At 70.5% G+C, this 54892-nt stretch carries 56 protein-coding genes and 1 tRNA gene (1 of these 57 cut by a window edge); 25 read left to right on the top strand and 32 right to left on the bottom strand.

Annotated elements, in window-relative coordinates; translation table 11 throughout:
- The 4 genes from AB0C27_RS48650 to AB0C27_RS48635 form a co-directional block, all read right to left on the bottom strand.
- Nucleotides 1-5, bottom strand: the 5' end (the start) of a protein-coding gene (locus AB0C27_RS48650) for an MlaD family protein (RefSeq protein ID WP_357860513.1). The gene continues 1015 nt to the left of window position 1, outside the view; 5 of the gene's 1020 nt are visible here — the first part of the coding sequence; it begins with the start codon at nucleotides 3-5; its stop codon lies beyond the left edge, outside the window.
- Between the two features lie 5 nt (nucleotides 6-10).
- On the bottom strand, nucleotides 11-865 hold the full coding sequence (locus AB0C27_RS48645) for an ABC transporter permease (RefSeq protein WP_357860511.1): 855 nt from the start codon (nucleotides 863-865) through the stop codon (nucleotides 11-13).
- Nucleotides 866-878: 13 nt separating this feature from the next.
- A complete protein-coding gene (locus AB0C27_RS48640; RefSeq protein WP_357860508.1) occupies nucleotides 879-1670 on the bottom strand; it encodes an ABC transporter permease in 792 nt (263 codons plus the stop codon).
- 152 nt (nucleotides 1671-1822) lie between these two features.
- Complete coding sequence (locus AB0C27_RS48635; protein WP_357860505.1) at nucleotides 1823-3214, bottom strand: aminopeptidase P family protein; 1392 nt, start codon at nucleotides 3212-3214, stop codon at nucleotides 1823-1825.
- 141 nt (nucleotides 3215-3355) lie between these two features.
- On the opposite strand from AB0C27_RS48635, the gene AB0C27_RS48630 reads away from it, so the two are divergent.
- From AB0C27_RS48630 to AB0C27_RS48610, 5 genes are all read left to right on the top strand, one after another.
- Nucleotides 3356-3784 (top strand): CBS domain-containing protein, encoded by a 429-nt coding sequence (locus AB0C27_RS48630; protein WP_357860502.1) that lies wholly within the window; start codon nucleotides 3356-3358, stop codon nucleotides 3782-3784.
- A 33-nt stretch (nucleotides 3785-3817) separates the two neighbouring features.
- A complete protein-coding gene (locus AB0C27_RS48625; RefSeq protein ID WP_357860499.1) occupies nucleotides 3818-4462 on the top strand; it encodes a hypothetical protein in 645 nt (214 codons plus the stop codon).
- Nucleotides 4463-4669: 207 nt separating this feature from the next.
- Nucleotides 4670-5569 (top strand): endo alpha-1,4 polygalactosaminidase, encoded by a 900-nt coding sequence (locus AB0C27_RS48620; protein WP_357860496.1) that lies wholly within the window; start codon nucleotides 4670-4672, stop codon nucleotides 5567-5569.
- Between the two features lie 64 nt (nucleotides 5570-5633).
- Entirely contained in the window at nucleotides 5634-6407 is a 774-nt protein-coding gene (locus tag AB0C27_RS48615; protein ID WP_357860493.1) for a cyclase family protein, read from the top strand.
- A complete protein-coding gene (locus tag AB0C27_RS48610) occupies nucleotides 6404-8173 on the top strand; it encodes a thiamine pyrophosphate-binding protein (RefSeq protein WP_357860490.1) in 1770 nt (589 codons plus the stop codon). Before AB0C27_RS48615 ends, AB0C27_RS48610 begins: the two co-directional genes overlap by 4 nt.
- Nucleotides 8174-8261: 88 nt before the next feature.
- Here AB0C27_RS48610 and AB0C27_RS48605 read toward each other — a convergent pair whose 3' ends face one another.
- From AB0C27_RS48605 to dhaK, 3 genes are all read right to left on the bottom strand, one after another.
- A complete protein-coding gene (locus AB0C27_RS48605; RefSeq protein ID WP_357860487.1) occupies nucleotides 8262-8624 on the bottom strand; it encodes a phosphoenolpyruvate--protein phosphotransferase in 363 nt (120 codons plus the stop codon).
- Nucleotides 8625-8789: 165 nt separating this feature from the next.
- Nucleotides 8790-9407: a dihydroxyacetone kinase subunit DhaL gene (gene dhaL / locus AB0C27_RS48600; protein WP_357860484.1), complete on the bottom strand. Its 618-nt coding sequence runs from the start codon at nucleotides 9405-9407 to the stop codon at nucleotides 8790-8792.
- Nucleotides 9407-10387 (bottom strand): dihydroxyacetone kinase subunit DhaK, encoded by a 981-nt coding sequence (gene dhaK, locus AB0C27_RS48595; RefSeq protein ID WP_357860482.1) that lies wholly within the window; start codon nucleotides 10385-10387, stop codon nucleotides 9407-9409. Before dhaK ends, dhaL begins: the two co-directional genes overlap by 1 nt.
- A 45-nt stretch (nucleotides 10388-10432) precedes the next feature.
- Here dhaK and AB0C27_RS48590 point away from each other — a divergent pair, with 45 nt between their 5' ends.
- The gene (locus tag AB0C27_RS48590) at nucleotides 10433-11608 is read left to right on the top strand and encodes a cytochrome P450 (protein WP_357860479.1); all 1176 of its coding nucleotides are present in this window, start codon (nucleotides 10433-10435) and stop codon (nucleotides 11606-11608) included.
- Between the two features lie 18 nt (nucleotides 11609-11626).
- On the top strand, nucleotides 11627-12373 hold the full coding sequence (locus tag AB0C27_RS48585; protein WP_357860476.1) for a lysophospholipid acyltransferase family protein: 747 nt from the start codon (nucleotides 11627-11629) through the stop codon (nucleotides 12371-12373).
- A 137-nt stretch (nucleotides 12374-12510) separates the two neighbouring features.
- On the opposite strand, the gene AB0C27_RS48580 is transcribed toward AB0C27_RS48585, so the two are convergent.
- Complete coding sequence (locus tag AB0C27_RS48580; RefSeq protein WP_106244829.1) at nucleotides 12511-13317, bottom strand: serine/threonine-protein kinase; 807 nt, start codon at nucleotides 13315-13317, stop codon at nucleotides 12511-12513.
- A 56-nt stretch (nucleotides 13318-13373) separates the two neighbouring features.
- Entirely contained in the window at nucleotides 13374-14708 is a 1335-nt protein-coding gene (locus AB0C27_RS48575; protein WP_357860473.1) for an MFS transporter, read from the bottom strand.
- Nucleotides 14709-14775: 67 nt separating this feature from the next.
- On the opposite strand from AB0C27_RS48575, the gene AB0C27_RS48570 reads away from it, so the two are divergent.
- On the top strand, nucleotides 14776-15384 hold the full coding sequence (locus tag AB0C27_RS48570) for a winged helix-turn-helix domain-containing protein (RefSeq protein WP_357860470.1): 609 nt from the start codon (nucleotides 14776-14778) through the stop codon (nucleotides 15382-15384).
- A 108-nt stretch (nucleotides 15385-15492) separates the two neighbouring features.
- Here the strand turns inward: AB0C27_RS48570 and AB0C27_RS48565 are convergent, their stop codons facing one another.
- From AB0C27_RS48565 to AB0C27_RS48555, 3 genes are all read right to left on the bottom strand, one after another.
- Nucleotides 15493-16116, bottom strand: coding sequence for a DJ-1/PfpI family protein (locus tag AB0C27_RS48565; protein WP_357860467.1), 624 nt, complete (start codon nucleotides 16114-16116; stop codon nucleotides 15493-15495).
- Between the two features lie 110 nt (nucleotides 16117-16226).
- Nucleotides 16227-17852 carry an L-glutamate gamma-semialdehyde dehydrogenase gene (gene pruA, locus AB0C27_RS48560; RefSeq protein ID WP_357860464.1) on the bottom strand — a complete coding sequence of 542 codons (1626 nt, stop codon included), beginning with the start codon at nucleotides 17850-17852 and terminating at the stop codon, nucleotides 16227-16229.
- On the bottom strand, nucleotides 17853-18770 hold the full coding sequence (locus AB0C27_RS48555) for a proline dehydrogenase family protein (RefSeq protein WP_357860461.1): 918 nt from the start codon (nucleotides 18768-18770) through the stop codon (nucleotides 17853-17855).
- 77 nt (nucleotides 18771-18847) lie between these two features.
- Between AB0C27_RS48555 and AB0C27_RS48550 the strand changes: the two genes are divergently transcribed.
- Entirely contained in the window at nucleotides 18848-19957 is a 1110-nt protein-coding gene (locus AB0C27_RS48550; protein ID WP_357860458.1) for a helix-turn-helix domain-containing protein, read from the top strand.
- A gap of 54 nt (nucleotides 19958-20011) precedes the next feature.
- Here AB0C27_RS48550 and AB0C27_RS48545 read toward each other — a convergent pair whose 3' ends face one another.
- From AB0C27_RS48545 to AB0C27_RS48520, 6 genes are all read right to left on the bottom strand, one after another.
- A complete protein-coding gene (locus AB0C27_RS48545) occupies nucleotides 20012-20887 on the bottom strand; it encodes an alpha/beta hydrolase (RefSeq protein WP_357860455.1) in 876 nt (291 codons plus the stop codon).
- 88 nt (nucleotides 20888-20975) lie between these two features.
- On the bottom strand, nucleotides 20976-21392 hold the full coding sequence (locus tag AB0C27_RS48540; protein ID WP_357860452.1) for a hypothetical protein: 417 nt from the start codon (nucleotides 21390-21392) through the stop codon (nucleotides 20976-20978).
- A gap of 346 nt (nucleotides 21393-21738) precedes the next feature.
- Nucleotides 21739-22593: a prolipoprotein diacylglyceryl transferase gene (gene lgt / locus AB0C27_RS48535; protein ID WP_357860449.1), complete on the bottom strand. Its 855-nt coding sequence runs from the start codon at nucleotides 22591-22593 to the stop codon at nucleotides 21739-21741.
- Between the two features lie 148 nt (nucleotides 22594-22741).
- Nucleotides 22742-23467 carry a glycoside hydrolase family 16 protein gene (locus AB0C27_RS48530; protein WP_357860446.1) on the bottom strand — a complete coding sequence of 242 codons (726 nt, stop codon included), beginning with the start codon at nucleotides 23465-23467 and terminating at the stop codon, nucleotides 22742-22744.
- Between the two features lie 137 nt (nucleotides 23468-23604).
- Nucleotides 23605-24708 (bottom strand): glycosyltransferase, encoded by a 1104-nt coding sequence (locus tag AB0C27_RS48525; protein ID WP_357860443.1) that lies wholly within the window; start codon nucleotides 24706-24708, stop codon nucleotides 23605-23607.
- A 107-nt stretch (nucleotides 24709-24815) separates the two neighbouring features.
- Nucleotides 24816-26648: a SpoIIE family protein phosphatase gene (locus tag AB0C27_RS48520; protein WP_357860440.1), complete on the bottom strand. Its 1833-nt coding sequence runs from the start codon at nucleotides 26646-26648 to the stop codon at nucleotides 24816-24818.
- Nucleotides 26649-26706: 58 nt separating this feature from the next.
- Between AB0C27_RS48520 and AB0C27_RS48515 the strand changes: the two genes are divergently transcribed.
- Nucleotides 26707-27426, top strand: a complete 720-nt coding sequence (locus AB0C27_RS48515; RefSeq protein ID WP_357860437.1) for a GAF and ANTAR domain-containing protein — start codon at nucleotides 26707-26709, stop codon at nucleotides 27424-27426.
- 7 nt (nucleotides 27427-27433) lie between these two features.
- Here the strand turns inward: AB0C27_RS48515 and AB0C27_RS48510 are convergent, their stop codons facing one another.
- Nucleotides 27434-27790 carry an STAS domain-containing protein gene (locus tag AB0C27_RS48510; RefSeq protein WP_357860699.1) on the bottom strand — a complete coding sequence of 119 codons (357 nt, stop codon included), beginning with the start codon at nucleotides 27788-27790 and terminating at the stop codon, nucleotides 27434-27436.
- 174 nt (nucleotides 27791-27964) lie between these two features.
- Between AB0C27_RS48510 and AB0C27_RS48505 the strand changes: the two genes are divergently transcribed.
- Nucleotides 27965-28735, top strand: coding sequence for a SigB/SigF/SigG family RNA polymerase sigma factor (locus tag AB0C27_RS48505; protein WP_357860434.1), 771 nt, complete (start codon nucleotides 27965-27967; stop codon nucleotides 28733-28735).
- Between the two features lie 16 nt (nucleotides 28736-28751).
- Nucleotides 28752-29165, top strand: coding sequence for an ATP-binding protein (locus AB0C27_RS48500; RefSeq protein ID WP_357860431.1), 414 nt, complete (start codon nucleotides 28752-28754; stop codon nucleotides 29163-29165).
- An 86-nt stretch (nucleotides 29166-29251) separates the two neighbouring features.
- Here AB0C27_RS48500 and AB0C27_RS48495 read toward each other — a convergent pair whose 3' ends face one another.
- The 4 genes from AB0C27_RS48495 to AB0C27_RS48480 form a co-directional block, all read right to left on the bottom strand.
- Nucleotides 29252-29449, bottom strand: coding sequence for a hypothetical protein (locus AB0C27_RS48495; RefSeq protein ID WP_357860429.1), 198 nt, complete (start codon nucleotides 29447-29449; stop codon nucleotides 29252-29254).
- A gap of 6 nt (nucleotides 29450-29455) precedes the next feature.
- Nucleotides 29456-30184, bottom strand: coding sequence for a hypothetical protein (locus AB0C27_RS48490; protein ID WP_357860426.1), 729 nt, complete (start codon nucleotides 30182-30184; stop codon nucleotides 29456-29458).
- 5 nt (nucleotides 30185-30189) lie between these two features.
- Nucleotides 30190-30738, bottom strand: a complete 549-nt coding sequence (locus AB0C27_RS48485) for a hypothetical protein (protein ID WP_357860423.1) — start codon at nucleotides 30736-30738, stop codon at nucleotides 30190-30192.
- A 68-nt stretch (nucleotides 30739-30806) separates the two neighbouring features.
- Entirely contained in the window at nucleotides 30807-31232 is a 426-nt protein-coding gene (locus AB0C27_RS48480; protein WP_357860420.1) for a hypothetical protein, read from the bottom strand.
- A gap of 94 nt (nucleotides 31233-31326) precedes the next feature.
- On the opposite strand from AB0C27_RS48480, the gene AB0C27_RS48475 reads away from it, so the two are divergent.
- Nucleotides 31327-31400, top strand: a tRNA-Pro gene (locus AB0C27_RS48475).
- A gap of 82 nt (nucleotides 31401-31482) precedes the next feature.
- Here AB0C27_RS48475 and AB0C27_RS48470 read toward each other — a convergent pair.
- Complete coding sequence (locus tag AB0C27_RS48470; protein ID WP_357860417.1) at nucleotides 31483-32031, bottom strand: site-specific integrase; 549 nt, start codon at nucleotides 32029-32031, stop codon at nucleotides 31483-31485.
- 162 nt (nucleotides 32032-32193) lie between these two features.
- Here AB0C27_RS48470 and AB0C27_RS48465 point away from each other — a divergent pair, with 162 nt between their 5' ends.
- On the top strand, nucleotides 32194-33717 hold the full coding sequence (locus tag AB0C27_RS48465; protein ID WP_357860414.1) for an IS1182 family transposase: 1524 nt from the start codon (nucleotides 32194-32196) through the stop codon (nucleotides 33715-33717).
- 146 nt (nucleotides 33718-33863) lie between these two features.
- Here AB0C27_RS48465 and AB0C27_RS48460 read toward each other — a convergent pair whose 3' ends face one another.
- A complete protein-coding gene (locus tag AB0C27_RS48460) occupies nucleotides 33864-35018 on the bottom strand; it encodes an FAD/NAD(P)-binding oxidoreductase (RefSeq protein WP_357860696.1) in 1155 nt (384 codons plus the stop codon).
- Nucleotides 35019-35191: 173 nt separating this feature from the next.
- On the opposite strand from AB0C27_RS48460, the gene AB0C27_RS48455 reads away from it, so the two are divergent.
- The 3 genes from AB0C27_RS48455 (at nucleotide 35192) to AB0C27_RS48445 (ending at nucleotide 36664) form a co-directional block, all read left to right on the top strand.
- Complete coding sequence (locus AB0C27_RS48455) at nucleotides 35192-35401, top strand: copper ion binding protein (protein ID WP_357860411.1); 210 nt, start codon at nucleotides 35192-35194, stop codon at nucleotides 35399-35401.
- A 173-nt stretch (nucleotides 35402-35574) separates the two neighbouring features.
- Nucleotides 35575-35973, top strand: a complete 399-nt coding sequence (locus tag AB0C27_RS48450) for a DUF6153 family protein (protein ID WP_357860408.1) — start codon at nucleotides 35575-35577, stop codon at nucleotides 35971-35973.
- A gap of 82 nt (nucleotides 35974-36055) precedes the next feature.
- On the top strand, nucleotides 36056-36664 hold the full coding sequence (locus tag AB0C27_RS48445) for a DUF305 domain-containing protein (protein ID WP_357860405.1): 609 nt from the start codon (nucleotides 36056-36058) through the stop codon (nucleotides 36662-36664).
- 163 nt (nucleotides 36665-36827) lie between these two features.
- On the opposite strand, the gene AB0C27_RS48440 is transcribed toward AB0C27_RS48445, so the two are convergent.
- Nucleotides 36828-37391 (bottom strand): CGNR zinc finger domain-containing protein, encoded by a 564-nt coding sequence (locus tag AB0C27_RS48440; protein WP_357860402.1) that lies wholly within the window; start codon nucleotides 37389-37391, stop codon nucleotides 36828-36830.
- Nucleotides 37392-37455: 64 nt separating this feature from the next.
- Between AB0C27_RS48440 and AB0C27_RS48435 the strand changes: the two genes are divergently transcribed.
- Nucleotides 37456-38688, top strand: a complete 1233-nt coding sequence (locus tag AB0C27_RS48435; RefSeq protein ID WP_357860399.1) for an MFS transporter — start codon at nucleotides 37456-37458, stop codon at nucleotides 38686-38688.
- Nucleotides 38689-38760: 72 nt separating this feature from the next.
- Here AB0C27_RS48435 and AB0C27_RS48430 read toward each other — a convergent pair whose 3' ends face one another.
- From AB0C27_RS48430 to AB0C27_RS48420, 3 genes are read right to left on the bottom strand one after another with little or no spacing between them, the layout of a single operon-like run.
- On the bottom strand, nucleotides 38761-41055 hold the full coding sequence (locus AB0C27_RS48430; RefSeq protein WP_357860396.1) for a xanthine dehydrogenase family protein molybdopterin-binding subunit: 2295 nt from the start codon (nucleotides 41053-41055) through the stop codon (nucleotides 38761-38763).
- Nucleotides 41052-42017 (bottom strand): xanthine dehydrogenase family protein subunit M, encoded by a 966-nt coding sequence (locus AB0C27_RS48425; protein ID WP_357860393.1) that lies wholly within the window; start codon nucleotides 42015-42017, stop codon nucleotides 41052-41054. Before AB0C27_RS48425 ends, AB0C27_RS48430 begins: the two co-directional genes overlap by 4 nt.
- Nucleotides 42014-42526, bottom strand: a complete 513-nt coding sequence (locus tag AB0C27_RS48420) for a 2Fe-2S iron-sulfur cluster-binding protein (protein WP_357860390.1) — start codon at nucleotides 42524-42526, stop codon at nucleotides 42014-42016. Before AB0C27_RS48420 ends, AB0C27_RS48425 begins: the two co-directional genes overlap by 4 nt.
- A 336-nt stretch (nucleotides 42527-42862) precedes the next feature.
- Here AB0C27_RS48420 and AB0C27_RS48415 point away from each other — a divergent pair, with 336 nt between their 5' ends.
- The 6 genes from AB0C27_RS48415 (at nucleotide 42863) to AB0C27_RS48390 (ending at nucleotide 51437) form a co-directional block, all read left to right on the top strand.
- Nucleotides 42863-43423 (top strand): DUF4396 domain-containing protein, encoded by a 561-nt coding sequence (locus AB0C27_RS48415; RefSeq protein ID WP_357860387.1) that lies wholly within the window; start codon nucleotides 42863-42865, stop codon nucleotides 43421-43423.
- A gap of 96 nt (nucleotides 43424-43519) precedes the next feature.
- On the top strand, nucleotides 43520-44128 hold the full coding sequence (locus AB0C27_RS48410; RefSeq protein WP_357860384.1) for a TetR/AcrR family transcriptional regulator: 609 nt from the start codon (nucleotides 43520-43522) through the stop codon (nucleotides 44126-44128).
- A 75-nt stretch (nucleotides 44129-44203) separates the two neighbouring features.
- Nucleotides 44204-45634 (top strand): MFS transporter, encoded by a 1431-nt coding sequence (locus AB0C27_RS48405; protein WP_357860381.1) that lies wholly within the window; start codon nucleotides 44204-44206, stop codon nucleotides 45632-45634.
- A gap of 150 nt (nucleotides 45635-45784) precedes the next feature.
- Entirely contained in the window at nucleotides 45785-48505 is a 2721-nt protein-coding gene (locus AB0C27_RS48400; protein WP_357860378.1) for an AAA family ATPase, read from the top strand.
- A gap of 165 nt (nucleotides 48506-48670) precedes the next feature.
- Nucleotides 48671-50224 carry an MFS transporter gene (locus tag AB0C27_RS48395; protein ID WP_357860375.1) on the top strand — a complete coding sequence of 518 codons (1554 nt, stop codon included), beginning with the start codon at nucleotides 48671-48673 and terminating at the stop codon, nucleotides 50222-50224.
- Nucleotides 50225-50252: 28 nt separating this feature from the next.
- The gene (locus AB0C27_RS48390; protein WP_357860372.1) at nucleotides 50253-51437 is read left to right on the top strand and encodes an aminotransferase class I/II-fold pyridoxal phosphate-dependent enzyme; all 1185 of its coding nucleotides are present in this window, start codon (nucleotides 50253-50255) and stop codon (nucleotides 51435-51437) included.
- A 16-nt stretch (nucleotides 51438-51453) separates the two neighbouring features.
- On the opposite strand, the gene AB0C27_RS48385 is transcribed toward AB0C27_RS48390, so the two are convergent.
- The 3 genes from AB0C27_RS48385 to AB0C27_RS48375 are packed head-to-tail and all read right to left on the bottom strand — an operon-like array spanning nucleotide 51454 to nucleotide 53979.
- Complete coding sequence (locus AB0C27_RS48385; protein WP_357860369.1) at nucleotides 51454-52875, bottom strand: hypothetical protein; 1422 nt, start codon at nucleotides 52873-52875, stop codon at nucleotides 51454-51456.
- The gene (locus tag AB0C27_RS48380; protein WP_357860367.1) at nucleotides 52872-53537 is read right to left on the bottom strand and encodes a hypothetical protein; all 666 of its coding nucleotides are present in this window, start codon (nucleotides 53535-53537) and stop codon (nucleotides 52872-52874) included. The genes AB0C27_RS48385 and AB0C27_RS48380 overlap by 4 nt, the downstream gene beginning before the upstream one ends.
- 28 nt (nucleotides 53538-53565) lie before the next feature.
- Complete coding sequence (locus tag AB0C27_RS48375) at nucleotides 53566-53979, bottom strand: zinc-ribbon domain-containing protein (protein WP_357860364.1); 414 nt, start codon at nucleotides 53977-53979, stop codon at nucleotides 53566-53568.
- A 145-nt stretch (nucleotides 53980-54124) separates the two neighbouring features.
- On the opposite strand from AB0C27_RS48375, the gene AB0C27_RS48370 reads away from it, so the two are divergent.
- Nucleotides 54125-54892, top strand: a 768-nt coding sequence (locus AB0C27_RS48370; RefSeq protein ID WP_357860693.1) for an ISL3 family transposase, incomplete at its 3' end; no start/stop codon positions are given.

Raw genomic sequence — 54892 nt, 5'->3', positions numbered from 1 at the left:
GTCACCGGCCTCACCCCGTCAGCGGTATGTTGCCGCCGGCGCCCCAGAACAGGTACGACAGCAGCAGGTTGAGCAGCACGATCGTGACGATCGACTGGCGGATGGCCCTTCCCGCCGCCACCCCCACGCCCACGGGCCCGCCGGTGGCGTTGAAGCCGTGGAAGCAGTGGATGACGATGACGGCGAAGGCGAACACGGCGACCTTGGCGACGCTGAACAGGATGTCGCTGACCGGCAGGTACAGGTAGAAGTAGTAGTCGTAGACGCCGGGCGCCAGCCCGAACAGCACCGTGCACATGAGCCGGGTGGCGAAGAAGCTGGCGAACAGCGCGATCAGGTAGATCGGCACCAGCGCCAGCAGCGCCGCCACGACCCGGGTACAGATCAGGTAGGTGAAGGCGTTGATGCCCATCACCTCCAGCGCGTCGATCTCCTCCGAGATCCGCATCGCGCCGAGCTCCGCCGTGAACGACGAGCCGACCTGCGCCGCCAGCGCCGTGGCCGCGATGATCGGGGTGATCTCGCGAACGTTGGCGAAGCTGCCGACCAGGCCCATGAACGACTCCGCGCCGATGGCCTGCAGCCCCTGGTAGCCCTGCAGCCCCACGGTCGCGCCCACGACGAACGCCATCGTGAACACCACGAAGACCATGCCGCCGCCGATGACGGTGGCGCCGACGCCCACCACGACATCGCTGACCTGGCGCAGGACGACCTTGCCGTACCTGAGCCGCAGCACGACGTCGCGGACGGAGTAGAACAGGACCTTCCACACGAACAGCGGCCAGTCGGCCAGGGCCGCGAACCGCTCGGCGGCGTCCCGACCCCTGAGGGCGAGTCTGAGGCCGGCCGTCCGCGTCGCCATCAGCAGGTCACCATCACAGCGACCTCGGCGGGTAGGCCAGGAAGTACACGGCCGAGATCACGTAGTTGAACGTGAACACCAGCATGAACGTCACCACGGTCGCCTGGTTGACCGCCCGTCCCACGCCCACCGGGCTGGTCGCGCACGTCATGCCCTTGTAGCAGGCCACCCCGGCCGCGATGAAGCCGAAGATCCACGCCTTGAACAGCGTCACGTACAGGTCGGAGGCCACCACCAGGGACAGCGCGCCCTCGAAGTACGCGCCAGGCGTGACGCCCTGCACGATCACGTTGAAGAAGTAGCCGCCGGTCGCGCCCGCCAGGATGACCAGCGGGCACAGGCACACCGCGATCGTGCTGGCCGCCCACATGCGCGGCGTGACCAGGCGGTGGATCGGGTTGACCGACATGACCTCCATCGCGCTCAGCTCGTCGCGGATGTGGCGGGCGCCGATGTCGGAGGTCATGGCGCTGCCGCCGGCCCCGGCGATCAGCAGCGCGCTGGCCAGCGGCGCCACCTCGCGGATGAGGCCGACGAAGACGGCGCTGCCGGTGGCCGAGCCGGCGCCGAGCTGCCGGGCCAGCTCACCCACCTGCAGCGCCACGGTCGCGCCGAGCGGCAGGGAGACCAGGAGCACGGGGACGCTGGTGATGCGGGCCAGGAACCAGCACTGGTCGACGAACTCCCACCACCAGCGCCTGACGTCCCAGCTCCGGCGCAGGCCCTCCAGGACGATGACGAACAGGTCTCCGACCTGGCCGAGGGCCGAGCCGGCGCGGCGTCCGACGTACCCGGACCAGGCCATCACCACCTCCGCCGCCTACGGATTGGCAACCCTACTGACGGGTTGTCCAGTAGGCCATGGCTTGGCGGGAATTTGCGGAAAAGGTATGAGGGCGGGGCCGCGCCTTGTCAGCCACGTACGAAACGTGACCGCTCCGTTACAGCGCTCTCCTGCTACAGCAGGCCGTTCATCCAGGACTCGATCCCGTCCGGGTCGCGGGGGAGCGCGGACGACATCAGGCGGGCCCCGTCGGAGGTGATCACCAGGTCGTCCTCGATCCGGATGCCCATGCCGCGCAGCTCCTCCGGCAGCGTCAGGTCGTCCGGCTGGAAGTACAGGCCGGGCTCCACGGTCAGCACGTTGCCCTCCTCCAGCACGCCGTCCAGGTAGACCTCGGCCCGCGACCTGGCGCAGTCGTGCACGTCGAGACCAAGCATGTGGCCGCTGCTGCATAGCGTGTAGCGCCGGTACAGGCCCGTCTCCATGAGCGTGTCGACGCTCTCCTTCAGCAGGCCCCAGTCGCGCAGCCCCTCGCAGATCACCCGCATGGCCGCCAGGTGGAAGTCACGGAAGCGGGCGCCGGGCCGCAGCGTGGCGATGGCCGCCTCCTGCGCCTGGTAGACCAGCTCGTACGCCTGCCGCTGCACACTCCCGAAGCGGCCCGACAGCGGGAAGGTGCGGGTGACGTCGGCCGTGTAGAGCGTGTCGGACTCGACGCCCGCGTCCATCAGCAGCAGGTTGCCGCGGCCGAGCGGGCCGTCGTTGCGGATCCAGTGCAGCACGCAGGCGTGCGCCCCGGCGGCCACGATGCTGTCGTAGCCGGTCGCGTTGCCCTCCAGCCTGGCCCGCAGGCCGAAGACGCCCTCCAGGTAGCGCTCGCCGCGCGGGTGGCCGAACGCCTGGGGGAGCGCGCGTACGACGTCCTCGAAGCCGCGCGCGGTCGCGTCCACGGCCGACTGCAGCTCGCCGACCTCCCACTCGTCCTTGACCAGCCGCAGCTCCGACAGGAACGACTCCAGCTCCGCGTCACCCTCGCCCCTGGGGACGGCGGCGTCCACGGAGGCGTCCACACCCCGCAGCACCCGGGCGGGGCGGCCGAGCTCAAGGTCGCGGATGTGGGCGCACTCGACCTGGTAGAGCGCCGCCGCCTCGGCCAGGTCGGGGCGCGGTCCGGCCCAGAACTCGCCGTAGCGGCGGTCGCGGTAGAACTCCTGGCCCTCCTCGCGCGGGGCGCGCGGCCTGACGTACAGCACCGCCTCGCCGGACGGCTCGATCACCAGCACGTCGTCCGACTCGCTCGCCCCGGTCAGGTACGCGTACGCGCTGTGCGGCCGGAACCGGAAGTCGCTGTCGTTGCTGCGCACCTTCAGCGTGCCCGCGGGGATCACCAGCCGCTCACCCGGGAACCGCTGCGCCAGCGCGGCCCGCCGCTTGGCCGCCCACGGGGCGATCGGCCGAGGGGCGTCCTGCCCCGTTTTCTGTGGGGCCCAGCCGGTGCGCATGAACGCGGCCAGTTCGTCGGTGACGGGCAGATCGTGGCTTCCGATGTTGAGCGCCTCGGCCATGGAGCGTTCCTTGAGTGGTATGTCGGTTGATGTCGTGATCCAGTACAGGGAGCAGCCTACGGGACCGCTTGACTCCGGGCCCGAGGGGTTGTTTGCCTGGACGCAAGCTTGGAACACTGAGGGCAAGAGGTGGTGGTGCACATGCTCATCGGGACGATCCTTCGTGGCAAGGGCAGTGACGTGACGACCGTGACGCCCGCGGCCACAGTACGCGAGCTGCTCGCCCAGCTCGCCGAGCACAACATCGGCGCCGTCGTCGTCTCCTCCGACGGGATCACCATCGAGGGGATCGTCTCCGAGCGCGACGTGGTCCGGCGCCTGCACGACCGCGGCGCCGCGATCCTCGACGCCCCGGTCTCCTCGATCATGACCACCGAGGTGACCACGGTCGGTCCCGGGGAGAACGTCGACTCGCTCCGGCAGACCATGACCACGCAGCGCTTCCGGCACATGCCAGTGGTCGACGGCGGCCGGCTGGTCGGCATCGTCAGCATCGGCGACGTGGTCAAGAGCACGATCGAGGAACTGGAGACGGAGAAGGCGTCGCTCGTCGACTACCTGCATCGTTGACAGCATCGTTGACAGGGATGGGACCCTTGGTCCGTGATGTACGGGCCGCCCCCTCCTGACCATCAGCGGGTACCTGAGTACCCCCGGGCCACGAGCAGCCCGCCGATCATCGTGCTCGTCTCCGGGCTCGCCGCCCTGCTGGGCTTCCTGCTGGGCGTCCTCGTCGGGTTCGGCGCGCAGACGACGTCCGCCGAGGAGCCGGCGCCGCGGGTCACGGTGACGGTCGAGGAGAGCCCGACCGGCGTGCCGGAGACCGGCGCGCCCACCGCGACGCCGCCCCAGGACCCGCAGTCCACGCCTGGTCAGACGCTCCCGGGCCAGACACAACCCGGGCAGACCCCGCCGGGTCAGACGCCGCCGGGCCAGACGCCGCCCGGACAGACCTCGCCCGCGACGCCTCCCGGGCAGACCACCCCGCCCGGAAGCGGCAACGCGACGACGCCCGCGCTGAACGGCGCCACCCTGCGCACCCTCGTCGTCGGCACCGACATCCAGCCCGGCACCTACCGCACCACCGGCCCCACCGCCGGGTTCCCGCTCTGCTACTGGGCCAGGCTGAAGAGCACGACCGGCGACGTCATCGCCTCCGGCATGCCGACGGGGCCCGCCAGCGTCACCATCCTGGCCACGGACAAGGCGTTCCAGACCGGGGGTTGCGTCGAGTGGAGCAAGGCGTAACTTTCTGCCGGAAACTCTGGACAACAGCGCAGAAACGCGCAATTCTGCTCACCGGCAGAAAGGAGGCACGCCCCAGCGTGCTGGCGTGACGCCCTGCGGTCATGGGCCACGCCACTCCGGCGTCCCTGGCCAGGACGCAGGACGGAGAGTGCGGAACAGCACGCGTAGCCACCGATCCCGAACCGTTTTCGTTCGCGAGGAGTGTCCATGCGTCTGTCCGCTCTCATCTCCGCCGCCGCCCTGGCGGCCGTCACCGTCGTCACCTCCCTCACCACCGCCCCAGCAGCCAGCGGGGCCGCCTCCGCCGCCTTACAGGCCCCTTCCGGGGCCGCCGCGCTGCCCAGCCCGGTCGCGTGCAACGGCTGCTGGAAGCCCGCGCTCAACACGAGCTGGGACTGGCAGCTCATCGCCCTGCCGAAGAAGCCGTACCCCGACGTGCAAATGTTCGACATCGACGGCTTCGACGCCGCCGACTCCGGCACCATCGTCCAGTCCCTCAAGGCCGGCAAACCAGGCCGTCGCGTCCTCTGCTACGTCAGCGCCGGCACGTACGAGGACTGGCGCCCCGACGCCGGCCGCTTCCCCGCCGCGGTCCTCGGCGACCCGCTGGAGGACTGGGAGGGCGAGCGGTGGCTGGACATCCGCCGCTACACCGGCGAGCTCGGCGCGATCATGAAGGACCGGCTCGACATGTGCAAGGCGGCCGGGTTCGACGCCGTCGAGCCCGACAACGTCGACGGCTACACCAACGACACCGGCTTCCCGCTCACCGCCGCCGACCAGCTCGCCTACAACGCCTGGTTCGCCAACGAGGCGCACAAGCGCGGGCTGTCGGTGGCGCTGAAGAACGACGTCGCGCAGATCCCGCAACTGCTGCCGTACTTCGACTTCGCGATCAACGAGGAGTGCTGGGAGCACTCCGAGTGCACCACCGCCCAGAACGGCGGTTCGTACGGCTACGACCAGTTCGTCAAGGCCGGCAAGGCCGTGTTCCAGGTCGAGTACAACCTGGCCACGTCCAAGTTCTGCGCGAAGTCCAACGCCCAGAACTTCAACTCGCTGAAGAAGACCTACGACCTGGACGGCTACCGCGTGGCCTGCCGGTAACACAGGCGTTTGCACTGGTAGGGCGAGCGTAGGAGGATGCGCTCAGCCCACCAAGGAGGAAGACATGTCGGTGTTGCAGAGCTTTGTGGACAGCGTGCGCAACGGGGCGATCGAGGTGATCGACCTCACCGCTCCGCTGACGGCGCAGACGCCGATCCTGCAGCTGCCCGAGCCGTTCGGCAACACGATCCCGTTCCGGCTGGAGGAGATCAGCCGGTACGACGATCGCGGCCCGGCCTGGTACTGGAACGACATCCACACCGGCGAGCACACCGGCACCCACTTCGACGCCCCCGTGCACTGGGTCACCGCCCGCGACGGCGAGGACGTCTCCCAGGTGCCCACGCGCAGCCTCATCGCGCCCGCCGTGGTGCTCGACCTGGCCGCGGAGGCGTCGAAGGACCCCGACTTCCTTCTCCAGATCGACCACGTCAAGGAGTGGGAGCGGGCCAACGGCCCGCTCCCCGAGGGCGGCTGGCTGCTCTACCGCACCGGCTGGGACGCCCGCTCCGCCGACCAGGCCGCCTTCCTGAACGCCGACGAGACCGGCCCCCACACGCCCGGCATCTCGGTCGAATGCGCCCAGTGGCTGGCCGCCGAGACCCCCATCCTCGGGCTCGGCGTCGAGACCGTGGGCACCGACGCGGGCGCGGCCCACTCCTTCGACCCGCCGTTCCCCTGCCACTCCTTCCTGCTCGGCGCGGGCAAGTACGGCCTCACCCAGCTGCGCAACCTCGACCGCCTGCCGGTGACCGGCTCCGTCGTGGTCGCGCCGCCGCTGCCCATCGAGGGCGGCTCGGGCAGCCCCGTGCGCGTGCTCGCCCTGGTCGAGCGTTGATCGTCGCCGAGGCCGTGGGCCGGGTCCTGGCCGCGTGCGGGGCCGGGACCGCCTTCGGGGTGGTCGGCAGCGGCAACTTCCACGTCACCAACGCCCTCGTGGCGGCCGGCGTGCGCTTCGTCGCCGCCCGCCACGAGGGCGGGGCCGCCACCATGGCCGACGCCTACGCCAGGATGAGCGGCCGGGTCGGCATCGTGTCGGTGCACCAGGGGCCGGGGCTCACCAACGCGATGACCGGCATCACCGAGGCGGCCAAGAGCCGCACGCCGCTGATCGTCCTGGCCGGCGAGGCCACGGAGCCCCAGTCGAACTTCCACATCGACCAGCCGGCCCTGGCCGTCGCGGTGGGCGCGGTGGCGATGCGGGTCACGGCCGCTGCGGACGTGGTGGAGCAGGTGGTACGGGCGTATCAGGTGGCCGTGGGGGATCGTCGCACGGTCGTCCTGAACCTGCCGCTCGACGTCCAGTCCACCCCCTGCCCCGACCTGGACCCTGCCACCCTGACAGCCCAGACCACGCACCTCCTCACCACAGCGACCGGCCGGTCCGTCACCGCACCGCCCGGATCGCCCGCCACCGCATCCACCAAGCCCGCCACCGCCTTTACCGGGCCGTCCACCGAGGCGCCGGCTACCGGGCCGGAGCCGTCGTCCTCCACGGAGGTGCCGCCGGCGGAAATCGGACTGCTGGAGCTGGTGCGGGCACTGGAGACGGCGCGGCGGCCGGTGTTCATCGCCGGGCGGGGTGCCCGGCGGGCCCGGCGGGAGCTGGAGGAGCTGGCCGAGCGGACCGGCGCCCTGCTGGCGACCTCCGCCGTGGCCAAGGGGCTCTTCCGCGGCAGCCCGTGGGACCTCGACGTCTCCGGCGGGTTCGCCACGCCCCTGACGGCCGAGCTGATCCGCGACGCCGACCTCGTCGTCGGCTGGGGCTGCGCCCTGAACATGTGGACCACCCGGCACGGCTCCCTGATCTCGCCCGGCACGCGCGTGGCGAAGGTGGACCTCGACCCGGCGGCGCTCAAGACGCATGTGCCCGCCGACGTGGGCGTGGTGGGCGACGTGGCGGAGGTGGCCAGGTCGCTGACCGCCCAGGTGCGGGGCGGCGCGCAGGGTTATCGTTCGCCGGAGCTCGCCCGCCGCATCGAGGCCGAGGGCCGCTGGCGGGCGGTCCCGTACGAGGACGAGAGCGGCGGCGGCCGGATCGACCCCAGGACGCTCACCATCGCCCTCGACGACCTCCTGCCCCAAGACCGGATCGTCGCCATCGACTCCGGAAATTTCATGGGATATCCGTCGATGTTCCTCGACGTCCCCGACGAGAACGGGTTCTGCTTCACCCAGGCGTTCCAGTCGATCGGGCTCGGCCTGGCGACCGCCATCGGCGCAGCCGTGGCCCGCCCCGACCGGCTGCCGGTGGCCGCGCTCGGCGACGGCGGCGCGCTCATGGGGCTGGCCGAGCTGGAGACCGTGGTCAGGCTCGGCCTGCCGATGGTGATCGTGGTGTACGACGACGAGGCGTACGGCGCCGAGGTGCACCACTTCGGCCCGCACGGCCACCCGCTGGACACGGTCCGCTTTCCCCCGGCCGACCTGGCCGCCATCGCCCGGGGCCACGGCCTGGCCGCCGTGACCGTCACCGGGCCCGGCGATCTGGCGGGCGTGGCGGAGTGGGTCGCGGGCGAGCGGGACCGCCCGCTGCTGGTGCAGGCCAAGGTGACACGGGAACGCGGCTCGTGGTGGCTGGAGGAGGCGTTCAAGGGCCACTGAACCAGGGGACCTGATCCAAGGGCCCCGATGCAAGCGCCCTGGTTTCGAGGGCCCCGGTGTCGAGGGGCGCAGATTCGCGGGGGGCTGATCAGAGCTTGCGGAAGGCGCGAGACTCCTCGGCCGCCTCCAGCACCTCGGCCAGCGACGAGCCCGCGCCCGCCGCCACCGCGGCCGCGATCGCGCCCTCCACGAACGGCACGTCCGCCACCACGACCCGCTCCTCCACCTCCAGCAGCCGGGCGGTCAGCACCGAGCTGCCCAGGTCGGGGATGAGCACCACCCCGTGGCCTCGGTCGACGCTGCGCACCGCCGCCTCCACGCGGTCGAAGCAGGTGCCCAGCCCGTTGTCCTCGGTCCCGCCTGCCGCCGCCACGGGGGCGTCCTGCCCTGCGATCCCGAGGGCCAGGGCCATCGCCTCGGCCGCCAGCCCGGCACTGTGCGAGATCAGCACCACGCCCACCATCACACCGCCTCCGCAGCCCGTCCAGCGGCAGCCCGCCCCGCGGCGGCCTCTCCAGCAGCAGTGCCTCCCCCGGCGGCCTCTCCAGCAGCGGCCCGTCCCCCAACAGCCCGTCCCCCAACAGCCCGTCCCGCGACAGTCCGTCCGGTCACGGGCCTATCCCGCCACGGTGGCGAGCGCCGTCATGAACAGCACCGCCGAGGCCGCCCCCGGATCCTCGTGCCCGATGCTGCGCTCGCCCAGGTAGCTGGCCCGCCCCTTGCGCGCCTGCATCGGGATCGTCGCCTTGGCGCCCTCGGCCGCCGCGCGGGCCGCCTGGTCGAGCGCCTCCCTGACACTCACGCCGTCGCGTACGGCCAGCGCCAGCGCACGGGAGGCCGGCGCGAGGGCGTCCACCATGGTCTTGTCGCCCAGAGCCGCCTTGCCGAGCCGCTCGACGGCCACCACCCCCGCCTCGAACGCCGCCGAGAACCCGGCCAGCGTCACCGGCGTCAGCAGCGCCTTGCCCATCTGCCGGAACACCGATCCGTACAGGGGCCCTGAGGCGCCGCCGACCCGGCGGATCAGCGTCGTGCCCGCCGTCGTCAGCACGTCCGCCGGCGACTCCGGCGCGGAGTCGGCCAGGGCCTTGCAGACCTCGGTGAGGCCGCGGTCGAGGTTGGTGCCGTGGTCGGCGTCGCCGATGGCCGCGTCGAGCCGGGTCAGGCGGTCGCGCTCCTCGCGTACGAGCCGGGCCGTCTCCTCGAACCAGGCCACGAACAGGTCGGTGTCCATCAGCGCCCCCAGCGCAGCGCGGGCGTCTCGACCGGCGCGTCCCACAACCGGGTCAGCGCGTCGTCCAGCAGGCAGACCGAGACCGAGAAGCCCTGCATGTCCAGACTCGTCACGTAATTACCCACCAGCGAGCGCGTCACCCGGGCTCCCTTGCCCTTGATGAACGCGGCCACCTCCGCGAACACGACGTACAGCTCCATGAGCGGCGTCCCGCCCATGCCGTTGACCATGACCAGCAGGTCGCCCCGCAGCGGCTGGTCGCGGTGGACGGCCTCCATCGCCACCCCGGCCAGCTCGCGCGCCGGCGCCAGCGGCACCCTGGCCCGCCCCGGCTCGCCGTGGATGCCGATGCCCAGCTCCACCTCCGTCTCCGGCAGGTCGAAGGTGGGCTTGCCGGCGGACGGGGTGGTGCAGGAGGTCAGGGCGATGCCGAAGGACCTGCTGCGCTCGTCCACCTCCTGCGCGACGGCCGCGACCTCGGCCAGCGGCGCGCCCTCCTCGGCCAGCGCCCCCGCGATCTTCTCCACGAACAGCGTCGCCCCGGTGCCGCGGCGGCCGGCCGTGTAGAGCGAGTCCTGGACGGCGACGTCGTCGTCCACCAGCACGCTCGCCACCTCGACGCCCTCGACCAGCTCGGCGGCCATCTCGAAGTTGAGCACGTCGCCGGTATAGTTCTTGACGATGTGCAGCACCCCGGCGCCGCCGTCGACCCCCATGGTCGCCTCGATGATCGGATCGGGCACCGGCGAGGTGAAGATCTCGCCGGCGCAGGCGGCGTCGAGCATGCCGTGACCGACGAAACCGACGTGCAGCGGCTCGTGGCCGGAGCCGCCGCCGGAGACCAGGCCCACCTTCCCGCGGCGCGGGCCCTGCGCCCGGTAGACCACGTGGTCGCGGATCCGCAGCGAGGGGTGGGCCGCGGCCATGCCGTTCAGCGCGTCTTCAACGACGGATTCTGCCGTGTTGAGCAGCTTCTTCATGGTCAAAACATCTGCCCGTTTTCACGACCGCGCAAGCGTCGTAGCGTGAGCGGAGTGGATATCGTCTACAGCCCCTTCGACGCCGAGACCAACGCCGACCCCTATCCCGTCTACGCGCGACTGAGGGCGGAAGCGCCGCTCTACCACAACGCCGAGCTCGGTTTCTGGGCGCTGTCCCGGCACGCCGACGTCTCGGCCGCCCTCGCCGACAGCGCGCTGCTGTCCAGCGACCACGGCCCCATGCTGGAGGCGGGCGCCTCGGGTCCCGAGGCACGCAGGTTCCTGTCGTTCGTGGCGATGGACCCGCCCGAGCACACCCGGATGCGCGCGGCCATCTCCAAGGGCTTCACCCCGCGCCGGGTCGCCGCCCTGGAGCCCATGATCAGGGAGATCGCGCGCGAGCACATCGTCCGGGCGGTGGATCGGGGGACGTTCGACTTCGCCCGCGACATCGCGGCCAGGCTGCCGCTGGACGTGATCTCCGAGCTGGTGGGCGTGTCACCGTCCGAGCGCGCGGGCGTACGCCGCGACTTCAGCGCTCTGATCGGGTACGCCCTCGACAGCGGCGCGGCCGACGACGGGCTCAAGAGCCTGGTCTCCCTGGCCGGCTACTACGCCTCGATCATCGCGGAACGCCGGGCCGACCCGCGCGACGACCTCGTCTCCGTCCTCGTCGCGGATGACGAACTGACCGACGACGACATCGTGGCGTTCCTGTTCCTGCTCATCGGCGCGGGCGCGGAGACCACCACCCACCTGCTCAGCGCCGCCTGGTACTGGGCGTGGCGCAACCCGGACCAGCGCGCCGCCGCCTTCGGCGGGGCGATCACGCCGTGGATGGAGGAGTCGCTGCGTTACGACACCCCGGCCCACGGCACCGCCCGCCGTCTCACTCGCGAGAGCGAGTGGTACGGCGTCCGCGTCCCGGAGAACGCCAAGATGTGGCTGCTGATCGGCTCGGCCAACCGCGACGAACGGGTCTTCCCCGACGCGGGCGTCTATGACCTGAGCCGCGACACCGCCCGTTCGCTCAGCTTCGGCGTCGGCCGCCACTACTGCCTCGGCGGCCCCCTCGCCCGGCTGGAGGCCCGGGTGGCGCTGGAGGAGCTGACGAAGGCCGTCTCGCCCGGCTACGACATCGACCCGGCCGGCATCAGGAGGACCGCGCACGGCAACGTCAGGGGCATGGTCAGCCTCCCGACGTCCGTGAAACCCGCCTGAGTACGTTACCTTCTGCTCATGGCTGAGATCGTGTACCCGCCGGTGATCGCCGCCGCGCGGACCCTGTTTCGCGTGCTCGACATCAAGTTCCACCTGGAGGGGACCGAGCACGTGCCGCGCACCGGGGGAGCGGTGCTGGTGAGCAACCACATCAGCTACCTCGACTTCATCTTCGCCGGGTTCGCCGCGCTGCCGTCGAAGCGGCTGGTGCGCTTCATGGCCAAGCAGGACGTGTTCGACAACCGGATCTCGGGGCCGCTGATGCGCGGCATGCACCACATCCCGGTGGACCGGGAGGCGGGGGCCGGCTCCTATGCCACGGCGCTGCGCATGCTGAAGGCCGGTGAGGTCGTGGGCGTGTTCGCCGAGGCGACGATCAGCCGGTCGTTCACCGTCAAGGAGATCAAGAACGGCGCCATCCGGATGGCCCAGGCCACCGGCACGCCCGTCATTCCGGTGGCACTGTGGGGCGACCACCGGCTGTGGACCAAGGGGCGGCCGCGCAACCTGCTGCAGCGGCACGTGCCGGTCAGCATCCTGGTCGGCGAGCCGATGCACCCCAAGCGCGGGGAGAACGTCAACGACCACACCGCCGACCTGCACCGGCGCATGTCGGAACTGGTGGACCGGGCGCAGCGCACCTATCCGGAGGTGCCGCAGGGGGTGTGGTGGCAGCCGGCCCACCTCGGCGGCACCGCGCCGACCCCGGAGGAGGCGGCCGCGATGGACGCCGCCGAGGCCGAGGCCCGCGCCAAGAAGGACTGACCTCCCGCAGACCGACCCCTCGGGCCGAAAGACCGGCCGTCCCCGGTAGGGCCGGCCGGTGGGTCACCCGGCCGCGAAGGCCGGTCGGGGGCAGCCGGCCGTGACGGCCGGCCGGCCCGAAGCGGGGCGGCCGAACGTCAGATGGCCGCCTGGTAGGCGCTGGCGCGCATGCCCGCGAGTAACCCCGCCGTCTGCTCCGGCGTGTAGCGGCGTACGGGGTCGTGGTGCAGCAGGCCCTCGATGAGCGGCCGCATCACCCCGGCCCGCCGCGGCGGCGGATAGGGGCCGCTCCTCGCCATGCCGAGGACGGTGGCGGCGTCCTGGCCGGGGTAAGGAGGCTGGCCCTCGATGGCGCTGTAGAGCGTGGCGCCGAAGGACCACATGTCGGCCTCCTTGCTGGCCGGTCCGCCGTGCAGCCGCTCGGGCGCCATGAAGGCCGGAGTGCCGCGCAACCGCCGCGAGGTCGTCATGCGGATGTCACCCTCGGCGGTCGCTATCCCGAAGTCGGTCAGCACCACCCGGTCACCCGTCAGCATGACGTTGGCGGGCTTGACGTCGCGATGCAGCACGCCCGCCTGGTGGGCGGTGCGCAGTGCCGCGAGCAGGTGCTGCCCGATCGCCGCCACCGACTGGGCGGGCAGGGTGCCCACCTGTGACAGCAACTGGTGCAGCGAGAGCCCGTCAAGGTATTCCATCACGATCCAGAGCTTGCCGCCCTCCTCGATCAGGTCATGCACCGTGACGATGTTGGGATGCGTCAGCCCGGCGGCCATCCTGGCCTCGCGCAGCACCCGGCGGCGGACCATCTCGGCCTCACCGGCCAAGGTCAGCTCCTTCAGCGCCACCGTACGGTGGAGGAGCTGATCGAACGCCCGCCAGACGACTCCCATACCCCCACGACCGGCCTCCTCGTTCAGGAGGTACCGTCCGCCGATCTCCCGCATACCATCCCCTCTAGCTCGGGGATAATCATGTCACCTCAGCACAGGCTCTAGGGTGCCTAACGTGATCCGGACATGTCGGAAAGTGCAGCTGTGCTGGTCAGAGGCCCAGAAATTTGATCTGACAAAGCGCGCCGCACCAGTCCGACACCGACCAAACATACTCCAGTCGCGCCCACGAGGACGGCTCCAAGCCCGGCGAACTCGGCCACGACGCCTCCCGCGGCCGCCCCGAGAGGCATCCCACCCATCCCGACGAGCCGATATGCCGAGTTGACCCGTCCGAGCAATTTCGCCGGAATCAGCCGCTGCCGGGCGGAGATCACCAGCACGTTGCCCCCGGCGCCGACCACCCCCCACAGCACGGCGGTCGGATAGAGCGTCCATGGGGACGGTATGATCACCGGCACCAGCAGCAGCAGACTGGTGACCAGCCAGCAGCCGACCAGCGTCCTGAACTCCCCGAACACCCCCGCGGCCCGTTCTGACAGCAGCGAGCCGACCACGGCGCCCGCGGCGAAGGCCGTGGTCATCAGGCCGTAGCCGGCCGGTTCGAGCCCGATCTCGGACCCGTCGCCGACCGCCCACAGCACGAAGACGGCGAAGTAGGCGGAGTTGGCCAGGTTGAGCAGCCCGGCCGTGATCGCCAGGCCGCGCAGGACGCGGTGGGACCACAGGAAGCGCAGGGCCTCGGCGATGTCCGCGCGCATCGGCCGGCGCGCCTCCACGCCGCCCTCCGCCCGTTCTGTCCGGGCTTCCGGCCGTTCGGCCCCGGCTTTGGTCGCAGCCTCTCCCACAGCGCCGGTCCCGGCCCCGCCCTCCGCCCGGTACGCGCCGCGCATCCCCAGCAGGAGCAGGCCGGCGGCGGCGTACAGCAGGGCGGGCGCGCCGAAGACGACGGCGGGCAGTGCCGCCACGAGCAGGCCCGCCACCGGAGCGCCGACGAAGTCGTTGCCGATCATCTGAGCGCTCGACACCCGCCCGTTCGCCTTGGTCAGCGCGTCACGAGGCACGGTCATGGGCAGCACGGACTGCGCCGAGAGGTCGGCGAAGACCTCGCTCACCCCGGCCAGCAGCACGGCGGCCAGCAGGAGCCAGAGGTTGAGCAGGCCGAGCACGGCGAGGAGCGTGACGCCGGCCAGGATCACGGCCCGGACGAGGTTGGCGCGCACCATGATGCGGCGGCGGTCGGCCCGGTCGGCGACGGCGCCCGCGTGCAGCGCCAGCAGCAGCCACGGCAGCGTGGTCGCGGCCGCCACCAGGGAGATCAAGGTGGGGGAGCGGGTCATCGAGACGGCCAGCAGCGGCGCCCCGATCTTGAGCACGCCGTCGGCCAGGTTGGACAGGGCCGTGGAGGACCACAAATAGGCGAACGAACGCCCAAGACGCGACATGGCAGGCTCCGCTATCGTGTAAGGGAAAGTGTGCACATAATTCTTTGCAAAGATAGGCTTGCACAGTATGAGACGCAAGAGCTTTTCCGCCAGAACGCTCGACGCGAACGCCATGAAGTCCTTCGCACACCCGCTGCGACTGCGGCTCTACGGCCTGCTCGACGAGCACGGGCCCTCCACGGCGACCCGGCTGGCCGGCCTGGTCGGGCAGAACACCGGGGCGACCAGCTACCACCTGCGCGAGCTGGCCAGGCACGGCATGATCGAGCTCGCGGAGGGGATGGGGCGGGGGAAGGAGAAGTACTGGCGCATCACGCCGGGCGGCTTCTCCTACGGCGAACCGTCCGAGGCCGATCCAGAGGCGGCGGGAGCGGTCGAATACCTGCTCGACGACCTGGTACGCCAGCGCGGCGAGGAACTTTCCAGGTGGCGCGAGGAGTCGGCGACGGCCCCGGCCGAGTGGGTGGCGGCGAGCGTGTTCGGGCGGCGCTCGCTGCGGCTCACGGCGGAGGAGGCGGCGCGGATGAACGAGGAGGTGTTCGCGGTGCTGGAACGCTACCGCGCGGTGTCGGACGGCAGGGTGCCCGAGGCCCAGGAGGACCTCGGGCGCGTGATCGTGCACTTCGACGTCCTGCCGGTGGGAGCAGGCCGCCCGTCGCCGGACGACGACGACTGAGCAGGCCGCACGCCTCCGGCGTCAGATGATGCGGCCGGGCCGGGCCCGGCCCGGAGTGACGAGGCCGCGGGCTGCGGCGTCAGGTGAGGGGGCCGGGTGCCTCCGGGGTCACGTGATGAGGCCGAGGGCGCGTTCGGCCAGGCCCTCCGGCGCGGTGGCGGGGGAGCCGCAGGTGAACGGCGGCCGCGGGTCGTACTCGATGGCCAGCTGCACGCTCTGCGCCGTCACCGGATCGGCGGCCTGCCCCAGCAGCGTCAGCGCCATGTCGATGCCCGCCGACACCCCCGCCGCCGTCACGATCTTCCCGGTCGTCACCACCCGCTCGCTCACCGGCTCGGCCCCGAAGCGGGTGAGGAAGTCGAGGATGGCCCAGTGGGTGGTGGCCTTGCGCCCCTCCAGCAGCCCGGCCGCGCCGAGCAGGAGCGAGCCGCTGCACACCGAGGTCGTCCACTGCGTGTGCTCGTGCGCCTGTCTGATCCACCCGACCAGGGCCTCGTCGGCCAGGACGTCGAGTGTCCCCGAGCCGCCGGGGACCACGATCACGTCCGGGTCGGGCAACTCGGCGTACGAGGCCGTGGCGTTCATGAGGAGCGTGCCCTTGTCGTCGGCGACCGGCCCACGCTCGCCGGCCACGAACGTGACCGTCCAGCCGGGCGCGAAGGCCAGCACGGTGTACGGGCCCACGGCGTCGAGCGCGGTGAAGCGGGGATAGAGGGGGATGGCCACGTGCATGCGTCTGCCCTTCCTCGGCGGAAACCTGCGCGCCTCGAACCTACCCCGGAACGCCGAGAGCCCCCGGGGGCAGGACCGGGGGCTCTCGCCGGAGATGGGTGATGGAGAGATCAACCCATGTGCGGGTAACGGTGGTCTGTCGGCGGCACGAACGTCTCCTTGATCGCGCGGGCGCTCACCCAGCGGGTCAGGTTGAAGATCGAGCCGGCCTTGTCGTTGGTGCCGGACGCGCGCCCGCCGCCGAACGGCTGCTGGCCCACGACGGCGCCCGTCGGCTTGTCGTTGACGTAGAAGTTGCCCGCCGCGAAGCGCAGCCGCTCGGCCGCCGAGGCGATGGCGTAGCGGTCCTGGGCGATGATCGAGCCGGTCAGCGCGTACGGGGCGATGCCCTCCATCTGGTCGAGCACCGTGTCGTAGGCGGCGTCCTCGTAGACGTGCACGCCGAGGATCGGCCCGAAGTACTCCTTGACGAAGATCTCGTCGGTCGGGTCGGCGCACTCCAGGATGGTCGGCTTGACGAAGTAGCCGACGGAGTCGTCGTAGGAGCCGGTGAGCACGTCGATGTCCGAGGCGGCCCGCGCCCGGTCGATCGCCTCCTTGTGCTTGGCGAACGCCCGCGCGTCGATGACCGCGCCCATGAACGTCGACAGGTCGGCGGCCACGTCGCCCACGGTCAGCGACTCGGCGGTGGCGACGAAGTCGTCACGCATGCGGTTCCAGACCGAGCGCGGCACGTACGCCCGCGAGGCGGCCGAGCACTTCTGCCCCTGGTACTCGAAGGCGCCCCTGATCAGCGCCGTCGAGAGCACCGCCGGGTCGGCGGACGGGTGGGCGAGCACGAAGTCCTTGCCGCCGGTCTCGCCGACGAGGCGCGGATAGCCGTGGTAGGAGGCGATGTTCGCGCCGATCGTGCCCCACAGGTGCTGGAACGTCGCGGTCGAGCCGGTGAAGTGCACGCCGGCCAGCGCCGGATGGGTCAGCGCCACCTCGGAGACGGCCTGACCGTTGCCGGTGACCAGGTTGATCACGCCCGGGGGCAGCCCGGCCGCCTCAAGCAGCCGCATCGTGTGGTGCGCGGCGAGCTGCTGGGTGGGCGACGGCTTCCAGACGACGACGTTGCCCATCAGCGCCGCCGAGGCCGGCAGGTTTCCGGCGATGGCGGTGAAGTTGAACGGCGTGATCGCCAGCACGAAGCCTTCGAGCGGCCGGTACTCCATCCGGTTCCACACGCCCGGTGAGGAGATGGGCTGGTCGGCGTAGAGGCGGCGGGCGAAGGCCACGTTGAACCGGAGGAAGTCGATCAGCTCGCAGGCCGCGTCGATCTCCGCCTGCTGCGCCGACTTCGACTGGCCCAGCACGGTCGCCGCGTTCAGCGTCTGCCGCCACGGGCCCGCCAGCAGGTCGGCCGCCTTCAGGAAGATCGCCGCCCGCTCGTCGAACGACAGGGCCCGCCACGCGGGCGCCGCCGCCAGCGCGGCGCCGACGGCGTCCTGCACGTCCTGGGCCGTAGCGTCGTTGGTACGGCCCAGGACGGAGGCGTGGTTGTGCGGCTGCACGACGTCGATGGCGGCGCCGCCGCCCGGTCGCTGCTCGCCGCCGATGGTCATGGTCAGGTCGGTCGAGGCCCCGGCCAGCTCCTTGATGCGGTCCTCCAGCGCGGCCCGCTCGGCGCTGCCGGGGGCGTAGCCGAGCACGGGTTCGTTGGCCGGCGTGGGGACGTTGCTGATGGCATCCATTTACTTACCCCCAAGGGCACGAAGGAAGAAGGCGACGTTGGCGGGCCGCTCCGCCAGGCGGCGCATGAAGTAGCCGTACCAGTCGTCGCCGTACGGGACGTAGACGCGGACCGTGTGGCCGGCCCCGGCCAGGGCCTCCTGCCGGTCGGTCCTGATGCCGTAGAGCATCTGGAACTCGTGGTCGCCGATCGCCCGCCCGAACCGGTCGGCGAGCAGCTCCGTGATCGCGATCATGCGGTCGTCGTGCGTCGCCACCATGGGGTACCCCTTCCCCGCCATGAGGATCCGCAGGCATCGCACGTACGCCTTGTCCACGGTCGTCCGGCCCTGGTGCGCGACGGAGGCCGGCTCGCGGTAGGCGCCCTTGACCAGCCGTACCCGTGAGCCCTCCGAGGACAGGTCCCTGCAGTCCTGCTCGCTGCGGAACAGGTACGCCTGGATCGCCACGCCCGTGGACGGGTAGTCCTCGCGCAGCTTGCGCAGGATGGACAGGGTGGAGTCGACCGTGGTGTGGTCCTCCATGTCGAGGGTGACGGTCGAGCCGCCGGCCGCCGCGGCGGCGCAGATCTCGCGGGCGTGCTCCAGGGCCATGGCGTCGTCGAGCCGCTGCCCGACGGCCGACAGTTTCACCGATACCTCGCCCCTGGACCCGAGGCCGAGCGGCCTGATCGCCTCCAGCAGCGTGATGTAGGCGTCGGCGGTCGCTTCGGCGGCCCGCGCGTCCAGCGTCTCCTCGCCGAGGTGGTCGACGGTCACGGCGAGCTTCGCGTCACTCAGGCGTTCGACCGCGTCGCGGGCCTCCTCGACGCTCTCGCCCGCGACGAACCGGCCCACGACCTTCTTGGTGGGCGGGAAACCCGACACGGCACGGCGCACGGCACCGCTCCTGGAGGCGGCGAGCAGCAGTTGACCCAGCATGTGCCCAAGTGTAGAAACCGCAGCTCAGAGGGGGCCATCGACGGGCGTAACGTCGCGTGTGGCAGGCTGTCGTACAAATGCACAACACGGCAGACCTACAAGAGATCGTCGACGAGATCGCCGCCCGGCTGGGGGCGTCCGCGACGCTGGAGGACCGCTCGTTCCGGCTGCTGGCCTACGGGGCGCAGCACGGTGACATCGACACGGTCCGCCAGGAGTCGATCCTGCGCCGGCGCGCCACGGGAGAGGTGCGCGAATACTTCGAGCGTTACGGCATCGCGCGGGCGAGCGGGCCGGTCAGGATCCCCGCCGACGCCGAGCTCAAGGTCCTGGCCAGGGTCTGCTGGCCGCTGCGCCACGCCGACGTCACGTACGGCTACCTGTGGCTGCTGGACCCCGGCGAGCTGGCCGACGGGCCCGAGCGGACGGGTGAGCGGGGTGGGCTGACCGACGCGCGGCTGCGGGCGGTGGCGCCGCTCGTCGCCAGGGCCGCCGCCGCGCTCGCTCAGGAGGCCAGGAGCAGGCAGGACCTCGGGCGGGGCCTGCGCGCGCTGCTGTCGCCCGACCCCGAGGTGCGCGCGGGCGCCTCGCTGGACCTTCCCGGGCCGGTGGCGGCCATCGCCGTACGCGAGTCGGAGGAACGGGTGGCCGCCCTCTGGACGCTCCCGCGCGGCGTCCTGGCCCGAACCGGCTCGCCGGTCGCCCTGCTCGCCCCCGCCCACCTGGCCGGGGAGGTGGCGCAGACCGTGCAGAGCGCGTACGGCACCGCGGCCGGCATCGGCGCGCCCAGGGTCGACCCGGCCGACGCCTGGCTGAGCTGGCGCGAGGCCCGCCAGGCGCTGCGCATCGCCGAGCACTTCCCCCGCCACGCGCCCGTCGCCCGCTGGGAGGAGCTGGGCGTGCACCGGCTGCTGTCCCGGCTGAGCCAGACGGACCTGCGCGAGCTGGCCGAGGAGACGGCCGCGCTGGACGCCGAGCTGGCCCAGACCGTGGAGGTCTACCTGGACCGCGGCGGCCACGTGCAGAAGACCGCCGCCGAGCTCGGCATCCACCGCCAGACGCTCTACTACCGGTTGGGCAAGGCCGAGCGCCTCACGCACAGGGACCTGTCGGACGGTGACGACCGCCTGGCCGTCCACCTGGGGCTCAAGGCCGCCCGGCTACGCGGCCCCGACCACTCCTCGTAAAACGTTACTCGCTCTGACCCCGACGGCTCGTGAGGCGTCACGCGCTCCGGCGCGTCATTCGCTCTCGTCGAGGACCCGGTGCAGGGTGACGGCGAAGGCGTCGGGGTCGCCGGGCATGCCGAACTCGCCCCCCATGAAGCCGCCGTGGTGGCTGGGGAAGATCACGGGCTCCGTACCGAGCCGTTCCGCCACGGCCAGGCCCGACCGGCAGGCCATCTCGCCCTCCGACTCGGCGCCGACGCCGACGACGATCCGGGTGGAGGCGGCCCGCAGTGCCGCGAAGTCGTGCCGGTAGTGCGTACAGGTGATGAGGTTCTGCGCGAACAGCACGTCGTCCCTCGACCCGTCGTCCTCCGTCGGCATCCCGAGCTGGGCCGGATCGGGGGCGGGCAGCTCGGACAGGTCGGCGGGGAGCTCACCGCGCCAGCCGGAGGTGCCGATGAACTTGGCCATCGCCGCGCCGAACCCGTCGCGGTCGTACGTGGCGCGGATGTCGGCGATGGCCGCCAGCGCCCGCTCGCGGTCGGGCAACTCCTGGGCGGCGGGCGGCTCGTGCGCCACGAGCGTGCGCACCTGCTCCGGATGGCGGGCCACCAGCGCCAGCCCGTTGACCGCGCCGCCGCTGCTGGCGAAGATGTCCACCGGCCCGGCGCCGAGCGCGTCGATCAGCAGGTGCAGGTCGTCGGCGTGCAGGTCGGGCGTCGACTCGGTGAGCCCGTCGGTGCGGGTGCTGCGCCCGATCCCACGCGGGTCGTACGTCACCACCGTGCGGTCCTGGAAGTGGCCGGCCAGGGTGGTGAAGCCGGTCGCGTCCATCGGCGAGCCGATCATCAGCAGCACCGGCCGGCCCGAGCCGGACTCGGGCTCGCGCACGTCGTAGTGGAGGGTCGCTCCCGGCACCTCGATGGTGTGGGTCTTGGGGTCGGTCATGGGTCGCTCCTTCTCGATGACGATGTGCAGACCGCCGGGCGCGGTGAAACTCATCGGTGCGACGACCCATCATGCCCCTGGAGCCTGCTCAGGCCCACAACACCGACATGAGGATCAGCAGGAAGAAGAACGCCAGCAGGCCGAGCGGGATCGCCATGAGGGCGATCGTGATGCCCATGCCGTTCCACTGCTGGGGTGGCGGGCCGAGCGCGCCGCGCGAGTAGGCCCACAGGGGCGCGCGGTATTCGACGTCGAGCGACATGCCGGGCTGCAGCCAGATCGTCAGGTCCGCCGGGCCGATCTGCGAGGGCAGGAAGTACGGCAGATGGACGTGCAGATGATGCTGGCCGGGAGGCAGCACGATGGCGTTGCGGCCCCAGCGGCCGGGCATCGGGCGGCCGTTGACCACGACGGTGGGAGTGATCATGGACAGCATGAAGCCGAGCCAGTGGCGCTGGATGTCGAGGACGACCTGCCCCTGCGGCCCCTGCTGCCCCTGAGGCATCGGGGCGGGCTGCTGACTCCATGCTCCATGTGGCGGCATGGGCCCTGGTCCGTGAGGCGGCCCGGGCGGTCCCGGCGGTGGTCCCAGTGGTGGTCCTGGTGGTGGTCCTGGTGGTGGTCCTGGTGGTGGTCCTGGTGGTCCGTACGGTGGCTGGGGCGGATACATGGCGCCAGATGGTATCGCCACCGCCGCGCTTCGTGCTGACGCTTCGAGATCAGTTAAAGTCCGGAAAAACGGACAAATGCATATAAGGCGGACAGAACGGGTAGGAGTCCGTAGGGATCGATTGCCCACCCCACCAGGGGCGCCCCGGCTGTGGGGAAGCAGCCGGGGCGCCCTCTCGGCCTCAGGAGGCAGTGACGTGCCGCGTGCCGGGGGCCACGATCTCCTCGTCGTCCGCGCGGCGCCGTACCCAGAGGTAGACCAGCGCCCCGGCGAACAGCACGATCGAGGTCCACTGGTTGACCCGCAGCCCCAGGAGCAGCACCGCGTGGTCCACGCCGCCGACCGGATCGATGCGCAGGCCCTCGATCCAGAACCGCCCGAACGTGTAACCGGCGACATACAGGGCGAACAGCCGGCCATGGTGCAGCGCGAAGCGCCGTCCCGCCAGGATCAGGGCGAAGCCGAGCGCCGCGTCCCAGATCGACTCGTACAGGAAGGTCGGGTGGTAGAGCACGCCCGGCTCGCCGCCGTGCGCCTGGTCGATCTCCAGGCCCCATGGCAGCGTGGTCGGGCTGCCGTACAACTCCTGGTTGAACCAGTTGCCCCAGCGGGCGATCGCCTGCCCGAACGCGATGCCGGGCGCGACCGTGTCGGCCATGGCGCCGACGGAGATGCCCCGGCGGCGGCAGGCCAGCGCCACGGCCACACCGCCCATTATGACCGCGCCCCAGATGCCGAGCCCGCCCTCCCAGATGAACAGCGCCTGGTACGGCTCCTTGACCGCGCGCGGGCCGAAGTAGGTCTGCCAGTCGACGATGACGTGGTAGAGCCGGGCGCCGATCAGCCCGAAGATCACCCCTGGGACGGCGATGTCGGCGATCGTGCCCTTCTCGCCGCCGCGGGCACGCCAGCGCCGGTCGCTCAGCCAGGCGCCGAACAGGATGGCGACGATGAAACAGAGGGCGTACGCCCGGATCGGCAGAAACCCGAGATGCCAGACCGATTCGGAAGGGCTGGGAATCGCGGCTAAGACCATGCCGGTGAGGCTAGCGAACGCCGGCCGGCCCGAGCCTTTCCGTGACCTGATCGCGGCTGAACCGACAGGAACGTCACCGCGCCAGGTCGCCAGGCCCTGTCGTGCCCTGTCGTCGTGCCCTGTTATCGAGCGCTGTCAGCGGGCGCTGTCAGCGGGCGCGGTAGATCTTGACCCAGTCCACGTACATCGAGACCGTCCGTGGTGTCGTGGAGTCGCGGCACTTCGGCTCGCACACCACGTCGTTCTGCAGCGCCAGCCCCATCTTCCGCCCCTCGGGGACGTGCGGCCCGCGGTAGTCCCAGAGCCGCTTCCCGTCCAGCCAGAACGTCAGCCGCCCCGGCAGCCAGTCCACCGCCACCGTGTGCCATTTGGTGAAGTCGGCCCGCAGCACCTTCCTGGCCCGGCCGTGGCCGCCGTGGACGAAGATGCCGCCGCCCTGCCGTCGCGGATCCACGATCTCGGCGAAGTCGACCTCGGAGTAGCCGGAGCCCTCGCCCTGCGCGGTCGGCCAGAGCAGCGCCACCGGCGTGTACCCGGCCCCGGCCTCCGCCTTGAAGCGCACCTCCCAGCGGCCGTACCGCTGCGCGAGTTTGGTGGCCACCCCGCCGGACAGGTCCTTGCCGCCGTACCGGCCGCCCTTGAGACGCAGCACGCCGTTCGAGACGGTCGAGGCGCGGCCGGTGCGGGGGTTACGCTCGGCCTGCGGCGAGTGGTAGATCATCCATCGGCTGGTGTTGATCGAGGAGCCGGAGAAGTTCTCCACCAGGACGGGGGCTCCCCATTTCAGGGCCGGGGTCTGCGCGTGCGCGGTCTGGGGAAGGACGGCGAGGCCCGCGAGCATTGCCGCCGCCACGATCGGGCTGCGTTGAGACATGCGGACCATCGAAGCAAAGATCTCGCTCAGATAACACCCCACCCGTCCCATTCGTCACTATCGTCACCCGAACGGGCCCCGACATGGTGCCGGCAGGTGGCGATGCCACCTGCCGGAGTCCATGGGGTGATGCGCCGTCAGGCGCAGGTCGCCTCGTACACCCGGACAAGCTCCTGGCTCACCCGCTCCCACGAGTAGCGCGAGCGCGCCCGGTCGGCGCCCGCGTAGCCCAGGGCGGTACGCAGGGTGGGGTCGTACAGCAGCTCGCGGGCCAGCCGCGCCGTGCGCGCGGGGCGGTCCGGCGGGACCAGCAGCCCGGTGACGCCGTCGATGATGGAGTCCATGTGCGCGCCCACGGCGGAGGCGATCACCGGCACGCCGCAGGCCATGGCCTCCAGTGCGACGATTCCCGTCCCCGCCTCGCGCGGCACCGACACGACGGCGTCCGCGCTGCGCATCAGCTTGGGCACGGCGGCCCGCTTGACCTGGCCGAGCAGCGTCACCCGGTCGGCCACGCCGAGCTGCTCCGCCAGCGCGCGCAGGCGGCGCGCGTCCCGGTCCTGGTCGAGGTCGTCGGGCTCGGGCCCGCCGGCGATGACAAGCTCGACGTCGCCGAGACCCTGCAGCGCCCGCACGATCGTGTGCGCGCCCCGCTCGACCGTGAGCGGCCCCACGTGCAGCAGGCGCCTGCGCGACCCGCGCGTGGCCACCGCGCCCCGGCGCTGGAAGCGCTCGGTGTCCACACCGTACGGCACGACGGCGATGTTGTTGCGGGGGACGCCCAGCCGGATCAGCGCCGACTCCTCGTCGCCCGAGCCCGCGATGACTGCGTTGGCCCGGCGGCCGAGCGCCCGCTCCAGCTCCTTGTGCGCGGTGTCGACCGCGTGGAACGTCTGCGTGACCGGCACGCCCATTCCCTTGGCGCCCGCCACGGCGACCAGCCCGCCGGTCCACGAGTGGGCGTGGATCACGTCGGGCCTGTCCTCGCTCCAGCGCCGCGACAGGTGGGTGCCGACCTCGTTGAGGTAGGGGACCACGTCGTCACCGGTGAGCGGCTGAGCCGGGCCCACGTCGATGTGCTCCACGGTGACGCCCGGGGCCACCCGCGTCTTGGGCTTGCCTTCGGCGTTGTCACGACGGGAGTAAATGGTGACGTGGTGATCGCGGCCCAGCTCACGCGCGACCGACAGGATGCGGTGGCGCTGGTTGCCGGTGGTAGAAGCGACGATCGCGATATTCATGGCACACCTCAGCGTGGAAAGCCTTCAAGGTGTGCCTGCGTCTTAGGCACGTCGTTACTCTGTCTCTGACCTTACCCAGTTTTCCCGCGCTCGCAAACCCCCACAGATCAGACACCTCTGAGGGCGAACACCACGATCTCATCCCAGACCTGGCCGCCCGAGAACGCGTGCCGGTCCGCCTCCACCGCCTTGACCACGGTCGACGGCGCCTGCCCCGCGCATCGGCTGAGCACGTCGGCCAGCCGCTCCTCCCCGTACGGCTCGCCGCGCTCGTTCCTGGAGGAGATCAGGCCCTCCGAGTAGAACACCAGCGTCTCGCCCGGGGAGATCGTCAGCACCTCCACGCCGGTCTCCGCCTCCGGCCCGATGCCCAGCGGCACGCCGCCGCCGGCTGCGAAACGTACGCCGCCGTCGGGCAGCAGCAGCGCGGCGGGATGGTGGCCGGCCGACGACAGCCGGATCTGGCGCCCCTTCACGAAGCCGGCCGCGGCCATCACGAACATGCCGGTGCCCTGCGCGACCAGCGCCTCGTTGACCTTGCGCATTACCAGGTCGGGATCGGACTCCCAGGCGCTGAGCACGCGCAGCCCGCCGCGCACCATGGCGCTGACCGAGGCCGCCTCCTCGCCCTTGCCCGCGGCCCCGCCCAGCGCGAAGCCCCACCCGCCCGAGACGGGGAACACGTCGTAGAACTCGGCGCCGACCGACGCCCCCGGGTGGTAGACGGCCGCCGCCTCGTAGCCGGGCACGTCGGGCAGATTGCGCGGGGCGACGCTGGCCGACAGCGCGTCCGCGGCGCGCGAGCGGCTCTGGAAACTGCTCTGAGCGCGTACGGCCAGGCCGATCTGCAGCCCCACCTCCTGCATGACGGCCAGATCCGCGAGCGAGAACGGCGGCCTGTCGTGGCCGCGGACGAGCGTCAGCACGCCGTCGGAACGGCCGATGGCCACGCTCAGCACCGAGCCCGCGCCCATCACCGTCAGCAGCGGCCCCTCGGCGCAGAAGCCGAGCAGCGTCTCGTCGTCCACCATCTCCAGCACCACGCCGGAGCCGCGCTCCAGCACCTGCAGCACGACCTGGCTGGTCGCCGGATCGGCGGTCTCCACCCGCCGCACCAGCTCGCCCAGCGGATGGTTCTTGGGCGCCATGACGACCGACCGGCGCGGCACCCCGTCGCGCACCATGTCGGCGATCACCCAGTCGGCCCACTCCGCCGCCAGCAACCGCGTCGCCCGCTGCAGTGCCACCGGGCGCAGCAGCGCCTCCTCGTCCAGCAGCAGCCTGGCGATCTTGACCAGCAGGTCCTGCCGCTTGGCCGTGGCCAGCAGCAGCGCGCCGTCGGTCTGCTCGGCCCGGCGCGCGCCCGGCTCGGGCAGCTGCACCTCCGTCGGCAGGGCCACCGCCGCGACCATCTGCTGCGGCTCGCCGGGCATCGTCAGCCTGGTCAGCGCGATCTGCACGGTGTGCGTGCGCCCCTGATGCGCCAGCCGCGTCTCGAACGCCGCCGGCTGCCCCGTCTGCAGCACCGACGTCAGGTGCGAGCGGAACGCCGCCCGCCGCGACACGTCCACGAGCAGCGGGAACGAGCGGCCCACCAGGTAGCCGTCCGGGCTGCCCAGCACCCGCGAGGTCTCCGGATTGATCCGCCGGACGACGCCGCCGCCGTCGAGCACGACGACGGGCACCGGGAAGGCGCGGAAGACCTGGCGCAGCAGCTTCAGCTCGCGCTGCGTCCCGTCCTTCTTGCTCCCAGCCCGCTTGGGGGCCTTGCGCAGCTCCTCGCGCGCCTCGGCCAGCAGCTCGGCGGCGGTGTCGAGCTCGGCGAGCGCGGCGTCCAGCGTGGGCGCCAGATCGGCGGGGTAGGCGGCCCTCGCCTCGCGCAACGAGGAGACGCGCCCGGCCAGTGCGTCAAGCGCGTGTTCGAGGTCCGGCATGGTCATGGTCTGACGCTACGCCACTCGGGATAATGCTAGCCATAAGGGGTAGAGCCTTGTTGCTATGGAATCGACCGCGATGATCACCCCCGGCCTCGCCCGCGACCTCGCCACCCTCGGCAGACTCGGCGAGGACACCTCGACGGAAAGCGTCCTGCGCGGACTCACCACGGCTTTGACCGCCGGCGTCCCCGGCTGTTCCGGAGCCTCGGCCGAGCACTGGCGCGACCACCGGGTCATGGTCTCGGGCTCCCACAGCGAGCTCATCATGCTCGTCGAGGGCGAACGCCAGCTCGGCGAGGGCCCGTCCATCGAAGCGCGTCAGAGCGGCGGCCGCGCCACCATCACCGACGTGCTCGAAGAGACCCGCTGGCCCCGCTACGACGCCCTGGCCACCCGCTGGGGCGTGCGCTCCGTGCTGATCGTCCCCATCGAGGCGCCGCCGGCCACGCTCGTCGTCGGCCTCTACTCCGTACGGCCGGGCGCGTTCTCGCCCCAGGGCGCCCACTCCCTGGCCGACATGCTGGCCGAGCAGCTCGGCGTGGCCATGGCCAACATGTCGGAGTTCGAGGAGGTGCGCACCGACGCCGCGCAGCTCCAGGAGGCCCTCGCCGGGCGCTCCGTGATCGACCAGGCCAAGGGCATCATCATGCAGACCAGCGGATGCAGCGCCGAGGCCGCCTTCGAGGAGCTGCGGCGCATCTCCCAGCACCATCAGGTGAAGGTGGCCGACCTGGCCCGGCTCCTGGTCGACGAGCACCAGCGCAAGTCCGCCAAACGCTGACGGCTCTCTACTTGATGGCGGCCAGCGCCTCGTCCAGGGTGTCGTAGAGCGGCAGGCGCTGCGCCAGCCCCGTGATCCACATCACCTTCGACTTGGAGTATTCGACGCCGATCAGCGCGAACTTGGCGCCCGAGGCCAGGCTCGTCTGCCAGTGATGAACGATCAGCCCGAGCGCGCGCGAATCCATGAACGTCACCCCGGCCAGATCGAGGATCAGGTCGGAGCCCGCCATCACGAGATAGTCGGCGAACTGCTCGCGTGTCGTGGCGTCGAGCACGCCGTCGACCTTGACCACGGTGATCTCGTCCACGGTCGACGACGTCAGGCTGAGGGCGGCCACGGGCTCCCCGCCGTTCTCCGGCATTGTCACGGGGCAACCCTACTGTCACCGCGCGATCGAGGAATACTTCCCGCGAGATGGGGGACACTGGATCCGAAGTCCAGCAGAGGGCTTCGGTCTCGAGAGTCGAGCGAGGCGTGCCTCTGCATGGGCTTTTTCGCGTGTAGCGGCCCGCCTGCGACCATATGAGGAGCAGCGATGGCTGTGCAGCAATACATCCTCGAGGAGATGACCGCAGAAGAGCTCCTAGCCGAGATGGTCAGGGAAGACACGCCCGGCAGTCACAGGGAGCGCCTGCGTGAGCGCATCGTCGAGATGCACCGGCCGCTCGCCATGGAGATCGCCCGGCGCTACCGCTACCGGGGCGAACCTTTGGAGGATCTCCTCCAGGCCGCGTATGTTGGCCTGATGAAAGCCGTCAACGGCTTCGATCCGACCCTGGGCCACGCCTTCAGGGGCTACGCCGTCGTCACGATGACCGGCGAGGTCAAGCGTCACTTCCGCGACCGCACCTGGGCCATCCGGGTGCCCCGCCTTTACCAGGAGCGTCGCTCCGAGCTCAACCGGCTCGTCGCCGACCTCAGTCAGGACCTCGGCAGGTCCCCGACCGTGGCGGAGCTGGCCGCCAAGATGAACATCACCGAGGAGGACGTTCTGCTCACGCTCGACGCCTCCGCCGCGTACAGCACCCTGTCGCTCGACGCGCCCCTCGGCACCGACGACGACGCCGCCTCGCTGGGCGACGTCATCCCCGAGGACGACGATACGCTGAGCAACATGGTCGACAGGGAAGCCGTCAAACCGCTCATCGACGCGCTGCCCTCCCGTGAGAAGCACATCCTGCTGCTGCGCTTCTTCGGCAACATGACGCAGGCCGAGATCGCGGCCGAGTTCGGGATCTCACAGATGCATGTCTCACGTATTCTCCGCAAGGTTCTCGACCAGCTGCGCACCGAGCTGGTCGGCTGACAAGGACGGTCGCCGGGTGAACGAGGACGTCGAGCCTCAGTCGGGCCACACGAGCCCGCCACCCGGCGCGCCCGTGAAAGACCTCGACTTCCGGCTGCCGGACCTGCCCCAGGTCCGGCAGTTCGCCGAGGACGAGGCCCGCGCCGCCGGCATGCCCGAAGACGCCATCGGCGACTTCGTCATCGCCGTCAACGAGGTCGCGACCAACGCCGTCACCCACGGAGCCGACCACGCCGCCCTGCGCACCTGGGTGAGCGGCGGGGACCTGGTCGTGGAGGTGCACGACGAGGGCACCTGGAAGCCGGGGCCGATGCCCGGCGCGGTGGGCGGGATGGGCCTGTGGGTGGCCCGGCTGCTCTCCTCCGACCTGACGCTGCGGGTGGGCAACGGCGGCAGCACGGTCATCATGCGCTTCCCCGGCAAGTCCTGACGGCCGGGCGACCACGCGAACAAAGCGCCGCCCCCGCCCGTTGAGGGGGGACGGCGCACTGTCCGTTCATCGGCTGTTATCGCCTGTTATCGGCGGGCCCTGCCGCGCCAGTTGCCGGACCCGGTGCGGATGCCGGCCGTGCCGACGCCTGCCTGATGCAGGGCCAGCAGGGTCAGCCCCAGCAGGACGAACGTCATGCCGGAGAACCCGCCGGGAATCTGTACGCCGATCAGGTCGAGCAGGAAGCCCAGCCCGAAGATGATCGCTGCGACGATCGCGAGCATGTCAGATCACCTCATTCCCTCACTCGAAACCGGGGTGGGCGTGGACGGCTGCCCAGAAGACTGCCCAGAAGACTGCGCAGAGGATTGGCTGGAGAGCGCGAGCAGCCGCTCCAGGACGGTCCTGTACTCGCGCAGCGCCAGGCGCAGCTGCTCGGTGTCGCCGCCTCCCGCGTCCTTCCAGCGGTCGCGCAGGGCGCCCGTGCGGTTGTTCAGTGCGCTGGTCAGGGAGTCCACGACCTCACCGACCAGCCCGTCCGCGCGCTGGACGGCCTCGCCGGGATCGTCCACGAACGACGCCTGCAGGTCGCGCCAGCGGGCCTGCACCTGGGTGGGGTCCTGCTCGAACAGGATGATGTCGTCGGGGGCCGCGTGCGCCGGAACCTCGCCGGGGGCTGAGGGGACGGACTGCTCGGGCTCATGCCCGGGCCCGGGCCCGAGGTCGGGGTCGGGGTCGGGGTCGGCCAGCATGTCGCCGCCGGTCGTGGCGTACGGGTCCCGGTAGGTCGCGTCGTCCTCGTCGTACGGGGCGGCACCGTCTCGGGGAGCGGCACCGTCAGAGCGAACAACCGGACCGTCCGCTACGGGAACGTCGTCCCGAACGTCATCCTCGGGCAGCGGATCCCGGTCACCGGCCACGAGACGATCCTCATGGACCCTCTTCTCGTCGGCCTGTTCGTCCTCGATGTCGTTGGCATCGTGGCGTTGCGACGGCACCTTCAGCTCGTCGCTGTTCATATCCTTCACCGTCCTCGGCTGGTCTCGTGCAGCAGCTCCTCGAACAGCGCGCGGTAGTGGACCATGGCCTGGCGGAGATCCTCCGTGGAGGCCTCCTTCCTGGCGGCCCGCCCGCTGATCTCGTGCGCGTTCCTGTAGTGGTCGAGCGTCGCCGCGTGCCCCACCGACAGATGGGTGACGCGCTGCTCGAAGTCCTCCGTCGGGTAACCCCGCTCGGCCATGACCGACGTGACCAGCTGATCGGCCTCGGTCACCGCGAACCCCGGGGCGTCCACGAAGCGTTCCTGGACCTCGGTCCACCGGGTGGCGTAGGAGTCGCGCGACTCCTCCGACAGAGGCTTGATATCGAGTTCCGCGTGCCGCTGCTCACGGTCGAGCAGCTCCTGCTCGGCCTCCCGGCGGTTGTTGTCGTGCTCGGCGACTATGCGTTCGTACTCAGGGCCGAAGCGTTCGCGGAGATGGGAACGGCGCTTCTGCTGCAGCATGAAGTAACCCACTGCGGCGAGCGCCACCACCGCGACCACGACGACGGCCACCCATGCCCAGGTGGTCATGTTGTTCGCCTCCGGTCTACGTGTTGAGACCAGCGACTGCCCTCCACCAGCGGGTCGAAACGCCGGATTCAGCGGCCGTCAAGCGCTTTCCTGGCCGCGGCCAGCACCGACGCCACGTGCGACCCGCCTTCCTCAGCGGCCACCTCGCTGAACCCCTCGGCGGGGTCGTAGCGCACGTCGAGCCCCGCGGCGACCAACCGCTCGGCCCACCGCAGCGCGGTGTTCAGCCGATCGGCCGCCGGCGGCCTGCCCTGCGCCGCCGCCGACAGGTTGCGCAGATTCGTGGCCGGCCCGGACTGGGAGTGCTCGCGGGCCAGCTTCCACGGCAGGGCGGCACTGTGGTCCATCATCGGCTTGGCCAGCCCGGCGGCCCGCTTGGCCTGCAGCACCCCCGACTCGCTCACCCCGAAGTGAGCGGCCAGCTCCTGCACGCTCCTGCCCTCGGCGACGAGCCTGGCCAGCTCCTTGCGATCGATGGTCGCCTTGCGCCCCACCTGACCCCCTCGCTCCCGCTCTCCGTGTACGCGTACACCTCCGATGTGCGCTAAGGTTATGACGTCCCGCCCCGCAGGGGGCGGCCGACACAACCGGGACGTAGCGCAGCTTGGTAGCGCACTTGACTGGGGGTCAAGGGGTCGCAGGTTCAAATCCTGTCGTCCCGACGGTTGTAAAAGGCCAGACGATCTTGGAGTAACTCCAGGTCGACTGGCCTTTTTGCGTTGGGTGCCCACCAGGGCGAATGATCTAGACAGCCCTCAGCTTGGGACCACTTTGGGACCAGCTTGCCGATAGGTGCGCGCTCAAAGCGTTGCCCGCGGCCTTGAGGAGCTCGGCGTCCGGATGCAGGTAGCGCTGAGTGGTGGTCAGCGATCCGTGCCCGGCGATCTTGCGTAGTACATGGATGGGGACACCGGCGTCGGCCATCCACGTCAGGCCGGTGTGGCGTAGATCATGGCGACGGAGGTGTTCGTAGCCCAGGGCGGCCACGACCTCGTCCCAGTGCGTGGCGTCTCTCAGAACGGCCGTGGTGATGCGGCCGCCCCTCGGTCCGGTGAACAGCCGCGCAGCTGGGTCACCGGCGGCTTCCAGCCGTCGTACGACCAGATCCCGGACCTCGGCGATGATCGGCACCTTCCGGGCTCGTTTGCCCTTCGTCCCCTTGTCCACGAGACCGCCGGGGCTCGGCGTGGTCTGCCTGCGCAGGGTCCAGGTCCACGTGTCCGTGTCGATGTCGCCTGCGCGGACTCCGGAGACCTCGCCGATGCGCGCCGCCGTACAGGCGGCGAAGATCACGACATCACCCCAGCCCGTATAGTTGCCGGTCGAGCGTGCTACTAGGAATGTCCTGAAGATCTTGGTGGTCTGGCCTGGCGGAGTTTCGGGATTCAGACTCGGGTCATGATGGGCCGTCGGAGGGTTCCAGCTGGGCCTGAGGTATGGGCCGTATGCCGGGACATGATTCCGGCTGGGAGCGTGTTCGCGTTCCTGGCCGAACACCGGCGGGCGTTGTTCCCGCCGGAGACGTTCGCGGACATGTACGCGCCGGTCAACGGGCGTCCGTCGGTGCCGCCAGGCCTGCTGGCGACGGTGGTGGTGCTTCAGGCGCTGCACGGATTGTCCGATGAGGAGGCGGTGGCGGCGCTGCGGTTCGATCTGCGGTGGAAGGCCGCCTGCGGGCTGGGCCTGTATGACCAGGGCTTCGATCCGTCGCTGCTGACCTACTTCCGGCGTCGGCTGGCCCGCTCGTCGGATCCGGACCGGATCTTTCAGACGGTGCGCGCCGTGGTGGAGCAGACCGGGGTGCTGGCGGGCCGGACACGGCGGGCGCTGGACTCGGCGGTGCTGCTGGATGCGGTCGCCACCCAGGACGCCATCACCCAGTTGATCGCCGCGATCCGCCGGGTGGCCCGCCAGGTGCCCGGCGCGAGCGCGTTGGTCGCGGCGCACTGTCACGCCCACGACTACACCGACCCCGGCAAACCGAAGATCGCCTGGGACGATGAGCAGGCTAAGAACGCCCTGGTGAGTGGGTTGGTCACCGACGCGCTCACCCTGCTGGACCACCTGGCCGGCCAGGACCTGGACGGGCCGGCCGCAGGTGCGGTCGGTCTGCTGGCTTTGATCGCCGGCCAGGACGTCGAGCCCGCCGACGACTCCGATGGCACCGACGGACGGTGGCGCATCGCCCGCCGCACCGCCCCCGACCGGATCATCTCCACCGTCGACCCGCAGGCCCGCCACATCCACAAGAGCGGTCAGCAGCGTGACGACGGCTACAAGGCTCACCTGGCCGTCGAGCCGGAGAGCGGACTGTTCACCGCCGTCGCATTACGCCCCGGTGCCGGCGCCGCCCATCACGAGGCCGCCGTTGCCCCTGACCTGCTCGCCGCCGAGCGCGGAGTGCTGCAGATTCTGGCCGATGCCGCCTACGCCGCCGCCGAGTTGCGCGCCACCCTCACTGATGCCGGACACCGGCTGCTGATCAAACCACCCGCGCTCAAGCCCGCCGTGCCGGGTGGGTTCACCTTGGACGACTTCGGCATCGACGCCGGCGCCGGCACGGTCACCTGCCCCGCCGGGCACACCGTCCCGCTGGCCGCGACCGGGGGCCGCTACCAGCAGCGCCGTGCCACCTTCACCCGGTTGTGCGCCGCCTGCCCGCTGCGTGATCGCTGTACCACCGCCAAGACCGGCCGTGTGGTGACGATCCGCCCGCACCACGATCTGCAGGCCGCCGCCCGCCATCAGGCCGCCACCGATCCCGCCTGGCAGGACGACTACCGACGCTGGCGGCCCATGGTCGAACGGGCCGTGGCCTGGCTGGTCGCCCGCGGCAACCGCCGCCTGCGCTACCGCGGCACCGCCGCCAACGACCGCTGGCTTCACCACCGCGCCGCCGCCCTCAACCTCCGCCGCCTGATCAACCTCGGACTCACCCACACCAACGGCATCTGGGCTCTCAAACCGATCACTGCATAGCAAGAGGGTGAGCCAGCTCATGCCGACCCACCCATCAAGATCTTCAGGACATTCCTAGGCCACGCACCATGAGACAGTCCCCTCCACCCGCAGTCTGCACAAATGCTACCGGCGATCGTAGATGCGTGGCCAGCAGTGCCTGCTCGTCACGCCAGGGAGCTCAGGCGATCGCCTGCCACGATGGCGCGCTTGATCCGGATCAGGTCCTTGGGCGCGTTCACCGCGACCGCGCCGGTGAGGGTGCCGTCCTTGGCGAAGGCGACGGCGAAGCGTCCCTCGTCCGGGCCTCCCGTCACAACAAGGCTCTCGTCCGCCAGATGTGGCAGGCCTGCGGTCTGGACGCGGGCGCCGTGCACGTGGGTGGCGAAGGAGGGCAGGTCGGCGAAGGGCTTGGCGTTCTCCGGGCCGGACAGCAGGTTGAGAGCCGCGGCGGCACCCTGGTCGTTGGCGTTCGACCAGTGCTCGACGCGGATCAGTGCGCCCCCGTACAGGCTGTGGGGCCAGCGTGCGACGTCGCCGGCAGCGACCACGTCCTGCGTGCCCGAGGCGAACAGGCGCTCGTCGCAGACCACTCCGTCGTTCACCGTCAGCCCGCTGCCGTCCAGCCAGTCGGTGTTCGGGACCACGCCTATGCCGGCGATGACCAGGTCGGCGGGCAGGGTGCGGCCGTCGCTCAAGCGCACCCCCGTCACCCTGCCATGGCCGTCGAACCCGGTCATGCGGGTCTCGCTGACGAGCTCGACACCGTTGTCCCGGTGATGGCCGGCCAGCCAGCGTGCGGTCTCGGTGCCCAGGACGTTGCGCATGGGGGACGGGGACGCGTCCACGAGCGTGACGCCGAGCCCGAGGGCGCGCGCGGTCGAGGCGACCTCGCCCCCGATGAAGCCGCCGCCGATGACGACGACGTTGCCGGGCCCCGCGGCCAGTTCCGCGCGCAGCGCCAGGGAATCCTCGACGGTGCGCAGGGTGTACACCCCCTCGGGGGCATCGGGCAGCCGCCGCGGGCGCGCGCCGGTGGCGATCACCAGGCCGTCGTAGCGGACGTCCGAGCCGTCGTCCAGGATCAGCCGCCGCTCCGAGGTGTCCAGCCGCACGGCATGGCGGCCCTTGAGCCATCGGTCGCCGACTTCCTCGGCACCGGGAAGCGTGACCTCGTCGTCGCCCGTGAGCATGCTCTTGGACAGTGGGGGACGGTTGTAGGGCAGGTACTTCTCGGCCCCCACCAGGGTGATCGTGCCGTCGAAACCTTCACGCCGCAGAGCCTGGAACGCGCGGAGACCGGCCAGTGAGGCTCCGGCGATGGCGATGGAGTTGAGCTTTCTCAGACGGGAGACAATACCCCCGAGGGGTATATTTCTTGACGTGGGCTACGTCTCATATACCTGTAGGGGGTTGGGGGTTGCATCGCGAACATCCGTGGCACATCGTCCAGCTGCCTTATACCTATGAGGGGTATTGATCGAGGGGAGTCATGATGAGCAGTGCGACCTACACCGTGAGCGGGATGACCTGTGGCCACTGCGTGGGCTCGGTGAAGTCCGAAGTCGGCAAGATCGCCGGCGTCACGGACGTCGACGTCGACCTGGCCACGGGGAACGTGACTGTGACGGCGAACGAGCCCATCGAGGAAGCTCGTGTGCGCGACGCCGTTGAGGAAGCCGGCTACGAGCTGGTCTCCGCCTGACCGAACCTGGACGAGAGCGCCTTCGCCGGTGCTCTCGTTGAACGATTGACGGCCGGGTGCCGTACATCCCTGTGTGGCGGCACCCGGCCGGTTCCTGGCAGGTGCTACGAGTCGCCTTAGTACACTGAAAAGTGTCGTGACGTGCCGATGATCTGCGAGGGGCGGTGGGATCTATGTGGCAGCGCCGTGCAGTGCACGCGCTGCGGGCCGTCCTGCTCATGGCCCTCGCCCTGGGCGTCTGTGGCATGCACACCCTCGGACACCTGGACGGCGGGCACGGCGGCTCCTCCTCCACACATGGCATGGAGGCCGTTCCTGCCGTCACATCCGTGATTGCCGCGGGCATGGAGTCCTTTGTTCCCGACCGGGAGATGCCGGGGTTCGACCCGACAGACGTCTGCCTGGCCGTGCTCATGACGTTCGTGATCCTGCTGTTGATCGCGACCTGGGCCAGGGAAGGAAGACGCGGCGTCGACAAGGCCGCGACGCACCCGTCCGCCGGCCAGGTCGCCAGACCTCCGCCGAAGCTCACGTCCCGGCGTCTGGCGATTCTCTCGATGTTGCGCATATAGGCCGACGGCCCGTGCGGAACAGGTGTCCCGCCTGCCCGCGAACAGGTCCGGACTTCCAACACGATCGAGAGAACAACGAGCAATGCGTATCAACCGCAAGACGTCCGTCGCCATCGCCGCAGGAGCACTCACGCTGGCGGCCGCCTGTGGCGGCAACGGCGACTCCATGGCCGGGCACGAAGGAATGAGCAGCAGCAGCGCACCTGCCGCCACCACCGCAAGCGCGCAGCCCTCGGCCACGTTCAACGACGCGGACGCCATGTTCGCGCAGATGATGATCCCGCACCACGAGCAGGCGGTCGAGATGGCCGAGCTGGCGCCTGAGCGCGCGGCCGACCCGGAGATCAAGGAGCTCGCGGCGAAGATCAAGGCAGCCCAGGACCCGGAGATCCAGACCATGAAGGGCTGGCTGACCGAGTGGGGCAAGGCCGCGCCGGAGGGCGGCATGGGGCACGACATGCCCGGCGTCATGTCTGAGGAGGACATGACGAAGCTCAAGGCGGCCAAGGGGGCGGAGTTCGACAAGCTCTTCGCGCAGCAGATGATCGCCCACCACAACGGCGCCATCGAGATGGCTCGCACCGAGCAGTCGGGCGGCTCGAACCCCGAGGCGAAGGAACTGGCCAAGATCATCGAAACGGCGCAGCAGGCCGAGGTGGAGCAGTTGCAGAAGATCCTCGACCGGCTCTGATGTAGGCGACTGGTCCCGTGGCGCGGCTTGTGTTTGCCGGGATACAGCCTGCGCAGCTGCCGGGAAGGGCGGCGGACGGCTCGCCCCGGCACCGGCGCCTGCCCTCGGCAGCCGAGTGAAGATCACCACTTCGACCCACATGGCGATATCCGTGATGGCGTGATCAGGCGTGACGGCGGCTGCGGTAGGCGGCGGTCTTGGCGCGCGCCGTGCAGGCCGGGCTGCAGTAGCGGCGCGAGGCGTTGCGGGTCAGGTCGATGTAAACGGCCTCGCACTGGTGCGCCTCGCACTGCCCAAAGCGGTCGGGGCCGTAGCCGTCCACGATGAGGGCCAGCGCGGTGGCGAACTCGCCGCCCAGCGCTTCCACCTGGGTGCCGCCCGAGCCGTGGAAGTGCAGGTGAAACGGCTGGCCGACATCCTCGACCAGGTAAGGCTGCGCCCCGTATCTGCGGATCATGGCGTTGATGCGGGCGGCCTGGTCGGCTGGATGCTCGGCCAGCAGTGCCTGCCGCAACTCGGCGGCCAGCTCGGCCAGGCGCCGCCCCGCGCCCGGATCGGCGCGCAGGGCGGCGCCGGCGCGGTCGCCGAGCTGTGCGGCGATCGTCGCCGCCAGATCCTCGCCCGTCGATGGCTGTACCGAGGTGCCGCCCCGCTGGCGTGCCGTGGCCAGGTTGACCAGCTCGGCGATCAGCGGGGCCTGGCGGGTGACGTTACAGGCTATCTCCACTTGACTGGTAACACTCCTTCTGTGTGTCATAGGCGTAATCCAGTTAGATGGTAACGGAGCCGTCATGTTCACGCCCTATCGCCGTCTGCTCACCCACTCAGGCGTCTCCCGCCTGCTCGCCGCCGCCCTTCTCGTCAAGCTGGGCACGCCCATACTCAGCCTCGCCCTGCTGCTGGCCGCCGTCGACCGGCTCGGCTCCTACGCCACCGCAGGACTCGTCCTCACCGGCCACGCGCTGGCCCTGGCCCTGTGCGCGCCGCTCGGCGGACGCATCGCCGACCGGTACGGCCCGCGCCCAGCCCTGACCGGCTACCTGGCCGCCCACGCTCTCGCCTACACCCTGCTCCTGCTCACCCCGCCCGCCCTGATGATCGGCGCCGCGGTGCTCCTTGGTGCCACCACCCCGCCCGCCGGATCCGTCATCAGAAGCGCCTGGCCACGCCTCGTCCCCGCCGCCATCCTGCCCGCCGCCTACGCCGTCGACAACGCCGTCAACGAGCTGATGTTCATCGTCGGCCCGCTGCTCGTGCCGGTCCTGGTCTGGATCGTCCCAGCTCAGGGCGTGGTGAGTGCCGCGGGCGCCACGGTCCTGGCCGGCACCGCCCTGTTACTGGTCTCCCCGGCGGTCCGGCAGGCCCAGCCGGTTCCGCCTGGCAGACTGCGCCTGGCCGGGCCGCTCACCCACCCGTACACCCTCCTGCTGCTGACCATCACCGCCTTCGGCACGTTCACCTTCGGCTGCCTGCGCATCGCCACCGTCGCCTCGGCCACCGCCTTCGGCTCGGCCGCCTCCGCCGGCCTGCTGATGGGCCTCCTGTCGGCCGGCGCCCTCCTGGGCACCCTCGGGTACGGCGCGCGATCCTGGCCCCTCAACGGCGGACGCCTGCTCGTCCTGCTCTCACTCGCCGAAGCGGCCGTCCTGCTCGGCGGAGCTTGGGCACCCGGCTTCGTGTCGCTCGCCATACTGATGACGCTTGTCGGCCTGGTCACCGGCCCACGCGATGCCGCAGTGCCCGCCCTGCTCGCCGACCACGCCCCTGCCGGCTACCGAACGGAGGTCTTCGCCTGGCTCAACACCTTCATGTGGGCGGGCTACGGCCTGGGCACCGCCGTCGCCGGTCACCTCACCGGCCCCGATGACACCGGCGCCACCGCGTTCGGCGCCGCCGCGGCAGCGGCCGCTGCCGCCGCGATCCTGGCGGCCGTCGCCAGCAGACTCGCCCCGCCCTCGCTCACGCCCGCCGCGGCACCGACCGTCACCCCTGTCCGGGAGTCGGACCAGGGGGCGGATAGCTGAGTTTCGCCGCGCAGACAGCCTTGGCCGGCCTGGAGCAGCCGGGCCCGAGTGAGAGTGATCCTCTCCAGAGGTTTATGGGAGCAGCTTGTCCGGAGTGATGGGGAGGGCTCGGACGCGGGTGCCGGCGGCGTGGTAGACCGCGTTGGCGATGGCCGCCGCCACTCCGACAATCCCCAGTTCGCCGATGCCCTTGGCGCCGAGAGGGGTCTGGCGGTCGGGCCGGTCCACGAAGCGCACGTCGATGTCGGGCACGTCGGCATGGGTGGGGATGTGCTGTTCGGCCAGGCTGGCGTTGACGATGCGGCCGGAGCGCTCGTCGAGCAGGGTCTCCTCCATGAGGGCCATGCCGATGCCCTGGATGATGCCGCCGCGCATCTGGCCGGCGGCCTGCTTGGGGGAAACGATGCGGCCTCCGTCGAAGGCGCCGGCCCAGCGGGTGACGCGGACCTCACCGGTGTCCTCGTCGACCCATACCTCAGCGAAGTGCGCGCCGTAGGTGCTGGTGGTGCGTTTGAGGGTCTGGTACGGCGGCGCCGACTTGCCGGTCACCTCGACATGGTCGCGGCCTGCCAACTCCAGGATCTGCCGGTAGGTCATGCCGCGGCCGTCCCTGGTGAACAGTCCCTCGTCGCGCGCTTCCATCTCGCCGGGCAGGAGCCCCGCCAGCGGCGTGTCCTTGGCGAGCTTGAGGAGTTCTCGTACGAGCTGGTCGCACGCGTTCCAGATGGCCGAGGCGAGGGTGGTGGTGGCCGCCGAGGCGCCGGGGATGCGGGTCCTGGCCACGTCGGAGTCGCCCTGAAGGAAGCGGATCTTGCCCATGGGCACGCCGAGGCGCTGGGCGGCGGCCTGGGTCTGGGCGGTGGAGGTACCCGCGCCCAGCTCGTTGGTGCTGCTGTGGATGGTGAACGTGCCGTCGGCGTCCAATCGCAGCCGGACGGCGGCGATGAGCATGGCGTCGGGGTTGATCGCTGCTGCCATGCCGTGTCCCACGAGCCAGTGTCCGTCGCGGGTGGCCCGGGGGAGCGGGGCACGTTGGTGCCAGCCGAAGGTCTCCGCGCCGAGCAGGTAGGCCTCGCGCAGGTGGCGGCTGGTGAAGCGGTTGCCGGAGACCGGGTCGCGGTCGGGCTCGTTGCGCAGGCGTAGTTCGAGCGGGTCCATGCCGAGTTCCCAGGCGAGTTCGTCCATGGCCGATTCCATGGCGAACGATCCCGGGGCGACGCCGGGGCCGCGGAAGAACGCGTTCTGGATGCGGTCCACCCGGGTCACCTTCTGGTGGGCGGAGATGTTCGGGCAGGCGTACAGGTGGCGGGAGGCGGCGATGGCGGCCTCGGCGAACTCGTCGGCGGTACACGTGGCCAGCGCGTGGTGGACGATGGCCGTCAGCCGGCCCTGCTCGTCGGCGCCGAGCCGGACCCGGCTGCGCGTCGGCGCCCGGCCGCCGGTCATCAGGTACGTCTGCGTACGCGACAACGCCAGCTTGACCGGCCGCCCCGCCAGCCAGGCGGCGGCGACGGCGAGGGCCACGTGCGGCCAGGCGCACGTCTTGCCGCCGAACCCGCCCCCGATGTACGGCGCCAGCACGTGCACCCGGTCGCGGGGCAGGCCGAACTTCTTCGCGAGCATCTCCTTGACGCCGTAGGGGTATTGCGAGGTGTCGTACACGGTGAGGTCGTCGCCGTTCCACGTGGCCACGGTGGCGTGCGGTTCGAGCGCGTTGTGGTGCTCGGCCGGCGTGCTGTAGACGGCCTGCACGGTGGCCGTGGCCCGAGCCAGTCCGGCTCGCACGTTCCCAACGACCGTCCTCGACTCCTCCAGCACCGAGTGAGCCGGGGTGTAGGCGGCCTCATCCGACATCGCCAGGACGGCGGGCTCTGGCGCGTAGCGGGCCTGCACGAGCCGGGCGGCGTGTTCAGCCTGCTCCTGCGACTCGGCCACGACGACGGCGATCGGCTGGCCGTGCCAGAAGACGCGATCGGTATTCAAGATCGGCAGGCTCATCGCGGCGGCGCCGACCGGTGCCCTGAGCGTGGCGTACGCGCCCGTAGGTCTCATCGGCGGCGCGTTCTCGTGCGTCATCACCAGCAGCACGCCGGGCGCCGCGAGCGCCCGGGAGGTGTCGATGGCGGTGACGCGGCCCTTGGCGATCGTGCTGGGCACCGCGACGGCGTAAGCCAGCCCGGCGGGGACGTGGTCGGCGGTGTAGGCAATTCCGCCGGACACTTTCGCGGGCCCGTCGAGCCGGTTCACGTCACGGCCGATCTCGCCGGGCCGGGTGGACAGGGGGTCGTGGCGGCCGTCGGGCAGCAGCCGGGCCACCTTGCCGAGGACTTTGGTGCCGAGGCCGAAGGCGCGTGAGGTGAACGTCATGCCAGCTCCACCAGGGTACGGCGGATCAGCCGCGCGGCCATCTCGATCTTGAACGCGTTGTGGCGCAGGGGTCGCGCTTCCGCGACCGCCTCCCTCGCCGCTTCCTCGAAGATCCGCTCGTCCGGCGGCGCACCCGTCAGCAGGTCCTCGGCCGCGTACGCGCGCCACGGCTTGAGCGCCACCCCGCCGAGCGCGATACGGGCGGTGGCGATCCGGCCGCCCTCGATGCGGAGGAGCACGGCGGCGCTCACCAGTGCGAAGGCGTAGCTGACCCGGTCACGTACCTTCACGTAGGCGCCCCGGGCCGGCGGCCACGGCGGCAGGTCCACGCTCGTGACCAGTTCACCACCCCTCAGCACGGTCTCGATCTCCGGTGTCGCGCCGGGCAGATGGTGAAAGTCCATGACCGGTACGCTCCGGTCGCCCTCGGGGCCGGTGAGATTGACGGTCGCGCCGAGCGCGGCCAGTGCCACGCACATGTCGGACGGGTGGACGGCTACGCAGCTCTCGCTCGCCCCGAGGATGGCGTGACCTCGGTTGAGCCCGTCCAGCGCGTCGCATCCCGTGCCCGGGGAGCGCTTGTTGCAGGCCGCGCCGAGGTCGTAGAAGTAGCGGCAACGGGTGCGCTGCAGCAGGTTGCCGCCCACCGTGGCGCGGTTGCGCAGCTGGGGGGAAGCCCCGTTCAGCAGGGCTCGCGCGAGCACCGGGTAGCGTCGGCGGATCCGGTCGTCGGCGGCGATGTGCGCGTTGCGGGCCAGTGCCCCGAGGCGCAGCCCGCCGTCCGGCAGGTCCTCGATGGCCGACAACGATAGCCGGGAGATGTCGATGACCCGCTCGGGCCGCTCCACCTCCTCCCGCATCAGATCGAACAGGTTCGTCCCTCCGGCCAGATACCTCACCGGACCCGCGAGCCCGATCGCCTCGGACACCGACGCGACCCTGACATAGGCGAACTCCCTCATGCCCCGGCCACCTCCCGGACGGCGGCCACGATGCCGTTGTAGGCGCCGCACCGGCACAGGTTGCCCGCCATGCGCTCCCTGATCTCGGCGCGGGTGAGCGGCGCCGGCCGGGTGAGGTCCTCGGTCACGGCGCTCGGCCGGCCGTCGCGGTGCTCGGCCAGCATGCCGATGATCGAGCAGATCTGCCCGGAAGTGCAGTAGCCGCACTGGAACCCGTCGTGCGTGCGGAACGCCTGCTGCACCTGGCTGCCCAGCTCGTGGTCGGCCAGGGCCTCGATGGTGACGATCTCCGTGCCGTCGCACTGCACGGCCGGCGTCAGGCAGGAGTTGACCCGGTCGCCGTCAAGCAGGACCGTGCACGCGCCGCAGGCGCCCTGGTCGCAGCCCTTCTTCGTGCCGGTCAGACCCAGGTGCTCGCGCAGGCAGTCGAGCAGCGAGGTGCGGGGATCCAGGGACAGATCGTGAACTCGTCCGTTCACGTCCAGATGGATGGGTATGTGGCTGTTCATCAACGCCTCCGACAATCTCGTACATACATGTACGACTTATTGCACGATACCCTATAGAGGTATGCGGGACGCTGCCGTCCGGCGAAGGTTCGGGCCGCCTGGGCGCGGGTTCGTCCGCCTCAACTTCGCCACGGCACCAGGCCGGCTCGTCGAGGCCGTTCTCCGCATGACCACCGCGGGTCAAAGAGGGGGCCAGCAGCACGGCTGAGCGTCTGTCACATGTCCTATGCCGCATAGGAGACGAGGGTGACGGAAGCTCGTCTGACATTGCCACCATACGGGCGGGGGGTTTAGGTTGGCCGGGTCAAATGTGACTGATCAAACTAGAAGGTGCCAATGTCTGAATCGATGCACCATGGTGGGCATGAGATGCACGACCACGGCTCTCACGCTCCCGCTACCGACCCGCATAGTAGTCACGCGCAGCAATCCGAGGAGCACGGCCACCACGGGCCGATGAAGGCGACATGGGGAGTGGCCGCCTCGGCGACCTTGCACTGCCTTACGGGCTGTGCCATCGGCGAGGTGCTCGGCATGGTCATCGCCACCGCGCTCGGCTGGCACAACGTGCCGAGCATCATCCTGGCGGTCGTCCTGGCGTTCATCTTCGGCTACGCGCTCACCCTGCGCGGCCTGTTCCGTGCAGGTCTGAACTGGCGTACGGCGCTGCGTCTCGCCCTGGCCGCAGACACCCTGTCGATCCTTGTCATGGAGATCGTCGACAACGGCGTCATGCTGATCATCCCTGGTGCCATGGACTCCGGTCTGGCCTCGTTGCTGTTCTGGGGTGCACTGGCCTTCTCGCTGCTGGTCGCCTTTCTCGTCACCACTCCGATCAACAAGTGGATCATCGGGCGAGGCAAGGGGCATGCGGTGATTCACGCCTACCATCACTGAGCAGCGCCGCTAAGGCCGGCGATCTCTGGCGCTGAGGAACCTCGCAGGTCAGGGCATGCTGCCGGCCGCGGCGGGTGGGCGTCGTAGGGTGATCGCATGGTGAAAGCCGCCTCACAACAGTCCGCGCCCGTCCGGCGGGCCGACGCCGAGCGCAACATCGCGGCCATCCTCGCAGCGGGTGCGCGCCTGCTGAGCTCCGACCCGGCCGCCAGCGTCGCCGCCATCGCCAAGGCCGCCGGGGTGGGACGGGTGACCTTGTACGGGCACTTTCCGTCGCGCGAGGCGCTGGTGGAGGCGGTGCTGAACCACGTGGTCGATGCTGCGGACGCGGTGCTGGAGGACCCGGCGCTGGAGACCGCGCCGACTCCGGAGGCCATGGCGGCCCTGCTGCGGTCGTCGTGGGAGATCCTCGACCGGCACCGCCGGCTTTTCGTGGCCGCCGACCGGATGATGGCCACCGAGCGGATCAGGCAGCATCACGACCGGCCTCTGCGCCGGGTGGAACGGCTCATCGAGCGCGGGCAACGGGACGGCGACTTCCGCACCGACCTGCCGCTTCCCTGGCTGGTGACGACGTTCTTCTCGCTCATTCACAGCGCCGCTCAGGAGCGCGAGGCGGGCCGGCTGGCGCCCGAGGACGTGGAGCGCGTACTGATCGCCAGCATGGTGTCGCTTCTGACGGACGGGGTGTCCGCTTCCTCCTGAACATCTCTTATGCCCTACCCGGGTATCCCTGTGCGTGCTAACTTGAACATCGCTGTTCGAGTTAAGGAGTTCCGGATGGTTGACGACACGTCCCCCCACGCGCCTGCGCGTACCGGCGGGTGGACTGTGCTGGTGCTGCTCTGCCTGGCCCAGTTCATGCTGATCGTGGACATCACCGTGGTGCAGATCGCGCTGCCCGCGATCGGCACGGACCTGGCACTCGGCCGCGAGGCGCTGACCTGGGTGGTGACCACGTACACGCTGTGCTTCGGCGGTCTGATGGTGCTCGGCGGGCGGCTGGCCGACGCGCTCGGCGCGCGGCGAACGCTGCTCGCCGGGTTGGGGCTGTTCACGGCGGCCTCGCTGCTGTGCGGGCTGGCCGCCACCGGCCCGACGCTGCTGGCCGGGCGGGCGCTGCAAGGGGTGGGGGCCGCGCTGCTCAGCCCCGCCGCGCTGGCCGTGATCACTACCACGTTCCATGGCCCACGGCGCGGGCGGGCGCTCGGCGTGTGGGCCGCCATCGGCGGCACGGGAGCGGCCCTGGGGGTACTGCTGGGCGGGCTCCTGACCGCCGGTCCGGGCTGGACCTGGGTGTTCTTCGTGAACGTACCGATCGGGTTGCTCGTGCTCGCCGCCATCCCCGCCGTCGTGCCGGCCGCGCCGGGACGGGCGGAGCCGGTCGACGTGCCCGGGGCACTGATCGTCACGGCGGCGACGGCCCTGCTGATCTACGGGCTCGTCACCGCGGGCGACGCCGGCTGGGGCGCGGCCGGCATGGTGCTGCCGCTGGCCGGTGCGGGGCTGCTCTACGTGCTGTTCGTGCTGGTGGAGCGGTCGGTACGGGCCCCGCTCATGCGTGCCGTCACCCTGGCCCGACGGCCGGTGATCTCCGGGACGTTCGTCATGCTCGTCGCCACGGGGCTCATGCTGGGCCTGTTCTTCCTCAGCTCGCTCTACCTGCAGCGGGTGATGGGGTTCGGGCCGCTGCGGACCGGGCTGCTGTTCCTGCCGGTGGCGATCGCGATCACGATCGGCACCCAGGCCGGCGGGCACCTGATCGGCCGGCTCGGCGGGCGGCCGGTGGCGGTGGCCTCGTTCGTGCTCACCGCTGCGGGCGCGGCGCTGATGACCCGTATCTCGCCGGACGCCGATCCGTACGTCACGCTGCTGCCCGGCTTCGCGCTGGCGGCGCTCGGCATCGGGCCGGCGTTCGTGACGGCCACCACGACGACCATGGCCAACATCCCGCCCGGCGAGAACGGCGTCGCCTCCGGCGTCATCAACACCTTTCACGAGCTCGGCGGCTCGATCGGCGTGGCGGTGGTCTCGACTGTGGCCGCGGCGAGCCTGGCGCCCAGCGGTGCGGCCGACGTCGGCGGGTTCGTCTCCGGGCTGACGCTGTGCACGGTGGTCGCCGGAGTGGCGGCGGTCGTGTCGCTCGGCCTCGTCCCGCCGGGTCGGCCCCCGGCGGCCTTCGTCGGACACGGGCACGGTCACGGACACTGAGGTGTCGTCGAGAGCCCGGCTCGGCCGCCGCACATCGACAAAGCATTCGACAGGGGTCAGCGGGCCGGAGCACTGCGGCGGGCGCATCGGCGAAGTCGCCGGTCTCGGGGTCGCTTTGTCACAAGTGCCAGGGGTTTCTATGCTCGGCGTGTGCTGGGGAGAGACGACGAGGCGGATCTGATCGAGTCGTTGCTGCGGCACGCCGCCGAGGGCCGCGGCGGCGGGGTGATCGTGCTGGGGGAGCCGGGAATCGGCAAGACCACCCTGCTGTCCCACGCGGAGGAGCGGGCGGCCGGTTTCCTGGTACTGCACGCCGTTGGTGCCGCGCCGGAGTCCGATCTCGCCTATGCGACCCTGCACCAGCTGTTGTTCCCCGTGCTCGGCTCCGTGGACGAGCTGCCGGGTCCCCAGGCGCGAGCCCTGAACATCCTGTTCGGACGCGCGCATGGAGCACCACCTGATCCGTTCCTGGTGGCGTTGTCCACTCTGTCGTTGTTGTCCCTGCTGGCCGGCACCCGCCCCGTGTTGTGCGTCGTGGACGACGCGCACTGGGCGGATCAGCCGACGCTGAAGACGCTGGCGTTCGTCGCCCGCCGTCTGCACAACGAGCCCGTCGCGCTGGCGCTGGCCGCGCGGGCCGATGAGGGGCACGGCGCCGATCTGCCCGACGCGCGCCGCGTCCCGCTCATGGGCCTCGACCGAGAGGCGGCCAAGGCGCTGCTCGCCGAGTGCCTGGGCGAGCAGCGCCTGACCGATAGCGAGCAGAACCACCTCCTGACCGCCACGAGCGGAAACCCCCTGGCCCTGATCGAACTTGCCGCAAGGCCACAACCCCAGGAGGGCACGCAGGAGCCGCTCGCCATGACCGACGAACTGCAACGCTCGTTCCTGGCCAGGATCCGGACGCGGCATGCCGAGTCGCTGCCACTGCTGCAGCTCATCGCCACCCATGGCACGGGCGGCGTCGACATTCTCGAGAAGGCGGCTGCGACCCTGCAGGTCGACACCGGCCCGCTGCGCCGGGTCGAGCTTGACGAGCTTCTGGCCTACGACGGGACGCGGCTGGTGTTCCGGCATCCGCTGATCCGGTCCGCGATCTATCACAGCGCCACGGCTAATCGGCGGGCCGCGATCCATCGAGCGCTTGCCGCGGCCTTCGACAGCCCGGCCGACCAGCATCGCCGTGCCTGGCATCTCGGCCAGGCCGCAGTGGGACCCGACGAGCAGGCAGCCGAAGAGCTGGAGCGCTCGGCCGAACAGGCGGCCCTGCGCGGTGGCCCCGCCGCGGCCATGGCCGCGTTGGCGAGGGCGGCTGAGCTCACGGCGGACGGCCCGCGCAGGGGACGGCGGCTGTGGTCCGCGGCGCACGCAGCCGCCCTGGGCGGGTTCACCGAGAAGGCGGCGGGACTGCTCGACCGAGCGGAGCGCGAACCTCAGCTCGGCGAGGAGGATCGGATACCGCTGGTGGTGATGCGCGCCATCGTGGCCGAGTTCGCCGGCTCGCCCGAGGACGCGATGGACCTCATCAGGCCCTGGATCCCGCGCGTACTGCGCCTTGATCGGCGCCGCTTCACGCCCACCATCGCGATGTACGGCGACCTGGGAACCCGTGCCAACCGGCCGCAGGCCTGGTCCGAGCTCGCGGGCTGGCTGGAGGACGTCGCGCTGGAACCGGACGATCCGGAGGACGCGGTGCTGCTGCTCTTGCGCCGTGCCTGTCAGGCCCGTTCCGGCGGTGATGTGGCACCTGCCACGGCGGACGAGGAGGCCGCGATCGAGTCGCTCACCGATCCGATCTTGATGACTCTGGCCGGGGCCCTGACTCGCGGGCTCGGCGAGTACGAGCTGAGCAGGCGCCTGTACCGCGATGCCGGGCGGCTGGCGCGTACGAACGGATCGCTGGGTGCGCTCGCCTGGAATCTCGAGTACAAGGCAGCCGATGAGATCGCGCGGGGCAGGTTCGGGCTCGCCGAGGCGTACGCGGAGGAGGGGTACCAGTTCGCCGTGGAGGTGGGCCAGCCGAGTACAGCCTGCCGTAATCGAGGGCTGCTGGCCTGGTGCGCGGCCGTTCAGGGCCGTTCCGACGCCGCCCAGTTGGCCGCCGACGTCCTGGTTGAAGCGAGTAGCCGCAGGCTGGCCGACGCGCGGTCCTATGCCCTGCGCGCACTTGGCCTCATCGAGCTGGGCGCAGGCAGATACCGCGAGGCCGCTCGGCACTTCGAGGCGGTCGGTGACTGGGACACCGACACGCCCGCCGACCTGATCGCGGCAACTGTCCCCGACCTCGTCGAAGCGCTGGTCCGCGCTGGCGAGCACGAGCGAGCGGCAGCGGCCACAGCCCGCTACGTCCGGTGGGCCGAGCAGGCGATCTCGCCGGAGCCGGCCGCGCTCGCGGCCCGTTGCCGGGCGCTGATCAGCAGTGGCGGCACCGCCGACAATCACTACGTGGAGAGCCTTAGACTGCACGCCGGCTTTGACGCCCCGCTGGAGCAAGCCAGGACCGAGCTCCTTGCCGGCGAGTGGTCGCGGCGTGCCCGGCGACGTTCACAGGCGCAGCATTACTTGCGAGGCGCGTTGGAGACCTTCCGCCGCATCGGCGCGCTCGCCTGGGCCGATCGTGCGTTGAGCGAACTTCGCGCGGCAGGGGAGTCGGTACGGCCCTCCGAAGCAGGAGCCTTGAGCACGCTCACCGCACAGGAGCTACGCATCGCGCTGGCCGTCGGTGAGGGGCTGACCAACCGGGAGATCGCCGCCCAGCTATTCCTCAGCCCCCGGACGGTGGACTACCACCTGCGCAAGGTCTTCCAGAAGACCGCCGTCACCTCGCGAGCCGAGCTCATGAGGCTGGTCCTTGCCGAGCGCCCAGCCTGACACCGGCCAAGACTGGCGACTTCACTGATTCGGCGACGGCCTGAGCGTTCCTACTGTTGGCGACGTCATGCCGTCATGGACGCGAACGTTCGCTTCCGAGGGACATGACCGAACGCACACTGTGCCGGATCTTCCACTGTCCGAATCCGCCGAAGGAGGACGCTCATGTCGTCCGCTCAGACAACCCCGGGGGCGCACACCGGCGCCAGAGCCTGGCTCGGGCTGGCCGTGCTGGTCCTGCCCGCCATGCTGCTGTTCATGATGCTGACCGTCTTGTTCCTGGCCATCCCGCAGCTGGCCGCGGACCTGAAGCCGAGCAGCACCCAGACGTTGTGGATCATCGATATCTACGGCTTCCTGATGGCCGGTCTCCTGGTCACCATGGGCACCCTGGGCGACCGCATCGGTCACCGTCGGCTGCTGATCGCGGGCGCGGCCGTCTTCGCCGTCGTGTCGGTGATCGCGGCCAACACCTCCGACCCCGCCATGATGATCATCTGGAGGGCGCTGCTGGGCATCGCCGCGGCCACCCAGATGCCCGCCACCCTGGGACTCATCTTCTCCACGTTCGCCGACCCCCGGCAACGTGGCATCGCCGTCGGCATCTGGTCGGGCGGGATCTCCGTCGGCACCGGTCTCGGCCCGGTGATCGGCGGGGCGCTGCTGGAGGCGTTCTCCTGGCGCGCGGCCTTCCTCATCGCGGTGCCCATCATGGCGATCGTCGTGATCGGCGCGCCGCTGCTGCTGCCCAACCCCCGTAACCCGGCCGCCGGCCGCCTGGACCTGTTCAGCGTGCTGCTGTCGCTGGCGACCCTGCTGCCGATCGTCTACGGCGTCAAGGAGCTGGCCAAGCCGGACTCGCTCCTGCCCGCGCTCGCCGGCATCGCGGCCGGGCTGGCCTTCGGGGCGTGGTTCGTGCTGCGGCAGCTGCGCCTGCCCGAGCCGCTGCTGGACGTGCGGCTGTTCGCCAACCGTACGGCCGGCGGCGCGCTGGGCGTCTTCCTGCTGGCGGCCACCGCACTCGGTGGCATCTATCTGCTGTTCACTCAGTACCTGCAGCTCGTCGAAGGGCTCTCCCCGCTGACGGCCGGGCTGTGGGTGCTGCCCGCCGCCGCCCTGCTGGTGGTCGTCTCCACCCTCTCACCCGTCCTGGTACGGCGTGTCCGCCCCGGATACCTCATCGCCGCCGGGCTTGCCGTGCAGGTGATCGGCTACCTGATGCTCACCCAGGTCAACGCCGCCGGCGGGCTCCCGCTGCTGGTCGCGGGCTTCATCGTGCTGTATCCCGCCGTCGCGCCGTCCATGGCCCTGACCACGAACCTGGTCGTCGGCTCGGTGCCGCCGCAAAAGGCGGGGGCGGCGTCCGGGCTGGCCACCACATGCAGCGACCTGGGCATCTCACTCGGCATCGCGATCATCGGCAGCATCGGCGCCGCTGTCTACCGCGCCCAGACCGCCACCACGCTTCCGACCGGCCTGCCGCCCGAGGCCGCCGCGGCCGGCCGCGAGAGCCTGGACGGTGCGGTCGCGGCCGCGCAGAGTCTGCCGGCCGACCTCGGCACGGCGCTGCTCACTCCGGCCCGCGAGGCTTTCACCAGCGGGCTCAACACCGCCGCCGTCATCGCCGCGGCCATCGCCGCCGGCGCGGCGATCCTGGCGATCACCAAACTCCGCCACATCCCCGCGACCGGCCCCGCCGCCGAGGCCGAGCAGTCCTGACGCACCCAGCCGCGAAAGAAGACCACCATTGACCACGGACCCGAACACCCTCCTCACCGCCTACAGTACCGAGGAGCTCCGCGATCGGCGCAGCGTCAAGTGGCGGGAGTTTCCCGCGGACGTCCTGCCCCTGCGCATCGCGGAAATGGACACCCCGCTCGCCGAACCCGTCGCCGCGGCCCTGACCGCCGCCATCGGCCGCGGCGACACCGGTTACGCGCTCGCCGGCCGGCTCCCTGACGCGTTTGCCGGTTTCGCCGTCCGGCACTACGGCTGGCACCCCGATCCCGCCGCCGCGCGCCTGGTCCCAGACGTCATGTCGGGCATCGTGGAGATCCTCCAGATCATCTCCGAGCCCGGCGACGGCGTCGTCGTCAACACCCCCGGATACCCGCCCTTCTTCTACTGGATCGAGCGCATCGGCCGCCAGGTGGTCCCCAGCCCGCTGGCCGCCGGGCCGCAGGGGCCCCGCCTCGACCTGGAGGTCCTGGAACGCGACTTCGCCGACGGCGCGCGGGCGTACCTCATCTGCAACCCGCACAACCCCACCGGCTTGGTCTTCAGCCGCGAGGAGCTGACACAGGTGGCCGCACTGGCCGATCGCTACGACGTACGGGTCGTCGCGGACGAGATCCTGGCTCCGCTCACCTACCCCGGCCTGCGGCATGTTCCGTTCCCGTCCCTGGACAGCCCGGCCGCGGCCCGCTCCGTCGCCCTCGTCTCGGCCTCCAAGGCATGGAACATCGCCGGGCTCAAGGCGGCGCTCGCTGTGCCCGGGCCGGACGCCCGCGCGGATGTCGCGGCGATCCACGAGGAGGTCAGTGAGGGTGCCGGCCTGTTCGGCGTACTCGCCTCGGAGGCGGCCTTCGCCCACGGCGTCCACTGGCTCCAGGAACTCATCGCCGATCTGGACGAGAACCGCCGGGGCCTGGCCGCCCAGCTCGCCGGCCGCCTGCCCGGCATCGGCTATCACCTGCCGCAGGCGGGATACGTGGCCTGGCTCGACTGCCGCGCGCTCGGCTGGGACGACGACCCCGCTGAGGTGTTCCTGCGTCACGGCAGGGTCGGGCTGTCCTCCGGTACGAGGTTCGGGCCGCCCGGGCACGGGTTCGTCCGTCTCAACTTCGCCACCGCGCCGGACCGGCTCGCCGAGGCCGTTCACCGCATGGACATCGCCCGCGACCGGGCGGGTGATCCGTCCCTGTCCACGTGACCTCTGACCTCTGACCTCAGAGATCGAGGTCGAGGCTGAGCTGCTCAGCGTCTGGAACCGTGGGAGCCGTGGTCAGGTCTCTGATGGCCGCGAGGGTCGCTTCGTGGTCGATGTCCTTCAAGAGCAGGAAGGCGGAACCGATCAGCTCGTCGAGTGGGAATGTGGCGCTGGTGTGTCCCTGAGCGGTCAGGGTGGTGAAGTCGCAGACGATGCGTCTCCCGCCGCTCAGTACCACTGTGGCCCGGTGAATCAGAACGTCGGGACTCTCGGCGAGATCGATGAGCCGGTCATCGTTGATCACGTTCTCCATGCCGCGTGAAGCGTAGGTGATGATGCGATCGCCGGAGGTCAGCTCCAAATGCCCGATGGTCACCGACCGGCTCAGGCTTCGAGCGCGCAGTCGTGATACGGGTATGCCGTCCCGCTGCTCCGGCCGAGGCAACTGGTCGACACTGTTGGGCGCGATGTACAGGCTCCAGTCCTCGCCTCTGAGCGTCAGACAGCCGCGGGCTATCAGCCAGCGGGGAACCTGCTGGACGTCGACTTCGTCCACTCGCTGAGGTTCGTGGAACAAACGCATCGCCTTGCCGGTGAGCCGGTCGGCGTTCGAGGCGACCAGACGTTGCAGGTTGACCGACGGATCCGCCAGAGACAGCCGCGACAGCTGGTCCAGGGTCAGCGCCCGCCCGATCCGGCGCCAGAAGTGCGCGTCATCAGTGGTCAGGTTCTCGACCAGGAACGCGATGTCGTTGTCGGTCAGCCGTCCCGATAGGTCTCGTCGTCCAGGGAAATCGGCCGGGGGAGCACCATGACCTTCCCATACCGACTGGAGGACCCGGGTCATGCGCCCGGCCTGCTCGTCGGCGAGCAGCTTGGCGAAGAGCGCGGTTGCATTCCGGGTGGGAAGGACGGCGCCTCGTTCGGCTGCGAGGAAGCCGTCGTTCAACACGGTCGTCGCGTTGGTGGCCTCGTCATGGCCCAGGAGGCCACGCCCGCCGCGTAGGACCGCCTGGGACAGCAGGGCCACGGCCAGCCGTTCTCGTCCTTGGACGAGTTCCTGCACGCCGACAGGATCTGTGACGAGCGTGTCGCTACCTCGTGCGGCCTGTTGCAGCCCGTTTTCGGGGTCGGCTGAGGTGGTGGACTGAAGAGTGACGATGATGGGATGGCTCTGTCCGACGATCTTGACATCCTCTTCGAGCCATTTCGGGTGCTGATTCGCCCGAAGGAAAACGAAGCGTTTCCGGTCCTCCCGTGGCCACTCCACGATCATGTCGGGGGCGATGCTGTTGTTGAAGTACTCGGTGTGCTTGATGCGAAGACCGCGTTCGATGCCTTCCAACTGCCGGCTCACCGCGAGTTTGATGCCGTCCACGCGAGCGCTGGGCTCGGGCTCGTGCAACGCCTGGTCGATCGCCGCGACGAAGGATTCGGTCATAGCGCTGCCCGTTCTTCGGCCAGCATGAGGCTGACAACGTCGCGGTAGTGATTGTCGGCGATGACCAGGTTCTCCTGCTTGTCGCACAAGGTGATCAGCCAGAGCCGCTGCGCCACCCCCGTCAGGGTCCCGGCATCGAGCCGGAGCTCGGCAACGTGCGGATCTTCGGTGTCGAAGATGCGCTTGCTCTCCTTGAGCACGGCATTCTTCACGCTGTCCACGGTGGGATGTTGGTCCCAATGCCTGGCTTGGAAGGGAGCCCAGGAAATCCACATGAAGTGGTCACATCGTTTGGGCCGCGATGATAGAGCCACATAGCATTTGGCCAGGAATGACTGAAAGTGGCTCGAAAGGTCATACTCGGCCCGATAGCCTTTGACCTCTGCGACAAACATCTTGCCGCCATGCTCGGTGCCGCGGAATCGGCCACCGAGGTCGAAAGAGAACGGTTTGTCCCAATGGGGCCACGAAAACTCAAGCATCTCCTTGAGTCCTTCGTCCTCGACGGTCCATGATTGGGCCACGCGGGTAGAGGAATCAAGCCAGCGCTTGGCCCGTCTGAGCTTCTGTATCCCCCGCAGCTGTGAATCTTCGCCCGCCACAAGCCAGTAGCGTAGATCGGCTTGGCTGATCTGATAAGGACGTCCAGCGATCACATTCATGTAACTGCGCTGCGGGACCTGGCGGAGGTCACCCGCCGAGAGAATGACCGCAGTAACCGCAGAACCTATGACCAGCCTCGGCCTGCATGCCGCAAGCAGTGCAGAACCTCATCACCGGCTCACCGTACTGCTGACGCGCGTGAGCGTTGTTCTTCGCCGAGTCCGGCGTGAAGGAGAGGGCGGGAAGGCGCTGGACGGTGCGGGTGCGGTCGGCCACCTCATCGAGGAGAGGTTGCGCCGCCGCCAGTGACACGGAAGGGGCCGAGGCCAGCGCACGGCGTCGCCACAGCAGCAGGAGCCCGCCCAGCGTCGCAGCCAGGAGCACACCCGCGGCGAGCAGAGGCAGGGTCGGGGTGCTCGGCGTCGGTTCGGTCGTGGCCACGCCTCTGTCCTCGGCGCTGCCCCTCTTGGCCAGCGACGTTTTGAGGTGCTCGGCCGCCATGACGTGTCCCGGGGACAGCTCGAGTACCCGCTGGAATCCCGTTACTGCCTGTCCGTAGTACGGCTCTGGCCCGTAATCGGTGGTGGCGCTGGGTCACCACCTGCCAGGCTGGGTCGTGCTGAAGATCGACGATCTTGCGGGTGTGGTGTTTTCGGGGCTGTCTGCCCTGGTCATCGAGGATGTGAAGGACGAAAGCGGCCAGATTCGGGTCATGGCCCGTACTCGGAGCGCGCCGGTACCGTGCCCGGCGTGCGGGGCACTGACCGGTCGGGTGCACGGCTATTGCAGCCGGACGGTGACCGATGTCCCGGTCGACGGGCGATGGGTGGTGGTGTCGATCCAGGTACGGCGCCTGCTCTGCCCGGCGCGGGGATGTGCTCGGCAGACGTTTCGTGAGCAGGTGCCCGGACTGCTCGAGCGCTACCAGCGTCGAACCAGCAGACTCACCGGACAGTTGGGCGCAATGGTCAAGGAACTGGCCGGCCGGGCGGGTGCCCGGCTCTCGGCGTTCCTGTCCGTCAAGGTCTCAAGGTCCACGGCGCTGCGGTTGCTGATGCGGCTGCCGCTGCCACCGCTGCGAGTCCCGCGCGTGCTGGGTGTCGATGATTTCGCGCTCAAGCGCCGGCACCGGTATGCCACCGTCCTGATCGACGCTGAGACCGGCGAGCGGATCGACGTGCTGCCCGGCCGCGGCGCTGATGCCCTGGAGACATGGCTGCAATCCCATCCCGGAGTTGAGATCGTCTGCCGTGACGGATCGGGCGCCTATGGCGAGGCGATTCGACGTGCTCTGCCGGATGCGGTGCAGGTCGGGGATCGGTGGCAGTGCGCCATGAGGCGCCTGGTCGTATCCCCGGCTCAGCCGGGAGGAATTGGAAGGAGGTTCCTGGGTCCGATGACTTACCTGGATCCG

Origin of the sequence: Nonomuraea sp. NPDC048882, assembly GCF_040649755.1 — a bacterium.
Classification (GTDB): domain Bacteria; phylum Actinomycetota; class Actinomycetes; order Streptosporangiales; family Streptosporangiaceae; genus Nonomuraea; species Nonomuraea maheshkhaliensis.
This window is presented reverse-complemented; position numbering and strand designations above follow the sequence as displayed.

Excerpts from the sequence above, each read along its gene's own strand:
- AB0C27_RS48615 (WP_357860493.1), top strand. The coding sequence starts at position 5,634 with ATGTCGGTGTTGCAGAGCTTTGTGGACAGCGTGCGCAACGGGGCGATC.
- AB0C27_RS48630 (WP_357860502.1), top strand. The coding sequence starts at position 3,356 with ATGCTCATCGGGACGATCCTTCGTGGCAAGGGCAGTGACGTGACGACC.
- AB0C27_RS48505 (WP_357860434.1), top strand. The coding sequence starts at position 27,965 with ATGGCTGTGCAGCAATACATCCTCGAGGAGATGACCGCAGAAGAGCTC.
- AB0C27_RS48585 (WP_357860476.1), top strand. The coding sequence starts at position 11,627 with ATGGCTGAGATCGTGTACCCGCCGGTGATCGCCGCCGCGCGGACCCTG.
- AB0C27_RS48410 (WP_357860384.1), top strand. The coding sequence starts at position 43,520 with ATGGTGAAAGCCGCCTCACAACAGTCCGCGCCCGTCCGGCGGGCCGAC.
- AB0C27_RS48570 (WP_357860470.1), top strand. The coding sequence starts at position 14,776 with ATGAGACGCAAGAGCTTTTCCGCCAGAACGCTCGACGCGAACGCCATG.
- AB0C27_RS48645 (WP_357860511.1), bottom strand. The coding sequence starts at position 865 with ATGGCGACGCGGACGGCCGGCCTCAGACTCGCCCTCAGGGGTCGGGAC.
- AB0C27_RS48510 (WP_357860699.1), bottom strand. The coding sequence starts at position 27,790 with ATGCCGGAGAACGGCGGGGAGCCCGTGGCCGCCCTCAGCCTGACGTCG.
- AB0C27_RS48420 (WP_357860390.1), bottom strand. The coding sequence starts at position 42,526 with ATGAACAGCCACATACCCATCCATCTGGACGTGAACGGACGAGTTCAC.
- AB0C27_RS48565 (WP_357860467.1), bottom strand. The coding sequence starts at position 16,116 with ATGCACGTGGCCATCCCCCTCTATCCCCGCTTCACCGCGCTCGACGCC.
- AB0C27_RS48455 (WP_357860411.1), top strand. The coding sequence starts at position 35,192 with ATGAGCAGTGCGACCTACACCGTGAGCGGGATGACCTGTGGCCACTGC.
- AB0C27_RS48620 (WP_357860496.1), top strand. The coding sequence starts at position 4,670 with ATGCGTCTGTCCGCTCTCATCTCCGCCGCCGCCCTGGCGGCCGTCACC.
- AB0C27_RS48520 (WP_357860440.1), bottom strand. The coding sequence starts at position 26,648 with ATGACCATGCCGGACCTCGAACACGCGCTTGACGCACTGGCCGGGCGC.
- dhaK (WP_357860482.1), bottom strand. The coding sequence starts at position 10,387 with ATGAAGAAGCTGCTCAACACGGCAGAATCCGTCGTTGAAGACGCGCTG.
- AB0C27_RS48465 (WP_357860414.1), top strand. The coding sequence starts at position 32,194 with ATGATTCCGGCTGGGAGCGTGTTCGCGTTCCTGGCCGAACACCGGCGG.
- AB0C27_RS48530 (WP_357860446.1), bottom strand. The coding sequence starts at position 23,467 with ATGTCTCAACGCAGCCCGATCGTGGCGGCGGCAATGCTCGCGGGCCTC.
- AB0C27_RS48385 (WP_357860369.1), bottom strand. The coding sequence starts at position 52,875 with ATGACCGAATCCTTCGTCGCGGCGATCGACCAGGCGTTGCACGAGCCC.
- AB0C27_RS48430 (WP_357860396.1), bottom strand. The coding sequence starts at position 41,055 with ATGACGTTCACCTCACGCGCCTTCGGCCTCGGCACCAAAGTCCTCGGC.
- AB0C27_RS48495 (WP_357860429.1), bottom strand. The coding sequence starts at position 29,449 with ATGCTCGCGATCGTCGCAGCGATCATCTTCGGGCTGGGCTTCCTGCTC.
- AB0C27_RS48575 (WP_357860473.1), bottom strand. The coding sequence starts at position 14,708 with ATGTCGCGTCTTGGGCGTTCGTTCGCCTATTTGTGGTCCTCCACGGCC.
- AB0C27_RS48380 (WP_357860367.1), bottom strand. The coding sequence starts at position 53,537 with ATGAATGTGATCGCTGGACGTCCTTATCAGATCAGCCAAGCCGATCTA.
- AB0C27_RS48525 (WP_357860443.1), bottom strand. The coding sequence starts at position 24,708 with ATGAATATCGCGATCGTCGCTTCTACCACCGGCAACCAGCGCCACCGC.
- AB0C27_RS48435 (WP_357860399.1), top strand. The coding sequence starts at position 37,456 with ATGTTCACGCCCTATCGCCGTCTGCTCACCCACTCAGGCGTCTCCCGC.
- AB0C27_RS48415 (WP_357860387.1), top strand. The coding sequence starts at position 42,863 with ATGTCTGAATCGATGCACCATGGTGGGCATGAGATGCACGACCACGGC.
- dhaL (WP_357860484.1), bottom strand. The coding sequence starts at position 9,407 with ATGGACACCGACCTGTTCGTGGCCTGGTTCGAGGAGACGGCCCGGCTC.
- AB0C27_RS48445 (WP_357860405.1), top strand. The coding sequence starts at position 36,056 with ATGCGTATCAACCGCAAGACGTCCGTCGCCATCGCCGCAGGAGCACTC.
- AB0C27_RS48550 (WP_357860458.1), top strand. The coding sequence starts at position 18,848 with ATGCACAACACGGCAGACCTACAAGAGATCGTCGACGAGATCGCCGCC.
- AB0C27_RS48640 (WP_357860508.1), bottom strand. The coding sequence starts at position 1,670 with ATGGCCTGGTCCGGGTACGTCGGACGCCGCGCCGGCTCGGCCCTCGGC.
- AB0C27_RS48635 (WP_357860505.1), bottom strand. The coding sequence starts at position 3,214 with ATGGCCGAGGCGCTCAACATCGGAAGCCACGATCTGCCCGTCACCGAC.
- AB0C27_RS48395 (WP_357860375.1), top strand. The coding sequence starts at position 48,671 with ATGTCGTCCGCTCAGACAACCCCGGGGGCGCACACCGGCGCCAGAGCC.
- AB0C27_RS48485 (WP_357860423.1), bottom strand. The coding sequence starts at position 30,738 with ATGACCACCTGGGCATGGGTGGCCGTCGTCGTGGTCGCGGTGGTGGCG.
- AB0C27_RS48425 (WP_357860393.1), bottom strand. The coding sequence starts at position 42,017 with ATGAGGGAGTTCGCCTATGTCAGGGTCGCGTCGGTGTCCGAGGCGATC.
- AB0C27_RS48545 (WP_357860455.1), bottom strand. The coding sequence starts at position 20,887 with ATGACCGACCCCAAGACCCACACCATCGAGGTGCCGGGAGCGACCCTC.
- AB0C27_RS48405 (WP_357860381.1), top strand. The coding sequence starts at position 44,204 with ATGGTTGACGACACGTCCCCCCACGCGCCTGCGCGTACCGGCGGGTGG.
- AB0C27_RS48540 (WP_357860452.1), bottom strand. The coding sequence starts at position 21,392 with ATGCCTCAGGGGCAGCAGGGGCCGCAGGGGCAGGTCGTCCTCGACATC.
- AB0C27_RS48375 (WP_357860364.1), bottom strand. The coding sequence starts at position 53,979 with ATGGCGGCCGAGCACCTCAAAACGTCGCTGGCCAAGAGGGGCAGCGCC.
- AB0C27_RS48490 (WP_357860426.1), bottom strand. The coding sequence starts at position 30,184 with ATGAACAGCGACGAGCTGAAGGTGCCGTCGCAACGCCACGATGCCAAC.
- lgt (WP_357860449.1), bottom strand. The coding sequence starts at position 22,593 with ATGGTCTTAGCCGCGATTCCCAGCCCTTCCGAATCGGTCTGGCATCTC.
- AB0C27_RS48555 (WP_357860461.1), bottom strand. The coding sequence starts at position 18,770 with ATGCTGGGTCAACTGCTGCTCGCCGCCTCCAGGAGCGGTGCCGTGCGC.
- AB0C27_RS48580 (WP_106244829.1), bottom strand. The coding sequence starts at position 13,317 with ATGCGGGAGATCGGCGGACGGTACCTCCTGAACGAGGAGGCCGGTCGT.
- pruA (WP_357860464.1), bottom strand. The coding sequence starts at position 17,852 with ATGGATGCCATCAGCAACGTCCCCACGCCGGCCAACGAACCCGTGCTC.
- AB0C27_RS48515 (WP_357860437.1), top strand. The coding sequence starts at position 26,707 with ATGGAATCGACCGCGATGATCACCCCCGGCCTCGCCCGCGACCTCGCC.
- AB0C27_RS48450 (WP_357860408.1), top strand. The coding sequence starts at position 35,575 with ATGTGGCAGCGCCGTGCAGTGCACGCGCTGCGGGCCGTCCTGCTCATG.